The following is a 54,693-nucleotide window of genomic DNA, read 5'->3' as shown; positions in this document are numbered from 1 at the left end:
CCGGCCTGTTCGGCGTCGGCGGCGGGGTCATCGTCGTGCCGGCACTGATGGCGTTCCTCCAACTCGACCAACGTCGGGCATCGGCGACGTCCCTCGTGGCGATCGCCCCCGCGGCCGTCGTCGGTGCGATCACCTACGCCGTGCAGGGCGAGGTGCACTGGCTCGCGGCCCTGACCCTGGCGGTCGGCAGCGTCGTCGGGGCCCCGATCGGCGCGCGGCTCCTCCGTGCGCTCCCGCTGCGGGTCCTGCCGTGGATCTTCGTCGGGTTCATCGCGGTCGTGCTCGTCTCCCTGTTCACGACGGTGCCGACGCGTGGGGGCGACGTGCACTTCGGGGTCGTCGAGGCGATCGTGCTCCTGCTGCTCGGGCTGCTCTCGGGCGTGCTGTCGGGGCTCGTCGGGGTCGGCGGTGGCGTCGTCATCGTGCCGGGGCTCGAGGTCGTCCTCGGCGCGGGCGACCTGCTGGCGAAGGGCACCTCGCTGCTCACGATGGTGCCGACGTCGGTCTCCGGCACGGTGGCGAACCTCCGTCGCCGTGCGGTGGAGCTGCGGGTCGGCCTCACGATCGGCATCACGGCCGCGATCTGCTCTCCAGGAGGCGCGTGGATCGCCCGCCTCGTCGATCCGCAGGTGGGTACCTGGCTCTTCGCCGCGTTCCTCGTGGTGGTCGCGGTGATCGTCCTGCGCCGTGGTCGCCGGGCCGTGCCGCGGAACGAGGCGACGGACGGGGAGGTCGCGTGACGCGCCTCCAGGCCGGTGGTGGACGGAACCCGGCGGATGCGGAGGCCGTGCTCGCGGCGTTCGCACGGACGAGCGGTGACGTGCCGGCGGCGCGACGCGTCGCGCGGCAGTTCGCCGACCTCGACGAGGGCGAGCGGTCCGCGCTGCTCTGGAGCGAGGACGCGGGGGCACGCCTCGTCGCGGTCCTCCTGATGGTGCAGGCGATGCGGGAGCACCCGGACCCGGAGCTGACCGACGAGTACCTGTCGGCGGCGAAGGCGGAGCGCTTCGACGACTCGGTGCTGGTCGACCTCGGGGCGGAGGAACTCGTGGGCGCCCCGCTCGTCGGCGGCTCGACCGGACCGCTGTTCGCGCTCGTGAAGTCCGACGTTGCGATGGTCCGGCGGATCGCTCTGGTCGCGACCCTGGCGTTCGTGAAGCAGGGCGACGCCGAGGTGCCGCTCGCCATCGCGGGGCGACTCGTGCGGGAGCGGAGCGACACCGTGCAGTCGGCACTCGGGTGGGTGCTGCGCGAGACCGGCAAGCGGGCGTCGGAGGACGCGCTCGTGGCGTTCCTCGAGCGGCAGGCGCGGTTCCTGGGCCCGGCGGCACGGGCGACGGCGACGGAGCACCTGCCGGCGGCCGAACGCGACCGGTTGCGCGGCTGAGGCGACCGCCGGCCGTCCGTCGGACGCGGCGCGTGCCCTCAGTCGGACGCGGCGCGTGCCCTCAGTCGGACTCGGTGGGCTCCGCGAAGAACGTCGTGAGCGACACGACGACACCGTCGCGGACCTCGACGACGTCGATCCCGCGCACGGCGGGCGCCCCGACCGGGCCGAAGCCCCACGCGAGTGCGCCGTGCGTCTCCGAGACGTAGCGACGCCCCTCCTCGACGAACTGGAAGGCGCCGGGCACGGTCTCGAGGAGCTCGGCGGCCTTCTGCTCGAGGGCGTCCCAGCCGACGGCGGTGCCCTCCGGGTCGGTGAAGGTCACGTCGGGGGAGTACGTCCGCTCGATCGCGGCACGGCGGGAGGCGGCGTCGCGGTTCCCGAAGACGTCGTGGAGGTTCGCGGTCAGCAGCTCGGACACGGTGGCCATGCCCGGAGCCTAGCCTGGGGGCATGCACACCGAGGTGCCCCGGCCCCGCATCGATGCCGCACTCGTGGAACGGCTCGTGGCCGCGCAGTTCCCGCAGTGGTCCGGGCTGCCCGTGCGCGAGGTCGATCCGCAGGGATGGGACAACCGCACCTACCGACTCGGCAGCGAGCTCGCGGTCCGGCTGCCGAGCGCCGCCGGGTACGTGGCGGCGGTCGAGAAGGAGCAGCGGGTGCTGCCGTACCTCGCGTCGCGGCTCGACGTCCCGGTGCCGGAGCCCGTCGGCCTGGGCGTCCCCGCCGACGGGTACCCGTTCCCGTGGTCGGTCCGGCGCTGGATCGACGGCACGGTCGCGCTCCGGGCGACGGACCTCGACCGACGGGCCTTCGCCGCCGACGTCGGCGCGGTGCTCCGGCAGCTCCGGGCCGTGCCGGCCGGGGACGGGCCGGTCGCCGGGGCGCACTCGTTCCACCGGGGAGCGCACCCCTCGCACTACGCGGCCGAGGTGGTGGCGGCGCTCGACGCGCTCGGGGACGCCGTCGACCGCCGTGCCTGCGAAGCGGTCTGGGACGCTGCGACGGCCTCGGTCTGGCACGGGCCCGCCGTGTGGTTCCACGGCGACGTCGCCCCGGGCAACCTGCTCGTCGGCGCGGACGGTCGGCTCTCCGCGGTGATCGACTTCGGCACGTGCGGCGTCGGCGACCCGGCGTGCGACCTCGTCCTCGCGTGGACGTTCCTCGACGGCGATGCCCGCCGGGACTTCCGTGCCGCGGTGGGTCTCGACGGGGACACGTGGGCGCGTGCTCGGGGCTGGGCGCTCTGGAAGGCGCTCATCATGCTCGCGGGGAGCGCCGGGCCGGGGGACCGGAGTGAGCACGAGGCGGTGCTGCGGGCGGTCCTCGCCGATCCGGTCGCGACCTGAACTCCGAGTCACGCAGTCGGACCGCCCGCCGGGGCCGGGGTCGGCGGGACTAGGGCGTCAGCACCGCGTCCAGCACGAGGTCGAGCGCCGCGAGCTGTCGCTCGGGCGTCCACCGCTCCGGGTCGCCCGCGGCCAACGCGGTGATCCCCTCGACGGTCGCGGCCAGGGCAGCCGCGCGGTCGTCACACACCGCACCCGCGAGGCCGGTCGCGAGCGCGAGCAGTCGAGCGAGTCGCTCGGCGAAGGCGCGGCTGTTCGTCACGTGCCGATCACGCAGCACGGGGTCACCGAGCGCAGCGGCGAGGAACGCGACCCACGCCCGGGCCTCGGCGAGGCGTCCGGCATCGACCGCGAGTGCGCCGCCGGCCACGGCTCGCACTGCTGATGCCGCATCCGGGGCGTCCGCCTCGAGCGCGTCGGCACGGACCCTCGTGCGGTCGTGCAGGACGTCCCGGGCGTGCAGGAGGAGGGCGCGCTTGTCGGGGAACGTGTGGAGGACGAGCCCCGTCGTGCACCCGGCGCGTTCGGCGACCGCACGGAGCGTCAGGCCCGTCGGACCGAGGTCGGCGAGGGTGGTGAAGACGGCCTCGGACAGCCGGGTCCGCTGGGCGGCATCGTCTCGGGTCCGGGGCACACCGGAAGCGTAACAGGTGTTACCGTAACGGTCGTTACAGAAAGGATCGTCATGCGCTGGACCATCACGACCGTCCCGTTCGACCACCCGGACGCCGACCGGCTCCGCCGAGCGCAGCGGCAGGAGCTCGACGCGCGGTACGGAACGAGCGACCACGAGCCCGGCGTCCCGCCGACCGCGGCCGACGTTCCGGTGTTCGTCCTGGCCCGTGACGAGCACGGCTCCGCGATCGCCTGCGGCGGACTCCGGCCGCTCCCCGACCACGTCCTCGGTGCCGGGGTCGTGGAGATCAAGCGGATGTACACGGCGCCGTCCGCTCGGGGGACCGGTGTGGCGACGGCGGTGCTCCGGCGGCTCGAGCGGGAAGCGGTGCGGGCGGGCGCTGGCTCGGTGGTCCTCGAGACCGGCACGGCGCAGCCCGACGCGATCCGGTTCTACGAGCGCGAGGGGTACACGGCGATCCCGCTCTTCGGCGCCTACGCCGGGTCGACGAACTCGGTGTGCTTCGGTCGGCGACTCGACGTGGTCCCCGCGGTCAGCGCCGCGGACTGATGGGTGTCTCGGCCAGGACGACGTCCGGGTCCATCGGGATGCCTCCGAGGACCCGGGGTGTGCCCTCGTGCCAGGCGACCTCCACGCCGCCGGCCCGGAGTCCGGCGACGCTCAGGTCGATCCGGAGCAGTGGGATGGACAGGTCGGCGTAGCGCTCGGCCACGATCGCATCGACCTCCGCAGGGGTGGTCACACGGACGTGGTCGCCGGGTTCGAGCGGCACGTTCCGGGTCGCGACCTCGTACACGCCGAACCCGCGGCTCATCTCCCAGTCGTCGGCGATCGCCACGTGGCAGATCACGTCGTCCATTGCGCATCCTCTCGTAATGAAACGCCAACGTATCATTACCGGTACACTCGGACCATGGGCAAGCGAGGACGACCGACCGCGGGGGAGCGTGCTGCACGCGACGAACGGGTGCTCGACGTCGCGACCGACCTCTTCCTGGCGCACGGCTTCGCGGACGTCTCGCTCGACCGCGTCGCCGCAGCGGCCGAGGTCACGAAGCGGACGATCTACACGGCCTTCGGCGACAAGGCGGCACTGCTCCGGGCGGTCGTCCAGCGGCACCACGGGTACAGCGACGACGCGCACCCCGACCTCGAGTCGACCGCGACCGCCGTGGTCGAGGCGTTGCTCTCGGACCGCGCGGTTGCGCTGCACCGGCTGGTCATCGCCACGGCCGTCAGCTCGCCCGAACTCGCACGGGGCTTCCACGAGGCCGGCCCGCTCACGGCGCAGGCCGCGCTCGTCCGCGCCGGTGCGGACCCGGGCGAGGCGGAAGCGCTCTTCACGCTGCTCCTCGGGGAGCGACACCGTCGGCGACTGCTGGGGCTCGAACCCGCCCCGACCGCTGCCGAGGCCCGCGCCGCCGCCCGTCGCGCGCTGGCACGCACCGAAGCAGGACCCGGGGTCACGGCCACCCGGCACGACCCCGCCGACCCCGCCGATCCCGGCGACCCCGGCCCCGGTCCCGCGCGGGGTCCGCGGTCAGCGTGAGAACACGTCGTCCAACGTGTACGTCCCGAGCCGACGCTGCCGGACGAGCGCGCCCAGCCGGGGGAGCGCGTCGATCGTCCCCGGGAAGTTCGCGTGCCCGATCACGATCCGGCCCGGCGTGAACCACTGGTCCGCGAACCCGACGATCTGCCCGGCACCGATGTCGCCGGAGTCCGCGAGGGTGCCGTACCAGAGCAACGGCGTGGTGTAGCCGACGCGTGCGGCCACCGCGTCGACCCGGGCGTCGTGGTACCCGAACGGCGGCCGGAAGTACGGGCGCGCGTCGACGCCGAACGTGCGCTCGATGAACTCGTGGTTGCGCGTCAGCTCGTCCTCGATGGCCTGGTCGCCGAGCTTCGTCAGTGCCGGGTGGTCCCAGGTGTGGTTGCCGATCTGCACCTGCCCCGACTCGACGAGGGGCCGGAGCGCGTCGGCGTGCTCCGTCCAGGAGGGCCGCGCCCCGTTCACGAAGAAGGTCAACCGGGTGCCGGTCGCGGCGGCGAAGCGGGCGTAGGCACCGACGACGTCAGAGGACGCTCCGTCGTCGACGGTCCACGCGATCCCGGGCGTCCCCGCCGGCAGTCCGGTCACGGTGCCCGCCGGGAGCGGCGTCCTCGAGATCGTCGGCTGCACCCACGTCGGTGTCGGTGCCGGCGTGGGAGTGGGCGTCGGGGAACGCGTCGGGGTCGGCGGGTGCGTCGCGACGACCTCCCGTCGTGGTCCGGTCGGCGAGCAGGCGGAGAGCGCCCCGGCGGCGAGCAGGGCGCCCGCTCCGGCGAGCAGGGAGCGGCGGGTGGTGCGGTGGTCCATCGGCACCAGCTTCGGTCGACCGGCCGGTCGGGCGCATCGGCTGGCGGGACGATCCGGTTGGCCGGTCGGCCACCGGGCGCGAGCACGGGACTGCGCAGGGCGACGACGAGTGCGCACGGTGCACGGCGCGCAGACGTCGTTCCGATGCGCACCTCCGGCAGGCGGCTGACGCGGGACCCGGGGTCGCCGCGGGCGGGCCAGGAGGCGCGGCTCGCGTCCGCCACCGAACGCGCTGACCGGACGGGGCTGGGAACGCACCACGGGGCGGGCGGGTACCGACGTGGGGAGACGAGCCGCGCCTCCTGGCCGGCCCGAAGCGACCACGAGAGGAACGCGACGTGCGCGCACTGACCTGGCAGGGCACCGAGAAGGTGTCCGTCGAGACCGTCCCCGACCCGACCATCCAGGAGCCGACCGACGCGATCGTGCGGATCACCTCGACCGCGATCTGCGGCTCCGACCTGCACCTCTACCGGGTGCTGGGCGCCTACATCGACAAGGGCGACGTCCTCGGCCACGAGCCGATGGGCATCGTCGAGGAGGTCGGCTCCGCCGTCACGAACCTCAAGGTGGGCGACCGCGTCGTCGTCCCGTTCAACATCTCCTGCGGCCACTGCTGGATGTGCCGCAACGGCCTGCAGTCGCAGTGCGAGACCACCCAGACCGCCGAGTACGGGACGGGCGCCTCGCTGTTCGGCTACACGAAGATGTACGGCCAGGTCCCCGGCGGACAGGCCGAGTACCTCCGCGTGCCGCACGCCGACTACGGGCCCATCGTCATCCCGGACGACGGCACGCCCGACGACCGCTGGCTGTTCCTCAGCGACATCCTGCCGACCGCCTGGCAGGCCGTGCAGTACGCCGACGTGCCCGAGGGTGGGACGCTCGCGGTGCTCGGCCTCGGTCCGGTCGGACAGTTCGCGGCCCGGATCGGCGCGCACCTCGGCTACCGGGTGCTCGCCGTCGACCCCGAGCAGGTCCGCCGCGACCTGGGGGCGAAGCACGGTGCCGAGGTGTTCGACCTGACGAAGGACGTCGTGCCGCAGCTCATCGACCTGACCGACGGTCGCGGTCCCGACGGGGTCGTCGACGCGGTCGGCATGGAGGCGCACGGCAACCCGGTCGCCGGGTTCGCGCAGCGCGCCGCCGGACTCCTGCCCGACGCGATCGCGCAGAAGGCCATCGAGGTCGCCGGTGTCGACCGGCTCGCCGCCGTGCACGCGGCGATCGACCTGGTCCGCCGTGGCGGCACGGTCTCGCTGAGCGGTGTCTACGGCGGTCGAGCGGACCCGATGCCGATGTTCACGCTGTTCGACAAGCAGATCACCGTCCGCGAGGGACAGTGCAACGTGAAGCGCTGGATCGACGACATCATGCCGCTCGTGCAGGACCCGTCGGACCCGCTCGGGACGCTCGACCTGACGACCCACCGGGTCTCGCTCGAGGACGCCCCGCACATGTACGAGGTGTTCCAGAAGAAGGAGGACGGCTGCGTGAAGGTCGTGCTCGACCCCGCACTGGCCGCCGCCTGATGCGGATCGTCGTCGTCGGCGCGACCGGCAACCTGGGGACCGCCGTGCTGCGGCGGCTGGCAGCGGTCCGTGCCGAGGGCACCTCCGTCGAGGTCGTCGGGATCGCTCGGCGGCTGCCGGACCTCCGTGCCGAGCCGTACGGGACGGCCGTCTGGCACGCCGTCGACATCGGTGCCCCGGACGCGGTCGACCAGTTGGCCGCGGTGTTCCGGAGTGCCGACGCGGTGGTCCACCTCGGCTGGGCCCTGCAACCGACGCACGACATCCCGACGCAGTACCGGACGAACGTGACCGGGACCGCCAACGTCCTCGAGGCCGTGGCGCGCGTCGGCGTCCCCCAGGTCGTCGTCGCGTCGTCCGTGGGGGCGTACCGCGGGGTCGACGTGGACGGCAAGCGGACGCCCGTCGACGAGGAGTTCCCCGTCACCGGCATCCCGACCGCCACGTACTCGATCCACAAGGCCGAGAACGAGGCGGCGATGGACGCCTTCGCCGCTCGCCACCCGGACGTCGTCGTGACCCGGCTCCGCCCCGGACTGGTCTTCCAGCGCAGCGCCGCCGCCGAGCTCCGCGGACTGTTCCTCGGACGACTCGTGCCGATGTCGATCGTCCGGTGGATCCGCTGGGCGGTCCTGCCGTTGCCGCTGCCGTTCGTGTTCCAGGCCGTGCACGCCGACGACGTCGCCGACGCCTTCTGGCGCGCGATCGACCGACGTGCCGGCGGAGCGTTCAACATCGCTGCCACACCCGTGCTCAACCCGCCGAGGATGGCGCGGGCGTTCGGCATGCTCGGGGCGATCCGGGCGCCGATGTGGCTGATCCGCGGGCTCGTCACGCTCACGTGGCGGCTGCGGTTGCAGCCGACGGACGCCGGGTGGGTGGACATCGCGGCCCAGGTGCCGATCATGCGGACCGACCGGGCGCGGTCGGTGCTCGGATGGGAGGCGCGGCACACTTCCGAGGAGGCCTTGCGCGAGCTCGTGGCCGGGTTCGCGGACGGAGCGCGGGTGCCGGGGTCGGGGCCGTTGAGCGGGTGAGGGTGGCCCCTTCGCGGGGCAGCGCCCGGGCCGGGGAAGCGCTACGGTCGGATCGTTCCGACGAAGGGGGACGGCGTGTTCGGGGATCTGTACAGCGACGGCAGCGGCGGGTTCGGGGGTTTCGGCGGGCTCGGCGACTTCGGCGCGTTCGGGGTCCTGTTCGGCGTGGGCTCGGCCGTGATCGGTTTCGGGTTCGTCGCGATCGTGGTGACGATCGTCCTCCGCAGCGCCCGGATGGCGAAGCGGGGCCAGAACCCGTTCACCATGGAGGAGGACCTGGCGTACCAGGCCATGCAGAGCCGGACGCTCGCGCCCGAGAAGTCGCTCGAGCAGCGGCTCGCCGAGCTCGACGACCTGCTCGCCCGCGGCGTCATCTCCGACGAGGAGCACCGCACCGCCCGCACCGAGGCCCTCCGCGGCTAGCCTGGTCGGGTGCTGCAGCCCATCGACCTGCTCGGGGAGTGGACCCTGCGCCGCACGGTCCACGACCGGCGTGCCGGGGTCGACGGCCTCGTGACCGGGACGACCACGCTGACGCGCGAGGCCCCGGACGAGGTCCGCTGGGACGAGACCGGCACGATGGCCTTCGACGGGCGGACCGTCCCCGTGGCACGGACGCTCCGGGTGCGCCGGGGCCCGGACGGCCGCTGGACCGTGCACTTCGCCGACGGCCGGGTGTTCCACGACTGGGTCTGGGGATCGGCGGTGTCGCACGCGTGCGCGCCCGACGACTACTCCGGGGTCCTCGCCGGGGACGCCGATCGGTGGACGGTCCGGTGGGAGGCACACGGTCCCGCGAAGGACTACGTCCTCGACAGCACGCTGCGACGTCGGTCCCACGCGGCAGACTGATCGCATGCCCCGCAGCTCCGGTACCGACGCCCCGCGCATCACCCTGACCGAACCGACGGACCTCGACGACTGGACGCCCGGGCCCGGCGAGGTCCTCACGGGCGACCGGATCGAGGGGAAGCGCATCGACGTGTTCGACCTCGCGGGGGAGCGGCTGCCGGACCTCGAGATCGAGGAGTCGGTGATCGGCACCCTCCGAGTCGACGGCGCCGACCTCCGGGGACTGCGGGTGCGTGACTCGGTGGTCGAGACGCTCGACGCGCCGGTGCTCCGGGCGTCGAGCAGCTCCTGGCGCGAGGTCCGGATCGCCGGCGGCCGCATCGGTTCCGCCGAGCTGTACGACGCGGGGCTGAACGGCGTCGAGTTCGTCGGGATGAAGCTCGGGTTCGTGAACCTCCGTGGGTCGACGCTCACCGACGTGGTGTTCCGCGACTGCGTCGTCGACGAGCTGGACATCGCCGACGCCCGACTGCTGCGGGTGTCGTTCGAGGGGACGAGGATCCGCGCGGCCGAGGGCTCGAACACCCGGATCGAGCACGTCGACCTCCGGGGCGCCGACCTCGACCGGGTGGAGCGGCTCGAGGGGTTCCGCGGCGCGACGATCGCCGCCGACCAGCTGTACACGCTCGCGCCGCTCCTCGCTGCCCAGGCGGGCTACCGCGTCGACTGACCCGCCGGCGCGGACGCGGTCGCCAGCGCGCGCGCCAGGTCCGCCTGCACGAGGTCGCCGTGCACCGCCGCGCCCGCCTGCGTCCCGGCCGCCGCCGACGCGATGACGGTCGCCATCGGCGCCGCCACGTTCCCGGCCGCGTACACGCCCCGCACGCTCGTCTGTCCGGCGGCGTCCACCGTCAGGGCGCTCGCGTACCGGTGGTCACCCATGAACTGGTCGGTGGCCTCGAGCCCGAGTCCCTCGAGGAACCCGATGCGCGCCTCCGCCGTGCTCGCCGCGGCCAGGGCGTCGAGCGCCACGAACTCGCCGGACACCAGCGAGACGCCGGCGAGACGATCACCGTCGGACGCCACGTCGCGCACCGGTCCCGTCACGACCCGGACACCGCGGGCGGCAAAACCGGCCAGGGTGGTGTCGTCGACGAGCGTCGGGTCCGCGACGAAGGCCGTCACGTCCTCGCTCAGCGCGCGGAACATGAGCACCTGGTGCGCCCCGATCGGCGACGTCACGAGCACGCCGATGCGCTGGTCGCGGATCTCCCACCCGTGGCAGAACGGGCAGTGCACCACACCGCGCCCCCACTGCTCGGCGAGGCCCGGGACCTCCGGCAGGACGTCCACGGCGCCGGAGGCGACGACCACCCTGCGTGTCGCGACGACCGCGCCCGACTCCAGCGTGACCGAGAAGCCGACCGGGTCGACACCGTCACCGTCCGTGGCGGACGCGGCCACGATCCTCCCGGACGTCACCTCGACGCCGTAGGCGGCCACCTCGTCGCGGCCGACCGAGCCGAGCTCCGCTGGCGAGGCGCCCTCGCGCCCCAGGTAGTTGTGGACCCCCTCGGCGCGGGCGTTCCGCGGCTCGCCGGAGTCGACGACGAGCACGGACCGTCGCGACCGGCCGAGGACGAGTGCTGCTGACAGGCCGGCGGCTGCTCCGCCGACCACGATGACGTCGTAGTGATCACGCATACCTGCATCCTGCGGATCCGTGCGCGCAGACGGCAAACATCCTTGCCGGTCTGGCAACATGGTCGGCATGGCGACGGATCGGGAGGAACGGATCACCCCGCGCACGACGGCCGAGGTCGTCGACGGGGTCGGCCCACGACTGCGCGCGCTGCGGACGCGCCGTGCCGTCACGCTCGCGGCGCTCGCCGCCGAGACCGGGATCTCGGTGTCGACGCTGTCGCGGCTCGAGTCGGGCCAGCGGAAGCCCACGCTCGAGCTCCTGTTGCCGCTCGCACGGGCGTACCAGGTGCCGCTCGACGACCTGGTCGGGGCGCCTCGGACCGGGGATCCGCGGGTGCACCTCGCGCCGGAGCGGCACGGCGGCCGAGTGGTGGTGCCGCTCACCCGACGGACCGGCGGCGTGCGCTCCTTCAAGCAGCTGATCCCGCCGGAGCCCGCGAACACCGATCGATCCCTCCGGACGCACGAGGGCTACGAGTGGCTCTACGTGCTGTCCGGACGGCTCCGGCTGCTCCTCGGCGACCGTGACTTCGACCTCGGGCCGGGCGAGGTCGTCGAGTTCGACACGCACACGCCGCACTGGGTCGGGAACACCACGGACGAGGTGACCGAGGTGCTGTGCCTGTACGGGCCGCAGGGCGAGCGGGCGCACATCCGGTCGCGGCCCGCCGACCGCTAGAAGACGTGTGCGATGACGTCGTCGAGGAGGCCCGACGTCGGCGTGTTCGACTGCTGGACGTGGATGCCGACGTCGCCGCGCGTGTAGTACGTGTCGCCGTCGGTGACCGGGTACTCGGCGTTCTGCGTGACCTTCTGGCAGCGGTACCCGTAGCCGTCGAGGGAGCAGTCGTACCCGTCCAGTGCCGTCTTCAGGTGCGGGTACGCCCTGGTCGAGTCGACGGTCGCGACCCGGATCGACAGGAAGGAGATGTCCGCCCGGGGGTCCTTCCAGACGCAGGAGAGCTGCTTGCCGTCCGGCTGGAGCACCGGGGTGAGGTCGTCCTTCGGCACCACCACCGGGTCGCCGACCACCGTGGGGTCGTTCAGGGGCGAGCCCGCGAACGAGGAGTCCCACTTGCCCGCCGTGATGAGCGCCTCGCACGAGTCGGGGATCCGGCCGGCGTCGTCGTCGACCCCGGGCACCGGGGTGATCGTCGAGGTCGGATGCGGGGTCGAGCCCGGCGTGGTCGGGGAGGCGCTCGGAGCCGCGGCGGACGTCGTCCCGGTCGGGGCAGGGTCGGCGCCGGTCGAGCCCTGGGCGCAGCCGGTGAGGGCCAGCGCTGCGAGCGCGATCGCGATCGCCGTGCTCCCCGTGGTCGTCGTCCGTCGCATGTGCTCCCCCTGGTGCCGCGATCACGGGCCGGTCGGCGGCCCCGCAGCCGACCGTAGTCGTCGGCGTCCCCGGACCGGTCCGATCGTCATCGGATCGTGTCCGGGGTGGTTCCCGCCGGCGATGGGAGGATGACCGGGTGACCACGCCCACCGTCCCGCTCTTCCTCGACTGCGACACCGGCGTCGACGACGCCCTCGCCCTCACGTACCTGCTCGACGTCCCGCACGTCGACCTCGTCGGCATCGGTACGGTCTCCGGCAACACCGACGCGGCGACGGCGGCCGTCAACACGGCGGCGCTGCTGGCCCTGTGCGGCCGGACCGTGCCCGTCGCGGTCGGCGCGCACGACCCGATCGGCGGCTCGTACGGCGGCGGCGCACCGCACGTGCACGGGGCGAACGGCATCGGCGGGGTCGACCTCCCGCCGGGTGTCGCGGCCGCGGAGGACCCCGCCGCCGAGCTCCTCGTCCGGCTGGCCCGCGACCACGCAGCCGGTGACCGGAAGCTCGACGTCCTGGCCATCGGCCCGCTCACGAACCTCGCCGTCGCGCTCGAGGCCGAGCCGCGTCTGCCGGAGCTCGTCGGCACGCTGACGATCATGGGCGGTGCCGTGTGGGACGCGGGCAACGTGTCGCCCACCGCCGAGGCGAACGTCCACAACGACGCCGAGGCCGCCAGGCGGGTCCTCCGCGCCGGATTCGACCTCGTGCTCGTGCCGCTCGACGTCACCCGGCAGCACCGCTTCGACGACGCCGATGCCGACCGGTTCACGGCGGCCGGCGATCCACTCCGGGTCGCGCTCGGCACGATGCTGCGCAGCTACGTCGACTTCTACGAGTCGGTCGACCGCGTCCGTCGCGCACCGCTCCACGACCCGCTGGCGGCGGCCGTCGCGGCGGGCGAGGTCGAGCCCTCCGTCCGGACCACGCCGCTCGACGTGGTGGTCGGTGGGGTCGAGCACGGCCGGACGGTCCCCGCTGCGGACGGGCCGGCGGTCCGTGTCGTGGTGACGGCCGACGATCGTGCGGCGGACGTCATCCGCGAGCGCATCCTCCACGTCGGCACGGTGTCGAGCGGGTCGGTCGGGCGCGACGGCGTCGGTCGGTAGCGCAGAGGCAGGGCGTGGACGCGCGGTCTCAGCTCCGCCAGACCACCCGCGGAGCCAGCAGGCGGTGTCCGGTCGATGCGGGCAGGACGGTCCGACCGGCGCCCATGAGCAGCTCGACCGCGGCCGCGGCGACCTCGACCAGGGGCTGCTCCACGCTGGAGACGCCCACCGCCGCGGCCACCGGGGTGTCGTCGTAGCCCACCACCGGCACCGCCGCCCCGAGCGCGAACCGGGCTCCGAGGGCGAGGGTGTCCGACGCACAGACGAGCGCGTCGAACCCGGCGCCGCCCTCGACCGCCGCCGCGACCGTGCCGGTGGCCGCGGTGACGTCGTCCTCGCACGTGAGCCCGGGGTCGTCGGGCAGCCCGGCCGCGCGCATCGCGTCCCGCCAGCCCCGTCGGCGCTCGTCACCCTGTCCGGACGGGCTCGGCCAGCCCAGGAACCCGATCCGGCGGTGCCCCTGCGCCACCAGGTGCTCGGTCGCGTCGTGCACGCCCGCGTACCCGTCGACGTCGACCCAGGGGTGCGGCGCGGCGTCCATGTCCGGTAGACCCCACGGCCGGCCGAAGGTCACGAAGGGGATGTCCCGTGCGCCGAGCCACGCCGCGCGGGGATCGCCGTGGAACGTCGAGGTGAGGACGAACCCGTCGACGTCCGAGCCCTCGACGAGGCGTTCGATGTGTGCGAGTTCGTCGTCGACGTCGGTGGCGGTGAAGAGCAGGATGCGCATCCCGCGCAGGTCGGCACACTCGACGAGCGCGTGCAGGAAGCGGTCGAGCACGGCGCCGGAGATGCCGTGCACCGGTTCCAGCCGGACGCCGAGCGTGGAGCTCTGGCGGGTGCGGAGCCGACGGGCGGATGCGTGCGGTCGGTACCCGAGGTCGTCGATGGCGGCCCGGACCCTGGTGAGCGTCGCGGGGCGGACGACCTCGGGCCGGTTCAACGCGTTCGACACCGTCTGCCGCGAGACGCCCGCGGCGAGGGCGACGTCGGCGACGGTGGCGGGATGCGACATGGGGTTCACCGTAGCGCCTCGCAGGTGTATGGTCGACTCGTTTGATCGATCAAATTTGAACGATCGAAGTACTGCACTCGACGAGGAGTCCCCCTGATGCAACGACGCACAGCACGCATGCTGACCGCGGGAGCGATGGCGCTCACCGCAGCTCTGACCCTCTCCGCCTGTGGCTCCGGCTTCTCGAGCTCGGGCGGCAACGGTTCCGGCGGTGGCGCCGCGAAGCTCACCTCGAGCGACGACCCCCTCACCGTCCTCATCGGCTCGTCGGGCGACGCCGAGACCGCCGCCGTGAAGAGCGCCGCCGCCGCGTGGTCGAAGTCCTCGGGCACCGACGCGACGGTGCAGCCGGCGAACAACCTCGACCAGCAGCTCGCTCAGGGCTTCGCGGCCGGCAAGCCCGCCGACGTGTTCTACGTCAGCACGTCGTCCCTCGCCGGGTACGCCGCGAACGGCTCGCTGTTGGCCTACGGCGACCAGCTCGAGGACACGAGCGACTTCTACCCGACGCTCACGAAGTCGTTCACCGTGGACGACCAGCTGTACTGCGCGCCGAAGGACTTCTCCACCCTCGCGCTGTTCATCAACACGAAGGACTGGAAGGCCGCCGGGCTGACCGACAGCGACGTCCCGACCACCTGGGACCAGTTGCGGACGGTCTCCGAGGAGCTCACCCGCGACGGACGGGTCGGACTCACGACCAGCCCGCAGATCGAGCGTCTCGGGGCGTTCATGACCCAGGCCGGCGGTGCCCTGACGAACAGCGCCCAGACGAAGGCGACGGTCGACTCGGCCGCGAACGTCGAGGCCCTCGACTACGTGAAGGGCCTGCTCGACGACGGCTCGATGAAGTTCTCGAGCGACCTCGGCGAGAGCTGGGGAGGTGACGCGTTCGGCAAGGACAAGGCCGCGATGACCATCGAGGGCAACTGGCTCACCGGGGCGATGTCGTCGAGCTACCCGAGCGTGGACTACAAGGTCGTCGCCCTGCCGAAGGGCCCGAAGGGTGCCGGCACGCTGCAGTTCACGAACTGCTGGGGCATCGCGAAGGACTCCCCGAACCAGAAGGCAGCGCTGTCCTTCGTCGAGAAGATGACGAGCACCGACCAGCAGCTCGCCTTCGCGAAGGCGTTCGGTGTGATGCCCTCGGTCGAGTCGGCCGCCGGCACCTGGAAGCAGGAGTACCCGCAGTACGCCGCGTTCCTCGACCAGGCGGACGCCGCCCAGGGCCTGCCGAACGCGTCCGGGACCGCCGACGTGATCGCCGACTTCGACTCGAAGCTCGGCAGCCTCAGGACGACCGACACCAAGACCCTGCTCGAGGGCGTCCAGAAGAACATGGCCGCCGCGCTGAAGGGCTGACGGACGTGTCCCGGAAGAACCGTGCCGAAGCCGTCTCGGGCTGGCTGTTCACCGCGCCGACGATCATCGTCCTCGGCCTGTTCCTCGCCGTGCCGGTGGTCATGGCGGCCTGGGTCAGCGTGTCCGACTGGCGGGGTGTCGGCAGCCCGTTCTCGTCCGACGTCTCCTTCGTCGGCGGGCAGAACTACGCCAAGATCCTCGGCGGCGGGGGCCTCGACGAGCAGAACTTCGGCACCGCGCTGCGGAACAACCTCTGGTACGTCGTGTTCGTCGTCCCGCTGCAGACCGCGGTGGCGCTCGGGCTCGCCCTGCTCGTCAGCGGTCGGGCACTGCGCGGGCGCGGGTTCTTCCGGACCGCGTTCTACTTCCCCTCGGTGACGAGTTCGGTCGCCATCACCGTCCTCTGGCTGTTCCTGTTCTCGTCGACGGGAGCCGTCAACAAGATCATCAGCTGGGCGGGGATCAACGGACCGAACTGGTTCAACGAGCCCACCGGCCTGTTCCACCTCGGCGCAGGCACACCACCGGCCTTCCTCGCCGACCACACGATGCTCGGCATCTCGTGGTGGGAGTGGCTCGCGGGTCCGTCGGTCGCGATGACCGCGTTCATCCTGCTCGCGGTGTTCACGACGAGCGGCACCTTCATGCTGCTGTTCATCGCGGCGCTGCAGAACCTCTCGCCGGAGGTCGACGAGGCGGCGATGATCGACGGCGCCGGGTCCTGGACGCGGTTCTGGCGGGTCACCCTGCCGCAGCTGCGCCCGACGCTCTTCACGGTGCTGACGCTCGGGCTGATCGGGACGTGGCAGGTCTTCGACCAGATCTACACGGGCACGAAGGGCGCCCCGGCGAACACGACGCTCACGCCGGCGTTCCTGTCGTACACGTCCGCGTTCCAGAGCCAGCAGTGGGGCGTCGGCGCAGCCATCGCCTTCATCCTGTTCGGCATCATCGTCGTCTTCACGCTGCTGCAGCGGTGGGCGCTGCGCGACCGCCCGGTGTCCCGCCGTCGGATGCGGTGGATCGAGAAGGGGAGCACACGATGACCAGCGCACCCACCCCGGCGACCGCAGGCGGCGGGACCGAGCCGACCCGCGCCTCCAGGGCGGCAGTGCCAGGAGGCGCGGTGCCGGACCTCGGCGCCACCACCGTCACGCAGGCACCCGGCCCCGGCCGGCGGCCACGTCGGCTCACGCCGCGGAGCATGGTGCTGCTGGTGTTCGGCGTCCTGATCGCCGTCGTCTACCTGCTGCCGTTCTACGTCGCGATCGTGAACGCGTTCAAGACCGACCAGGACGCCTCCCTGCACCCGCTGGCGCTCCCCGTCACCTGGACCGGCGCGGCGTTCCAGACCCTCTTCGAGAACTCCGACTTCGGGATCTGGGCGATGAACTCGATCATCGTCGCGGTCTTCGTCACGCTCGGCCGGATCTTCTTCGACTCCCTCGCCGGGTACGCGTTGGCGCGACTGCGGTTCCCGGGTCGCCAGACCGTCTTCGCTCTGCTCATCGCCGTCATGGCGGTGCCGGGCGTGGTCCTGCTCATCCCGAAGTTCCTCGTGATCAACCAGCTCGGCATGTACGACTCGTACTCGGGCATGATCGTGCCGTTGCTCGTGGATGCCGCCGGGGTGTTCATCATGAAGAACTTCTTCGAATCGATCCCGGTGAGCGTCGAGGAGCAGGCGAAGATCGACGGTGCCGGCACGTTCCGGACCTTCTGGTCGGTCGTGCTCCCGATGGCGCGTCCGGCCGTCGTGACGATCACCATCCTGTCGTTCCAGGGATCGTGGAACGAGCTCGCGCACTTCATCGTGTCGACCTCGTCGCCCGACCTCACCACGCTCACGAAGGGCGTCGCATCACTGGCGTCGGGCGCGCTGAGCGCCGGGAACCAGTTCCCGGTCAAGCTCGCGGCGGCCTTCGTCATGACCATCCCCGTGGCGGTCGCGTTCTTCGTGTTCCAGAAGCGCATCATGAACGGCAGCGACGGGGCGGTCAAGGAATGAGCACCCCGACGTGACCGCCACCGAACCCACGATCCTGGCCACCTGCGGCGGTCTGGTCGGCGGCGAGTGGGACGACTCGGCCTACGGTCCGCTCCTGTTCGAGGCCGTCCGGCTCGCCCGCGTCCCCGCCGGTCGGCCGCCACGCGTGTTGCACGTGAACACCGCCGGCGGCGACCAGCGGACCGTCGAAGGGGCAGAGCTCGCAGCGGCCCGTACGGCCGGTGTCGAGGCGTCGCACCTGCGGTTCTTCCCGAGACGGAACGTGCCGTCCCTGCGCGACGCCGTCCTCGGTGCGGACGTCGTCTGGGTCTCGGGCGGCTCCGTGGTCAACCTCCTCGCCGTGTGGCGTGCCCACGGTCTCGACGAGGTCCTGCGTGAGGCCTGGGGAGCCGGGGTGGTGCTCGCCGGTGGATCGGCCGGCGCGCTCTGCTGGCACACCGGCGGCGTCACGCAGAGCCACGGCCCGCAGCCGTCGGTCCTCGCCGACGGACTCGGCTTCGTGTCCGGCTCGCTCGGTGTCCACACCGACTCGGACCCGGACCGGTCGCCGGTCTTCCGCGCGGCCGTCGCCGCGGGGGACCTCCCGGCGGGCATCGAGCTCGACGAGGGCGTCGGCGTCGTCCACCGTGGGCGCTCGGCCACGTTCGTCGAAGCCGTCACCGACCACGACGGAGGCGGCGCGGTGCGCATCGCCCGTGCCCCCGGCGACCCGACCGGCATCCGTGCCGAGCCCCTGCCCGTGCGTCGTCTGCCGGACGCACCCCGATCCGTACCGAGCTGGACACCCAGCGCCTGGACCCCGTCCCCCGAACCCGTCGACGAGGAAGCCCCATGACCTCCACCACCACGAACACCACCACCGCCGCTGCCACAACCGCCACGCTGCAGCCCCTGCTCCACGACGAGGTCGCCGTCATCGCGGCACCGACGCAGGCATGGTCCGGTCGGGACGGTGCCATCGGCGCGAACCCCGTGCACGGCTACTGGACCGGCGACCAGCGGTTCGTCTCCGCCGTGCGCGTCAGCGTCGAGCACTCCGCGGTGGAACCGATCGCCGTCGTGCCCGCCGGTGCCCGCGAGGTCGTCTTCAGCGGACTCCTGCGCGGCCTCGACGGTACCGGGGCCGATCCGGACGTCCGCCTCGACCGTCGTCGGACGGTGCGCATCGACGGGGTGGCGGAACGCCTGCGCATCACCGATCGGCTCCAGGGGCCCGGCGCGAGCACCGCGGAGCTCGTCGTGACCGTCAGGCTGACCCCGGACGCCGCCGGGATGGACGCGGTGAAGGCCGGTCACGGCCCCCAGCCCGTCCCCGCCGACGCCTCGGAGCAGACCGCATCGTGGACCTCGGGCTCCGTACGGGTCCGGCTCGACGCCCCCGGAGCATCCGTCCGCGTCGAGGACGGTGACGTCGTGCTGCGCTGGCGGACGGAGCGCGCGCACCAGGTCGACCTCGCGTGGGACTGCGCCGTGGAGACGCCCGACGCCGTCGTCACCGGCGTGACGACCCCGCGCCCGTTCGACGTCCCGGCCGGCGTGCGGGACGACCGGCTCCGGCGCTGGCTGGAGCGTGCCACCGACGATCTCGACGCACTCCGGCTGGCACGGCCCGAGGGCGAGTTCATCGCGGCCGGCGCCCCCTGGTTCTTCACCCTGTTCGGCCGCGACGCGATCTGGGCCGCCCGCTTCCTGCTGCCCGTCGACACCAGCACCGCCGGGGGCACCCTCCGGGTCCTCGCCGCGCTGCAGGGCACCGCGGACGACCCCGCGACCGCCGAGCAGCCCGGCAAGATCATGCACGAGCTGCGCCAGGCGTCCCTGCCGGTCGACAACGACGAGATCTCCCTGCCACCGCTCTACTACGGGACCGTCGACGCGACGGCGCTCTGGGCGTGCCTGCTCCACGACGCCTGGCGTGCGGGGCTCCCCGACGCCGAGGTCGAGGCGCTCCTGCCGACGCTCGAACGCGCCCTGGCGTGGATGCGCGACCACGGCGACGCGGACGGCGACGGGCTGCTCGAGTACGTCGACGAGTCCGGCCGGGGGCTGGCGAACCAGGGCTGGAAGGACTCCGGGGACAGCGTGCAGTGGCGGGACGGCACCCTCGCCGACGGCCCGATCGCGCTGTGCGAAGTGCAGGGCTACGCGCACGAGGCCGCGGTGCACGGTGCCGACCTGCTCGATGCGTTCGGCCGTGCCGGCGGCGACGAGTGGCGTGCCTGGGCCGCGCGCCTGGCCGATCGCTTCCGCGACGCCTTCTGGGTGGCCGACGACATCGGTCGGTACCCGGCGATCGCCCTCGACGCCCGCAAGCGCCCCGTCGACTCCGCCACGAGCAACATCGGCCACCTGCTCGGCACCGGCCTGCTCACCCCGGACGAGGAAGCCGTCGTCGCAGCACGCGTCGTGAGCCCGGACCTGGCGAGCGGCTTCGGCCTCCGGACGCTCTCCACGACCGCCGCCGGGTACTGGCCGCTCAGCTACCACGGGGGCACCGTCTGGGCGCACGACACCGCCGTGGTGATCACGGGCCTCATCCGGTCCGGACACCACGACGAGGCCCGGGTCCTGTCCGAGCAGCTGCTCGCCGCGGCGGTGGCGTTCGACTTCCGGATGCCCGAGCTGCACGCCGGCGACGACGCCTCCGCCGTCACACGTCCGGCCCCGTACCCGGCCGCCTGCCGCCCGCAGGCCTGGAGTGCCGCCGCCGCCTTCCCCGTCTGGGTGGCGCTCCGGTAGGCCGCCGTCGCAGGGATCCGGCGGTACGGTCGAGGGCATGACGACGACCCCGGACGACCTCGCCGAGGAGCTCCGCGAGTCGATCGGCCGGATCGTGCGGGCCACCCGGGCACTCACCGACGAGCTGCCGCAGGCGCAGAGCGCGAGCCTGGGCCTGCTCGACCGGCAGGGGCCGCAGACCATCGCCGAGCTCGCGCGGGCCCGCGGCGTGAAGCACCAGGGACAGTCGCGGACCGTCGCGGAGCTCGAGGAGCGCGGCTTCGTGGAGCGAGGCGTCTCCGACGGGGACCGGCGGGTCTCGGTGATCCGGCTGACGGACTCGGGCCGCACGGTCATGCTCCGGGAACGGAGCGCCCGAGCCGGGGCGTTCGCGTCGGTGATCGGTTCCGAGCTGTCCGAGGCCGAGCGTGCGGCACTCGCCAGGGTGCCGGAACTGTTCGACCGCATCGCGGCGAGACTCGAACGGTGAACGCCCTCTCATCCGGATCGACCACGGCGATGTACAACACTGTTGTAGACTCGTCGACATGGAGCTGACGAAGTACAACCACGCCACCGTCGTCCTCGAGCAGGACGGCGCCACCCTCGTCATCGACCCGGGCACGTTCACGCCGGAGGGCGCCGACCTCGCGACGGCCGCCGTCGCCGTCCTCGTCACCCACGAGCACTTCGACCACTTCGACGTCGACGCCGTCCGTGCCGCCCTCGACGCGAACGACGCCCTCGTGGTGCGTGGGCCGGCCGCGATCGTCGACCAGCTCGGCGCGCACGACGGCCGCGTCGCCGCGGTCTCGGCCGGTGACGCGTTCGAGGTCGGCCCGTTCTCGGTGCAGGTCTTCGGCGAGGAGCACGCCGTCATCCACGGCGACATCCCGACGATCGCGAACGTCGGCTACCTCGTGAACGGCGCCGTGTTCCACCCCGGCGACGCCTACCTCGTGCCCGGCATCCCGGTGCAGACCCTGCTGCTGCCGACCAGCGGCCCGTGGACGAGCACCGCCGAGGCCGTCGACTACGTCCGCGCGGTCTCCCCGGAGCACGCCGTGCAGATCCACGAGGCGATGCTCAGCGAACTCGGGCAGCAGTCCGCCGCGCGGTTCCTCGGCCCGGACGGTCTCGGACCGGTGCCGGTGCAGATCCTGCCCGCCGGCGAGTCGATCACCGTCTGACGGACGTGACGCGCCCCTGAGAGGCGATCCGCGCCTCCAGGGCAGGGTGGAGGGATGCCCGACGCACCCTCCACCGCCGTCCTCTTCGACATCGACGGGACCCTCGTCGACTCGAACTACCCGCACATCGACGCCTGGTGGCGGGCGTGCACGGCAGCGGGCGAGTCCGTCGACGCCTGGCGGATCCACCGCGCGATCGGCATGGACTCGGCGAAGCTGCTCGAGGAGCTGCTGCCGGACGCCACCGACGAGCAGCGCGACACCGTCAAGCAGTTCCACACCGCGTACTACGCCGAGCAGATGCCGCGGTTGCGGCTCCTCCCGGGTGCCCGCGAACTGCTCCGGTCCGTCGCCGAGGCCGGTCACGCCGTCGTGCTGGCCACGAGCGCGCCCGAGGACGAACTCGTGCGCCTGCGCGAACTGCTCGACGCCGAGGCGTGGATCACCGCCGTCACGAGCTCGGAGGACGTCGAACAGGCCAAGCCGGACCCGGGGATCATCGAGGTCGCACTCCGGAAGGTCGGCGTGTCCGCCGATGCCGCGGTGATGGTCGGCGACGCGATGTGGGACGTCGAGTCCGCCGGACGGGTCGGTGTGCCCTGCGTCGCCGTGATGACGGGCGGGATCGGCGGCGACGAGCTGCGCCGGGCCGGGGCGGTCCGGGTGTACGACGACGCGGCAGCGGTCCTCGCCGACCTGCGGGCCGGCAGGGGCCCCATCGCGGACCTGGCGGGCCGCGCCGAGGGAGCCGCCGGCAGCGGGGCGGGCGCGTGAGCGTCCGCGGCGTCGACCACATCGGACTGACCGTGCCCGACGTCGACGCGGCCAGCGCGTTCCTGGTCGACGCGTTCGGTGCCGAGGTGCTCTACGACACGCTCCCCGCCGACCAGCCTCCGAAGGGCGGCGCGGCGACGACGTCGCGCCTCGGTGTCCCCGGAGACGCCCGTGAGGTACGGATCCGGATGCTCGCGCTGCCCGACGGCCCCGGCATCGAGCTGTTCGCCTTCGACCACGTCGAGCAGGACACCCCGGCGGTGCCGTCCGACCTCGGGTGGCAGCACCTCGCGCTGTACGTCGACGACCTCGACGCCACGCTCGACCGGGTCGTGGCCGCCGGGGCGACCGCGCTCGGCGCACCCCGCCCGCTCCCGGGGCCCGAAGCCGGCGACCGGAACCGGTTCGTCTACGTCCGCACCCCGTGGGGCAGCACCGTCGAGCTCCTGACCTACCCCGATCCCCAGCCCTACGAGGAGCACACGTCGCGCCGACGCTGGCATCCGTGACAGGATCGTCGGTCGTGATCACGATCGAACGCGTTCGGTGGGACGACCCCCGTGGTGTGGCGCTCCGCGCCCGCATGGACGAGGAGATGCACGAGCGCTACGGCGCCGCGAACGGCGACGAGGACCCGGTGGTGACGGCCGAGCGTGGCCGGGCGCTCGCCGTGGACCCGGCGACGGTCATCACCTCGATCCTCGCGATCGACGAGGACGGCGAGGCCCTCGGGCACATCGCCGTCCGACGCCTCGGTGACGAGGTCGAACTGAAGCGCCTCATCGTCCTCGCCGCCGCCCGCGGGAAGGGTGCGGCCACCGCGCTGCTCACCGAGGGGGAGCGCGTCGGGCGTGAGGAGGGCGCCGCGCGGCTCATCCTGCAGACCGGCGACAAGCAACCCGAGGCCGTGGCGCTCTACGAGAAGACCGGTTGGACCCCGATCCCCGTGTACGAGCCGTACGCCGCGACGATGCCGTGGTCGTTCTGCTTCGAGAAGGCGCTCTAGCAGTACCCCACTTCCACATTGCACTCTCAGTCCGATAGTGCAATTCTGGTCCGGTGAGCACCACCGAACGCACCCGCGCGCTGCGCCGACGCATGATCGTCGAGGCACGTCGGGCGACCATCGAGCACGGGCTGCACGGCTTCACGATCGAGCAGCTCTGCGAGACGGTCGGGGTGTCCCGGCGGACGTTCTTCAACCACTTCGCGTCGAAGGACGACGCCGTGCTCGGCATCGAGATCAACGCGGACGTCGAAGCCATCGACGCGTACGCCGCCGGCGGTGTCGTCGCGGCCGACCTCGAGCCGCTGGACTCCATCGTCGCGCTGGCGATCGACCAGTTCCACCGGGCCGGCATCGACCGCGCCGACGAGGTCCTCGTCCGCGGGGTCTTCGAACGGGAGCCGGCGCTCGTCGCCCGGTTCCTCTCGGCCACCGACGTGCAGCTCGGCCGCATCACCGACGCGGTACGAGCGCGGTTCGGTTGGGGCGACGCCACCGACCGCCGTGCGCGGCTCGTCACCGAGGCCGCCGCAGGGCTGCTCAAGGTGACGGCGGAGACCTACTTCGACGACGCGTTCGACGAAGCCACCGGCCCCGCGTTCGACGAGCTGCTCACCCAGAACCTCCGCCTGATGAGGGCGGCCATCACGACCGGACAGGACACCACCGAATGAGCGCCACCGCGCCGGGCACGACCAAGCGTGCCCGCCCAGGCTCCGACGGACCGCTGCTCCTCACGCAGCGCCGGATCTGGATCATCTTCTCCGCGCTCATCGCGGGGATGCTGCTCTCCAGCCTCGACCAGACCATCGTCTCCACGGCGATGCCCACCATCGTCGGCGAGCTCGGCGGCGTCGCGCACCAGGCGTGGCTGACGACCGGGTACCTGCTCGCCTCGACCATCGTGATGCCCGTCTACGGCAAGTTCGGTGACGTCCTCGGCCGCCGCAACCTGTTCCTCATCGCGATCGCACTGTTCACCATCGCGTCGGCCGGGTGCGCCTTCGCCGGCGACTTCACCCAGCTCGTGGTCTTCCGTGCCATGCAGGGCCTCGGCGGCGGCGGCCTGATGATCCTGTCGCAGGCGATCATCGCGGACATCGTGCCGGCGTCCCAGCGCGGCAAGTACCTCGGGCCGCTCGGTGCGATCTTCGGCCTCTCGGCGATCGGGGGCCCGCTGCTCGGCGGGTTCTTCGTCGACCACCTCACCTGGAACTGGGCGTTCTACATCAACATCCCGGTCGGCATCGCCGCGTTCTTCGTGGCGTGGTTCGCGCTGACCCTGCCGAGCAAGAAGGCGACGAAGCGCATCGACGTCCTCGGCGTGCTCTTCATGTCCGCCGCGACGACGTGCCTGGTGTTCTTCTCGGAGTTCGGCGGCAGCAAGGACCACGGTTGGGACGCCCCGGAGACGTGGGCCTGGTTCGCCGGTCTCGTCGTGTCGGCAGCGCTCCTCGTGCTCGTCGAGTCGCGTGCGGCGGACCCCGTCCTGCCGCTGTCGTTCTTCCGGAACCGCACCTTCCTGCTCGCGACCGGCATCGGCCTCGTGCTCGGCATCGGCATGTTCGCGGCGATCGGCTTCGTCCCGACGTTCCTGCAGATGGCGTCCGGCACCTCGGCGGCGGTCTCGGGTCTCCTGATGCTGCCGATGATGGTCGGCCTGATCGGGACCTCGATCGCGTCCGGCAACCTGATCACCAAGACCGGTCGCTACCGGATGTTCCCGATCATCGGGACGATCCTGGTCGCCCTGGCGATGCTCGCGATGACCCAGCTCGCGGCGGACACCCCGATCTGGCTCATCTGCGCGTACCTGTTCGTCTTCGGTGCGGGCCTCGGCCTCATCATGCAGGTGGTCGTCCTCGTGGCGCAGAACGCGGTGCCCGCCGAGCAGGTCGGTACCGCCACGTCGACGAACAACTACTTCCGCGAGGTCGGCGCCTCCCTCGGGACCGCCGTGTTCGGTGCGCTCTTCACGGCGCGGCTCACGACGTCGCTCACCGACGTGTTCCGCGGCGCCGGCGGATCGGCGACCGACGCTGCGTCGTCGGCGGGCAGCATCGACCCCGCGACCGTGGCGAAGCTGCCGGAGGCGGTGCAGGACGGCATCGTGAACGCGTACGCCGACTCCCTGGCGCCCGTGTTCTGGTACCTGCTGCCGTTCATCGCGGTGGCGTTCCTGCTCGCGCTGTTCCTCCCGCAGATCAGGCTCTCCGACACGGCCGGCATGGTCGCCCGTGGCGAGGCGGTCGGCGGAGCCGAGGCCGACGAGCTCGAGCGGGCGCAGCGCGCGGGGCACACGGCCGGCGCGGCCGAGCCGCAGCCGGAGCCCGAGCCGGCCGATGCCGGTCCGGACCGTTCGGAGCGCTGACCGCCAGCACACGAGGACGGGAGGCGCGGTGCCAGCTCGCACCGCGCCTCCCGTCCGCTCTGTGGTGACGACTTCACGCGCTCACCGACACCTCACGCCACGAGCGGCGCGTGAGGTGTCGGTGAGCGCGTGAGATCGTTTCCGCGCGCGGCGCCCGCGCGCAGCCGCGGCGCGCGCTACGCGCCCGTGCTCGCGCGGCGCACCAGGCGCGTGGGGAGCGCCGCAGCCTCGGGCGCGGTGCCGTCGAGCGTCGCGAGCAACCGCAGCGCCGCGGCCCGGCCGAGGTCCGCGCCGGGGAGTGCGACGCTCGTCAGGGCCGGTGCCGTGACCGAGGACGACGGCAGGTCGTCGAACCCCGCGACGGCGAGTTCCCCGGGGACCGCGATGCCGAGCTGCCCGGCGACCCGGAGCACCCCGTACGCGAGGGTGTCGGCAGCCGCGACGATCGCCGTGACGTCGTCGTCCTGCCAGGCCTCGAGGACGTGTTCGGTCGCCGAGGCCGCGGCGTCCACCGTGAGGTCGGCGCGGGCGGTGACCTCGGAGACCTCGATGCCGACGGCCGTGCACTCCTGTTCGAAGAGCTCCCGACGGACGCCGAACGTCGCAGCCCGCGAGGTCCCGTCGAGGTACCCCACCCGCCGGTGCCCGCGCTCGTGCAGGTGGGCGACGAGCTCGTGGACACCGGGGGAGAGGTCGTAGTTGACGGCCTCGGGTCCGCCGGGGGCGTCGAGCAGCACCACGGGAACGGTGGCGGTCATCGTCTCGTCGGCGGCGGGCGCGTCCACCAGGATGCCGGCCGGTCGGAGCCGCTCGAACCGTCGGACGTCGGCGGCCACGGGCTGGGCCCCGCGCTCCGTGACGGAGAGCACGAGCTGGAAGCGGTCGCCGACGGTGTCGCGCACGCCGCGGATCACCTCGGCGAAGAAGGGGTTCGACAGGTCGGGGGCGATCAGGACGACGAGGTCGCCGCTGCCCCGCGCGAGTGAGCTGGCAGCGTGGTCGACGACGTAGCCGAGCTCGTCGACGGCGTCGCGGACCCTCGTGGCGATCGGCACGGAGACCCGGCCGCGGTCCTTGCCGTTCACGACGAGCGACACCGTGGCGATGCTCGTCCCCGCGCGCTCGGCCACCATCGCAGCGGTCACACGACGGCCGGGGGCGGCGGAGGATGGCACGCGTCGATGCTACCGAGCGCGGACCGCGCAGTTCGGGTCCGCCGCCGATGACTTGACGTCAAGCGCTTGACGTGTTTCCATGTCAAACGCTTGACGTGCCGCGGGAGCTGATCCTCGCCGCGGATCCCCACCTCGTCGAGCCTCGACCTCCTGATCCCCGAAGAAGTGGAGCGCCCCGCGTGCCCGAGAAGATCATCCTCGACTGCGACCCCGGCCACGACGACGCCGTCGCGATCCTGCTGGCCCACGGCAACCCGGACATCGAGCTCCTCGCCGTGACGACCGTCGTCGGCAACCAGACGCTCCCGAAGGTCACCCGCAACGCCCTCGCCGTCGCCCGCATCGCCGGGATCACCGGGGTCCCGTTCGCCGCCGGCGCCGACCGTCCGCTGCTCCGCGAGATCGAGGTCGCCGGTGACATCCACGGCGAGAGCGGTCTCGACGGGCCGATGCTCCCCTCGCCGTCGTTCGAGCTGGACGAGCGGCACGCGGTCGACCTCATCATCGAGACCGTCATTGCGCACGAGCCCGGCACGGTCACCCTGGTGCCGACCGGCGGCCTGACGAACATCGCCCTCGCGGCCCGCAAGGAGCCCCGCATCGTCGAGCGCGTCAAGCAGGTCGTCCTGATGGGCGGCGGGGTGCACGTCGGCAACTGGAGCCCGGTCGCCGAGTTCAACATCGTCATCGACCCCGAGGCCGCCTCGATCGTCTTCGACGCGGGCTGGGACGTCGTCATGGTCGGCCTCGACCTGACGCACCAGGCGCTCGCGACGCCCGAGGTCGCCGAGCGCATCGCCGCCGTCGGCACCGCCCCCGCCGCGTTCGTCGGCGAGCTGCTCGACTTCTTCGGCCAGACGTACAAGGACGCCCAGGGCTTCGACGCCCCGCCCGTGCACGACCCCTGCGCCGTCGCGTACGTCATCGACCCGACCGTCGTCCGTGCGGTGAAGGTCCCGATCCACGTCGAGACGCAGGGCACCCTGACCCTCGGCATGACCGTCGCCGACTTCCGCGCGCCCGCGCCGGAGGACTGCCGCACGAGCGCCGCGATGGAGCTCGACCACGGCCGGTTCTGGGACCTCGTCGTCGACGCCCTCGAGCGCATCGGCGAGACCCCGGACACCGGCTGGACGCCCCGGACCGCAGCCACCACGACCACCACGGAGCACTGACCCCCATGACCACCACATCGACGAAGAAGTCGATCGGCGCCCTCACCGCCGCACTCCTCGCAGCCTGCATCGCGTTCCAGCTGAACGCGAGCATGCTCAGCCCCGCCCTGGTCACGATGGCCCGCGAGCTGCGCACCGACGACGCCACGATCGGCCTGTCGCAGACGCTGTTCTTCACCCTGGCGGCGCTGTTCTCGCTGTTCCTGCCGCGCCTGTCCGACATCGTCGGCCGCAAGCGCGTCCTGCTCGGCATGCTTGCGGTGATGCTCGTCGGCAGCATCGTGGCGGCGCTCGCGGTCAACGTCCCGATGCTGTTCGTCGGTCGCATGATCCAGGGCGTCACCGGCCCGGTCGTCCCGATCGGCCTGCTCATCCTCCGCAACGAGATCGCCGACCCGAAGCGCTACGGAGCCGCCCTCGGCCTGCTCACCGCGGTGAACGGCGGCATCGCGGGCGTCGACGCGCTCGCCGGTGGGTGGATCGCGACGCACTTCGGGTTCCGCGGGATCTTCTGGGTCATCGCGATCGTCACCGTCGTCGCGGCGCTGATGGTCGCTGCGTGGGGCGTCGAGTCGAAGCCGTCGGCCGGCACCCGCATGGACTGGTGGGGTGTCCTGCCGCTCGTCGTCAGCGTCGGCGCACTGCTCACCGCGTTCAACGAGGCAGGCAAGCTCGCAGCCGCCGACTGGGGCCTCGTGGTCGGTGGCATCGTCCTCGCCCTCGTGGCCTTCGGCGTCTTCTGGGCGGTCGAGTCGCGGGTGCGCGAGCCCCTCGTCGAGACACGGTTCCTCAAGCGCCGCGCGACCTGGGCCCTGCTCGTCACGACCCTGCTCACGATGACGGGCGTGTTCGCGGTCGTGAACGGCCTCGTCACGAGCCTCGCGCAGAACCCGGACGCGGGCTTCGGCATGGAGGCCGACCTCGCCTCGCTCGCGTTCCTCACCCCGTACGCGCTGGTCGGCTGGGTCGTCGGACCCTTCGCCGGCCGGCTCGCGCCGACCCTCGGCTACCGCGCCGTGCTGCGCGTCGGCCTGATCGGGAGCATCGTCGCGACGCTCGTCATGGCGTTCGTCGGCGTGCACTCGCTGCCGGTGCTCATCGCCGCGACCGTGCTGATCGGCATCACGTACGCCGGCATCGCGAACATCATCCTGAACGGGCTCGGCATCGTGCTCTCGCCGGAGTCGAACCCCGGCTTCCTGCCCGGCCTCAACGCCGGTGCGTTCAACCTCGGTGCCGGCATCAGCTTCGCCGTCCTGCCGGCCCTGCAGATCGCGCTCGGGACCGGCGGGTCCGCGGGCACCGCCGGGTACTCCGGTGGCATGCTGCTCGGTGCCGTGATCACCTGCGCGGCACTCGCCACGTCCTTCCTCATCCCGCGCCCGGCCTCGGCCGAGACAGGAGCCGCCGCATGACCGGCATCGTCGTCGTGGGGAGCCTCAACGCGGACCTGGTGGTCCGCACGGAGCGCTTCCCGAAGCCCGGTGAGACCCTCCAGGGGTCCGACCTCGCGATCCTGCCAGGCGGCAAGTCCGCCAACCAGGCGGTTGCTGCCGGGAGGCTCGGGGGCACCGTGCGCATGATCGGCGCGGTCGGCGACGACGGGAACGGTCGACTGCTGCGCGACTCCGTCGCGGCGGCGGGTGTCGACACGACGCACGTCGCCGTCCGGGAGGGCGTGGCCACCGGGACCGCCGTCATCACCGTCGACCGCGCAGGGGAGAACACCATCGTGATCTCCGCCGGCGCGAACGGCACGCTGACCCCGGACGACGTCCCCGCCGGTGCCCTCGACGGTGCCGGCGTGCTCGGTCTCTGCCTCGAGGTCTCGATCGACGTCGTCCTGGCCGCCGCCCGCGCAGCGCACGCCGCCGGGGTCACGGTGCTCACGAACCTGTCCCCGTTCGGTGCCGTCCCGGCGGAGCTGCTCGAGCTGACCGACGTCCTGCTCGTCAACGAGCACGAGGCCGCCGAGCTCGGGGAGCACGGTGTCCGACGGTCGATCGTGACCCGGGGTGGCTCGGGCTGCGTCGTGCACGACGGTGACGCCGAGCCGGTGTCGATCGACGCCGTGCGGGTCGACCCGGTGGACACCACGGGCTGCGGCGACGCGTTCATGGGAGCGGTGGCGCTCCGCCTCGCCGCCGGGGACCCGCTGGTCGAGGCCGCGCGGTTCGCGGTCGGTGTCGGGGCGTACGCCGCGACGAAGGCGGGCGCGCAGGCGTCGTACCCGACCACCGCGGAACTGGAGTCGTTCCTGCGGGGCTGAACCGCGCCTCCTGGACCGTGCCCGTCCGACGGGGCCACTAGCGTTGTGGCATGCGCGTGGGAGTCCTCGACATCGGGTCCAACACCGGCCACCTGCTCGTGGTGGACGCCCACGGCGGTGCCGCCCCGCTGCCGGCGTCGTCGTTCAAGCAACCGCTGCGCCTCGCCGAGCACCTCGACGACGCCGGCGCGGTGACGGAGGCGGGCGTCGACGCCCTGACCTCGTTCGTCGCCGACGCCGTCCGCGTCGCCGAGGACCGCGGGTGCGAGGACATGCTCGCGTTCGCGACCTCGGCCGTCCGCGACGCCGTGAACTCCGACGCGGTGCTCGCCCACGTCGAACGGGCGACCGGCGTCGAGCTCGCCGTGCTGTCCGGCGGGGACGAAGCGCGCTTGACGTTCCTCGCCGTGCGGCGGTGGTTCGGGTGGTCCGCCGGTCGCCTGGCCGTGTTCGACATCGGCGGCGGGTCGCTCGAGATCGCCGGCGGAGCGGACGAAGCGCCCGACGTCGCGTGGTCGATGCCGATCGGCGCCGCGCGGCTCGCCCGGTCGTACTTCGCGGCGGGGACCCCGACCGAGGACGACGTGCGCCGGATTCGCCACGAGATCCGGGTGGAGATCGCCCGCGACGCCGGGCTGCTGCTGCGCGCCGGGCGGCCGGACCGTGCCGTGGCGACCTCGAAGACGTTCCGGTCGATCGCACGGATCTGCGGCGCGGCGCCCTCGGGTGCCGGGCCGCTCGTGCCGCGCGCGCTCGACGGCGACGTGCTCCGCGCGAAGCTGCCGGCGCTCCTGACGATGTCGGTCGCCGAGCTGGCCGAGCTCCCCGGGGTGTCGCCGAGCCGGGCGCACCAGGTGGTGCCGGGAGCCCTCGTCGCCGAGGCCTGCCTGGACATCTTCGACCTGCCGGCGCTCGAGATCTGCCCGTGGGCGCTCCGCGAGGGCGTGATCCTCGAGCGGCTCGACCAGCTGTCGGTGCTCGGCTAGCCGTTCCTCGGCGGTGCGAGGAGCCACGGGCGGATCATCCGCGTGACGAACGGCAGCACCCAGAACGTCATGATCGGCGTGAGCACGAGCGTCGTGACGAGCACGCGCGGCAGCACGGGGAGTGCGCCGAACGCGGGGACCAGCCAGCCGACGAGGTACGTGAACGCCAGGTTGACCGGGAAGAACCCGAGCCAGATGCTCACGGCCTGCTTCCACCGAGGCGGTGCGCTCGACGCCGGGGCATCGGCCGGTGCGTCGAACCACCCCTCGATCCCGGTGCGCTTCTCGACGCGGGACTCCACCACGAGGTCACGACCGAGGTCGAGCCACCGCAGCCGGTCGTCGGAGTTCTCCCACGTCGCGAGGGAGTCGTGGTCGGCGAACCGGTACAGCATGTGCCACTCACGGCTCGTCGCGTGCGAGCGGACCCAGCCCGAGCCGAGGAAGCCCGGGTAGCGGTTGGCGAGGTTCACGCCGGACTGCACCCAGCGGGTGACGTCGGGGATCCGTTCGGGTTCGACGAGTCGGGTGATGGAGACGGTGACGGGCGGGCCATCGGTCGCGGGTGGCGACGACAAGGCCCCAGGCTCTTCTGGAGTCATGCGTCAAGTCTGGCCGACGCGTGTTTCCTGCTCGTGTCGCGCGGTCCGGCTAGCTGGCCTGCTTCTTGGCCGCAGGCTTCTTGGCGGCCGGCTTCTTGGCGGGTGCCTTCTTCGCGGGGGCCTTCTTCGCGGGTGCCTTCTCGGCCGGGGCCTTCTCCGGTGACTCGTCGGCCGTGGAGTCCTGCTTCGTGGAACGGGACCCGCTCCGGGAACGCGACCCCGTGCCTCCCGAACCGGACCGCTTCTTGTCCACCGACGCGCGCAGGGCGGCCATCAGGTCGATGACGTCGCCACCCTCGTCATCGTCGTCGTCCTCGGAGCGCTCACCGAAGGTCTTCTCGGTGTCGATGTCGTCGCCGGACTCGAGCTTCGCGTCGATGAGCTGCTGCAGTTCCACCTGGTAGGCGTCGGTGTAGCGGTCGGGGTCGAAGTCCGTGGACATGCTGTCGACGAGCGACGACGACATCTTCAGCTCGTTCGCGCTGACCTTCACCGCTGCGTCCAGCCCCTTGAAGTCGGCGGCACGGACCTCGTCGCCCCAGAGCAGCCCCTGCAGCAGGATCACGTCGTCGTTCACCCGCAGGACGCCGAGCCGGGTCTTCTGCCGGAGCGTGAACTGCACGATCGCCAGCCGGTCGGTCTTCGCGAGGGTCTCGCGCAGGAGCACGTAGGCCTTGGGGGAGCGGGAGTCGGGCTCGAGGTAGTAGGACTTCTCGAACATCATCGGGTCGACCTGGTCGACGGGGACGAACTCGAGGACCTCGATCTCGTGCGACTGCTCCTCGGGGAGCTGCTTGAAGTCGTCGGCGGTGAGCACCACCGTCTTGTCGCCGTCGTCGTAGGCGCGCTGGATGTCGGCGTACTCGACCTCGTGGCCGAACTCGCAGACGCGCTTGTACCGGATGCGGCCCTTGTCCTCGTCGTGGACCTGGTGCAGCGACACGTCGTGCGTCTCGGTCGCCGCGTAGACCTTGATCGGCACGTTGACGAGCCCGAACGCGATGGAGCCCTTCCAGATCGACCTCATGGGCACATGATGCCCGTCTCTCCACGGGAGCGCCCGCAGCGGACGGGTTCTCCACAGATCCCGCTTCGCTGAACCGCGGTGGCCGCGGCGCGAGCACCATGGGCCCATGAGCCAGCTCGACAAGCAGGACCCACGCGACCAGTTTCCCCGTCCGCCCTTCCCGGCCCAGACGCAGAAGGGATCCGGACTGGCGAGCGCGATGGACCCGGCACCGGACCACGGCGAGACGAGCTACCTCGGCACGGGCCGCATGCCCGGCTACCGCGTGCTCGTCACCGGGGCCGATTCGGGCATCGGACGGGCAGCGGCGATCGCGATGGCGAAGGAGGGCGCGGACGTCGCCCTGAACGCCCTGCCCGAGGAACGCGACGACCTCGAAGCCGTGCGGGACATCGTGGGCGACCTCGGACGGAAGGCCGTGCTGCTCCCCGGTGACCTGACCGACGAGGGGTTCTGCGACACACTCGTGCGGGACGCGGTCAGCGAGCTCGGGGGGCTCGACGCGCTGGTCCTCGTCGCCGGCCACCAGAAGGTGCACGACGACGTGACGGCGCAGTCGACCGAGGACTTCGACCGCACGATGAAGGTCAACCTGTACTCGCTGTTCTGGCTGGTGCGTGCGGCCGTTCCACACATGGCGCCCGGCAGTGCGATCGTCACGACGAGCTCGGTGTCCGCGTACCAACCGCAGGACCGGATGATCGACTACGCGGCGACGAAGGCCGCCATCATCACGTACACGAACGGGCTGGCGCGGCAGCTCGCGGCGAAGGGGATCCGGGCGAACACCGTCGTCCCGGGCCCGGTGTGGACGCCGCTGCAGCCGATCAGCTACCCGGGCGACGAGATCGCCGCCTACGGTCAGGACACGCCCTTCGGCCGACCTGCACAGCCGGTCGAGCTCGGCAGCGCGTACGTGTACCTGGCCGGCCCCGAGTCGTCGTACACGTCGGGGACGACCCTCACGGTGGCGGGGGCGACCGGGGTGGCGCTGTGAGTCCGACCTCGCGCAAGACCGTGGTCCTGGTGGGGGACCGCCGCATCGCCCTGACGAACACCGACAAGGTGCTCTACCCGGAGACCGGCACCACCAAGGGACGCGTGATCGAGTACTACGAGCGGGTCGCGCCGTGGATGATCCCGCACGTGAAGGACCGCCCCGTGACCCGGAAGCGCTGGGCGAACGGCGTCGACGGCAAGGTGTTCTTCGAGAAGAACCTGCCGGACTCCGCGCCCGACTGGGTGCGGCACCACACCATCCACCACGCCGAGCACGACAACGAGTACCCGATCGTCGACGACCTGCCGACCCTCGTGTGGATGGCGCAGCAGGCCGCGCTGGAGCTGCACGTGCCGCAGTGGCGGTTCGGCCCCCGCGGCGGGCAGCAGAACCCGGACCGGCTCGTCCTGGACCTCGACCCCGGTGACGGCGTCGGGCTGCCGGAGTGCGTCGAGGTCGCCCTCGCAGCGCGCGAGATCCTGCACGGCATGGGGCTCGACCCGTACCCGGTCACGTCCGGGTCGAAGGGCATCCACCTCTACGCCGCGCTCGACGGCGGGGCCTCCACCGCACACGTCTCCGAGGTGGCGCACGAACTCGCGAAGGCGCTCGAGCAGGACCTGCCGGACCTCGTGCTCTCCTCGATGAGCCGGGCGGAGCGGACGGGCAAGGTGTTCGTCGACTGGTCGCAGAACAACGGCAACAAGACGACGATCGCGCCGTACTCGCTGCGCGGCCGTGACCGGCCGACGGTCGCCGCGCCCCGCACCTGGAAGGAACTCACCGAACGCGGGCTCGCGCAGCTCACCCTGGACGAGGTCCTCGAACGCCTGGAGGAACGGGGCGACCACCTGCACCCGGTCGCCTCCGCCTCGTTGGCGGTCGGACGGGACGACCACGGTCACTGGGACAGCGACCGGACCCAGCAGGCGAACGACGCGGAGCAGCCCGCGCGCGACCGGCTCGCCGCGTACCGCGCCAAGCGCGACGCGTCGAAGACCCCGGAACCCGTGCCCGAGGACGCGCCGACGGTCCGCAAGGACGGCACCCCGACGTTCGTCATCCAGGAACACCACGCCACACGCGACCACTACGACTTCCGGCTCGAGCACGACGGGGTCCTGGTCAGCTGGGCGCTGCCGAAGGGTGAACCCACCGACCCGGGGAAGAACCACCTGGCGGTGCAGACCGAGGACCACCCGCTCGAGTACGGCGCGTTCGAGGGCACGATCCCGAAGGACGAGTACGGCGGCGGGACGGTCACGATCTGGGACGACGGCACGTACGAGCTCGAGAAGTGGCGCGAGGGCGAAGAGGTCATCGTCACCCTGCACGGCCGGACCGGGGGCGCTCGCCGACTGGCGCTGCTGCACACTCGCGGACGGGGTCGTGGGCGCGACGGCGACGAGAAGAACTGGCTCATCCACCGCACGAAGGACCAGCCGGACCGCCTGGCGGACGGCGGGGACGGGGCGGGGACGAGCCGCGCCTCCCGACCCGCACCCGCCGGCGGCGACCCGACCGCGCGCATCGACCGGACGGCCGCGTCGGACACCGCTCCGGCTGATCGCCGCACGATGCAGGCGACCCTCGCGAAGGGCGAGCCGACGCTGGACGAGTCGGACTGGGCGTTCGAGATGAAGTGGGACGGCATCCGCGCGCTCGCGACCGTCCGAGACGGTTCGGCGACACTCCGCAGCCGCAACGACAACGACCTGACGGTGCAGTACCCCGAGCTCCAGGAACTCGGCGACCGCGCCGGGGTGGACGGCGTGTTCGACGGCGAGATCGTGGCCCTCGACGATCGGGGGCGGCCCTCGTTCCAGCTGCTGCAGAACCGGATGGGACTGACGAAGTCGCGCGAGGTCGAGGCGGCGCGACGGGAGACACCGGTCCGGCTGTTGCTCTTCGACGTGCTCGAGGCGGACGGGCACGAGCTCACCCGCCTCGGGTACGACGCGCGTCGCCAGGCGCTCGAGACGGTGGTCGAACCGGGCGGTGCGATCGACGTCCCGCCCGCGTACCAGGGCGACCTCGCCCGGGCGATGGCGGACTCGGCGGAGCAGGGACTCGAAGGGGTCGTCGCGAAGAAGCGGACGTCGAAGTACGCCGAGGGTCGGCGATCCGAGGCGTGGCTCAAGCTGAAGCACCACGCCACGCAGGAGGTCGTGGTCGGCGGGTGGAAACCGGGGAGTGGTCGGCGTGCGGGTGGGGTCGGCTCGCTGCTCCTCGGCGTCCCCGGGCCGGACGGGCTCCAGTACGTCGGGAAGGTCGGCACCGGCTTCCGCGATCGCGACCTCGACGAGATCGGTGCGACGCTCGCCGCGCTCGAGCGGAAGACCTCGCCGTTCGTCGACGTCCCTCGGCCCGATGTCCGCGACGCGCACTGGGTGACGCCGAAACGCGTGGGCGAGGTCGAGTTCGCCGAGTGGACGTCGGACGGCCGGTTGCGACAGCCCTCGTGGCGCGGGTGGCGGGTGGACAAGGACCCCGGGGACGTCGTCCGGGAATCGTGAGCATGCATCCGCATGGGGTCAGCCCGGGGCGAACTTCCGTCCCCCGTTCCACCCTCGACCGGGGGACGAATCGGGGGCGATCCCCCGGGATTCCGGTGCGGGCTGTTACGTTCGCCGGGACGAAAGGGCGCGAGCATGAGCGCGAGCAAGTACCTGCCCCCGTTCACCGCGGAGGAACGAGTCACGATCGCAGGGGACCGATCGGCGCGCACACCCGTGGACCCGGGGGTCGCGGTGACGGAGTCCGAGGTGACCTACGCGGACTTCCTCGGTGACGAGGTCGACGAGTAGCACCCGGAGAACGACGACATACCCGGGGGCTTCGATGGGTGAAGACGGCCCGTGCGCCGGATCAGGGGACGCACGGGCCGCCGTCGGGGCGCCGTGACCGGTCGTTCAGGGATGACCGGTCACGACGCGCTTCGCACCAGGCACGCACCGCGCTCCTGGTAGACCCGTACGTAAGACGTGACGACGACCGCGATCGTCACGCGAGAACCGAAGAAAATCGACGAGGAGCCGACCCTGAGCGACGCTGACGCCCTGGCGTCCCTGTCGGACGCCTCCCTCGTCGCGCGCAGCGCCGACGGCGACACGGTCGCGTTCGGGGTGCTGATCCGCCGCTACGGCCCGCACATGCGCGCCTACGCCGCTCGGATCCTCGGACACGGCGACGGCGAGGCCGAGGACGCCGTGCAGGAAGCGGCGCTCCAGGCCTGGCAGCGCATCGACCGGGTGGACGACCCCGACCGTGTGCGGAACTGGCTGTTCCGGATCGCGGCGAACAAGGCGCTCGACCGCCTCCGTCGTCGGCATCCACACCTGGACCTCGAAGCGGTGGTCGACTCGGCCGACGACCGCCCTGTCGACGAGGTCGTCAGCACTCGGCTGCAGGTCCAGGAACTCGCGCGTATCGTGCAGGCACTCCCGGACGCGCACCGTGCCGTCTGGGTGATGCGGGAGATCGGTGGGGCGTCGTACGCCGAGATCGCCGAGGCGACGGGGATGCCGCAGGCGACGGTGCGCGGGGTGCTGGCGCGGGCACGACGTCGTGTCCTCGAGCAGATGGAGGGGTGGCGATGACCGACGACGAACGGTTCGGCGCGTTCACCCTCGAGGAACTCTCCGACTACCTGGACACCGACCGCACCCCGGCGCGGCCGGACATCGACGGCGACCCCGAGGCGGCCGCCGCGTTGGTGCGGCTCGAGTCGCTGCGGACGGCCTCGCGGGACCTGCTCGACGCCGAGGCCGCCGAGGCCGCCGGGGCCGACGCCGGTTGGATCGCCAGCGTGCTCGCGTCGGTGCGGACGACGGCGCACGCGGGGCGGGACATCCCCGTCCCGGACGACGACCCCGCGTCGACGCTCGTCGTGACCGAAGGCGCACTCCGCGGACTCGTGCGGGCTCTCGGCGACGAGGTACCCGGCGTGGTCGTCCGACGGACCAGGTTCACGGGCGACGTCGGGACGGCCGGCGGATCGGTCGACGTCGAGGTGTCGATCGCCGCGAGCGCCGACGGGCCGGTGCACCTCCGCGCCGAGGCACTCCGGTCGATCATCGAGGACGCGCTCGCGGCGCACGCGCCCTTCGTGGTGCGGTCCCTCGTGGTGCGGGTGGCGGACCTCATCGAGAGAGGACGACCGTGACCGACGACGTGCGCAGTGTCTCGCGCGGACTGACCGCGGTCGTGCTCGGGGTCCCCGGGGTCCGCTCGGTGCTGCCACCGGGGCCGAACCTCGCCACGCTCGTCCGCGACGTCCACTCGGTGCTCGACCTGCCCCGAGACGGTGGCGCGGTCCTCGTGCAGGACCGACGCGAGGGCGCCCGGATCCGCGTGGTCGTGACGACGGACCGGCGGGTCCCGACGCTCGGGCTCGTCCGGAACGTCCGCGACGCGGTGGTCGCCGAGGGGGCGGCGTTGCTGGGACGTCGACCATCGGACGTCACCGTGCGGGTCGTCGAGATCGACTGAGCGCCGGCGATGCGCCTGCCGGGGGAACTCAGGGAGCGGGCGCGGGACCGTCGGCGGGCTCGGCGTCGTCGGCGACCGGGAGGTCCTCGTCGATGAGGTCGTCCTCGTCCGGTTCGACCACCTCGGCCGCAGCCGCCTTCGCCTCGTCGATGGACTCCTGGGAGCGGCGGAGCAGGTCGTCGTCGTGTGCTGGCTGGTCGGTCATGCCGGTGACGCTACGCCGGAGCTCCTGAGTCGGCGTCGCGGCGACGGTCGCTCGGCGGGGGAGCAGCCGGCGGCTCGAAGTCCACCGCCGAGGTCGGCGCCGGGGTCGTCGGCATCGCGGGGACGGCGGGCGTCCCGAAGGCGTCGGCGGCGTCGAGCACCGCCCGGGTCGCCGCGGCAGCGGTCCGGAGGGCGTCCCCGATCGGCATCGCCCGGTGTGCTGCCGTCCGGACCTCGACGCCCCACGGCTCGTCGAACCCGAGGTCGCGCACGGTGCGGACGAACCCCGGGACGTCCCAGGCGCCGGCTCCGGGCAGGTGGCGAGCTTCGCGGGCCTCCTCGGCGAGGGTCATGCCCGCCGGGGTGTGGAGCAGGCCGTCGCTCAGCTCGACCGCGGCCAGCGACGCCGGCGCGACGCCCTCGCGGATGGAGGCGAGCGTGGACCCGCCGCGCAGTGCGTGCATCACGTCCACCAGGAGCCCGCCGTTCGGGTGACCGGCGGCGGTGACGAACCGGGACGCGCGCTCCACCGTCGGCAGGTTCGACCACGGCTCGGGCTCGAGGACGAGCTGCGCACCGACCTTCGCGGCCTGCCCGGCCAGTTCGTTCCAGTCGTCGACCATGGCGGACGGCGAGACGCCGGGCAGCGTGACGTCCGCACGCGCGACGACCTGCCAGGCGCTCAGGGTCGCGGCGGCCTCGAGCACCACACCGCGGTCGGCGTCCTGGTCGGTGGTGTGGTTCGCGCAGGTCCACCAGCGTTCGAGCGGTCCCAGCTGGACCCAGACGATCCCCGCACCGTCGAGCATGCGGCGGAGGGCGGCGAACCCGATCGTCGCCCGCACCTCGTGCAGGTCACCGAGCGACAGCGAGAGTCCGGCGAAGCCGGCAGCACCGACGGCGTCGATGCGCTCGCCGATCGGTTCGGTCCCGGCCCATGTCCAGGACGTCGCGAGCAGGTCGTGTTCCTGCACGGCGGCACCTCCGTTCTCCGGACACGCCGCCCCGCCCCGTCGCGGTCGGGTGTCCCCAGTGTGGCGACACCGCGCACCCCGCAGCGGCGTCGAGACATTGCTACTCGGTGGTGCTGCGAGCCCTCCCAGGCCGCCGACACACGGGGGAAACGCGTGGGGTCACACGATCACGGTCCGGACCGAGCCCACGCCGGCGATCGAGCCCTCGAGGAGGTCCCCGCGGGCGAGGACCCCGACACCGTCCGGGGTGCCGGTGAACAGGAGGTCGCCCGGCGCGAGGGACACGAACCGCGAGAGCTCCGCGATGGTCTCGGCGACGGACCAGATCTGGTCGGCGAGGTCCCCGGACTGTCGGAGCTCACCGCCCACCCGCAGCTCGATCGTGCCCGACGTCGGGTCGACGTCGGCGGCGGGGACGATCGCGCCGACCGGGGCCGAGGCATCGAAGCCCTTGGCGGTGTCCCACGGGCGGCCGAGCCGCTTCGCCTCGGCCTGCAGGTCGCGCCGCGTGAGGTCGATCCCGACGGCGTAGCCCCAGACGTGGTCGAGGGCCGTGTCGACCGGGATGTCCGTTCCGCCGCGACCGATCGCCACGACGAGCTCGACTTCGTGCTCGAGGCGCTCGGTGACGGACGGGTACGGGGTGTCCGCGTCGTCGGTCACCACCGCGCCCGCCGGCTTCGTGAAGAAGAACGGCGGCTCGCGGTCCGGGTCGTGGCCCATCTCGCGAGCGTGCGCGGCGTAGTTGCGGCCCACGCAGAACACCCGCCGGACGGGGAAGCGTCCGCCGGTCGTGGTGGGGACGGTCGGGAGGGTCGGGGCCGGGATGACGAGGTCGCTCACCCGTCCAGCGTGCCACCGGCAGCGCGGTGCTCGGTCAGCCCTCGCTGATCGAGGCCTCCCACCGGAGCTTCCGTGCTCGTGCCCGTTCCTGTCGTTCGCGCCACTCGATGCGCATCTCCGCGAGTCGTTCGAGGTCACCGGCCGCACGGACGAGCGGCCCGTAGTGCGGGTGCGCGAGGAGCTTGGGCGTGCGCCGCTCCATCCGGTCGAGCCGTGCCTTGAAGGACCGGTCATCCTCGTCGGAGATCATCGTCCTGTCGTTCCTTCCCAGATCGGCGCCGTCGCGCAGTCATCGTCTCGTGGTCGTCGAGCGCTCGTCGGACCCACTCGTCGTCATCGGTGACCCAGGGCCGGGACATGAGAGCGTCCGTCATCAGAGCCGCCGCATCCCGCTGCCGTTCGTCCTCTGAGACGGCACGTGCGACCACCCACGACCAACGCTGCCACCAGTGGTCCCGATGCCCCAAGAACTCTGTATTCCGCCGCGCCCGACGCCCCTCGACCACCGTCACCACCACGCTCGCGACCGCCACCAGGGCGCTGAGCAACGACACGCTCGCGCTCGTCCAGCCTGCATCCATGACGACCACCCTGACGCGACAGGACCGGCCACGCGCCGAGCGTGACCGGTCCTGTGGAACGTGATCCGCGCCTCCTGGATGTGGAGGAGTGCGCGGACGCGCGTCAGTTGCCGGGCGCAGCCCCCTCGGTCTCCCCCTCGCCCGGGTCGCCACCCGTGCCCTCCGATGCCGCCTCGTCCTGCGGCCACCCCGAGAACCGCCACGCACCGACGCTCGGGTGGTCCTCGCCCTTCGTGTACGCGTACTCGCGGGCCGCCGTGCGGGCCTCGGACAGCCGCGTGCGCAGCGCGTCGTGCGCCGACGCGTCCACCCGGGTCAGGGCGTCGTGCGCGAGCGCGAACCGGTCCATCTCGTTGCGCATGAGCATGTCGAACGGGGTCGTCGTCGTGCCCTGCTCGAGGAACCCGTGCACGTGCAGGTCGTCGTGCCCGTTCCGGCGGTAGGTCAGTTGGTGCACGAGGGACGGGTACCCGTGGAACGCGAAGACGGTCGGGGTGCCGGGCAGGAACAGTTCGTCGTAGCGCTCGTCGGGGACCGGGTGCTCGTGCTTCCGGGGGTCGCCGATGGACAGCAGGTCGACGACGTTCACGACACGGACGCCGACCTCGGGAGCGTGCTGGCGGATGATGTCCGCGGCGGCTACGGCCTCGACGGTGGGGACGTCACCGGCACAGGCGAGCACGACGTCGACGCGGCCGACGGTCTCCTCGGTGCCGGCCCAGTCCCAGACCCCGAGCCCCGCGGCGACGTGCTCGACCGCGTCGGGCAGCGACAGGAACACCGGCTCGGGGTGCTTGCCGGCGACGATCACCTCGATGCGGTCGGTCGTCTCCAGTGCGTGCGCGGCGACGGCCAGCAGGGTGTTCGCGTCGGCCGGCAGCTTGATGCGGACGAGGTCCTGCTGCTTCGACGCGACGACGTCGAGGAACCCCGGGTCCTGGTGCGAGAAGCCGTTGTGGTCCTGGCGCCAGACGTGCGACGACAGCAGGATCGACAGGTTCGAGACGGGTGCCCGCCAGTCGATGTCCGTCGAGGACTCGAGCCACTTCGCGTACTGGCCGACCATCGAGTCGATGATGTGCGCGAACGCCTCGTAGGTGTTGAGGACACCGTGGCGGCCGCTCAGCACGTAGCCCTCGAGCATCCCCTCGAGCAGGTGCTCGGACAGCACTTCGGTGACCCGACCGTGTGCGCCGAGGTGCTCGTCTCCGACGCCACGCTGGGCACGCCAGACGCGCGACGTCACGTCGAAGACCGCGTCGAGCTTGTTCGACACCGTCTCGTCCGGGCCGAAGAGCCGGAAGGACGAGGGGTTCCGCTGGATGAGTGCGGCGAGCCAGGGGCCGAGCGTGCCGGTGGCGCTCGCGTCCTCGCCCACGGGGACGCCGAACTCCTCGAGCCCGGGGCGGTCGAGTGCGGTGCGGAGCCGGCCGCCGTTCGCGTGCGGGGTCGCACTCATCCGCAGGTCGCCGGTGGGCCGGATGGTGGTGAGGATGCCGATCGGCTGGCCGTCGTCGTCGAACAGCTCCTCCGGGCGGTAGGACCGCATCCACTCCTCGAGCTGCCGGCGGTGGTCGTCGTCCTCGCGGACGGCGGGCAGGGGGACCTGGTGGGCGCGGAAGGTCCCCTCGACCTGCTGGCCGTCGACGACCTTCGGGCCGGTCCAGCCCTTGGGCGTGCGGAGGATGATCATCGGCCAGCGCGGTCGGAGGTCCGCAGCACCGGCCGGCTGCCCGGCGGCCGCTCGCTGCGCCTGGGCGCGGGCCGCGGCCTGGATGTCGTCGATCGTCGCGAGTGCACGCCGGAGCGCACCGTCGAACAGGGCGTGCACGGCGAACGGGTCGTCGTCGACGCGGGCGGAGTCGACCACGATCGGCTCGTACCCGAGCCCACGGAAGTAGGCGTGCAGGTCGTCGTGCGGGATGCGTGCGAGGACCGTCGGGTTCGCGATCTTCCACCCGTTCAGGTTGAGGATCGGCAGCACGGCGCCGTCCGACACCGGGTCGAGGAACGTGTGCGCCTGCCAGGACCCGGCGAGCGGCCCGGTCTCGGCCTCACCGTCGCCGACGACGCAGGCGACGACGAGGTCCGGGTTGTCGAGTGCCGCTCCGTACGCGTGGGCGAGGGAGTAGCCGAGCTCGCCGCCCTCGTTGATCGACCCCGGGGTCTCGGGCGCCGCGTGCGAGGGGATCCCACCGGGGAAGGAGAACTGCCGGAAGAACTGCCGCAGCCCGTCCGGGTCCGGCGTGATGTCCGGGTAGAGCTCGCCCCACGTGCCGTCGAGCAGCGCGTTCGCGTTCATGGCGGGACCGCCGTGACCGGGCCCGCAGATGTACAGGAGCTGCCGGTCCGTCTCGGCGATGAGCGCGTTGCAGTGCGCGTAGACGAGGTTGAGCGCCGGCGAGGTGCCCCAGTGTCCGAGCAGCCGGGGCTTCACGTCGTCCGGCGTGATCGAGCGGTCGAGCAGCGGGTTGTCGAGCAGGTAGATCTGCCCGACGGTGAGGTAGTTCGCGGCGCGCCACCAGGCGTCGATCGCGCGGATCCGGTCGGTGCTCGAGGGGGATGCGGGGGCCATGCCCCCACGGTACGGAGGCGGTCGCGGGGGAATCCCAGAAAAACTTCCAAACCGTTCGGCAGGGGGTGCCGAATGCATGTCACAAGGGCAAACGCCCAGGGCGCTCTCCGGTCACGAACGGCCGGGCCACAGCAAGCACACAGCACGGCGCGTGCACAGGAGCACGTCGCCACCGGCCGGAGCCCCCGAGACAGCAAAGGACCCAACCCATGCGCAAGTCCCTGAAGACCTCCATCACGCTCGCGACGACGGGTGCGCTCGTGCTGGGTGGTGCCGCGTTCGGCATCACCTCGGCGCAGGCCTCGACCCCGTCGGTGCACACCGTGTCGTCGTCCTCGTCGAAGATCCCCGGCCCCGTCGCGTCGGTGCCCGAGGTCCTCGGTGGCGACACCGCCGTGAAGCTCGACTCCGGCTTCACCGACGCCCTGACCGCGCTGAAGCTGACCCCGGGTGTCTCCGGTGACGCCAAGCTCGCCGACGGGTCCGTGTCGTTCCCGATCACGTCCGGTTCGGTCACGTACTGGTCGCCGGACGGTGACTACCGTCCGTACGTGCAGGGTCTGCTGAACCACGACGACTCGGGTCTGACCCTCACCGCCGGTGAGACGACGGTCACGCTGGAGAACTTCGTCGTGAACCCGGGCTCGTCCAAGCTCTACGGTGACGTGCTGGTCAACGGCAAGGTCGCGGTGAACAACGCGTACCTGTTCTCGCTGCACGGTGGCACGCTCAAGCCGCTGCAGCTCGAGGGTGACAACGCGATCCTGACCGGCACCACGGTGCACGTCTCGGGTGACGCCGCGAAGCTGCTCAACAGCACCTTCAAGACCGACGCCGTGAAGTCCGGCCTCCTCGTCGGCACCGCCACCATCACCGCCAAGATCAAGTAACGCTTCCACGCCAGGGACGACCGCAGCACTGCGCCACGAGCGCGGTGCTGCGGTCGTTCCCGTGTCCGGGGGGCGGTCCAGGAGGCGCGGGTCACCTCACCGACGTCGGCGCCACCACCGCCGGGGTCGGTCCGCCTCGGCAGCGGCCCGGTCCGCGGCCGCCTGCGCCTCGGTCGCCAGTCGCTCCTGCCGACGCGCTCGCCAGCCGGCGACCTCGGTCTCGACGTCTCGGAGCGGGGTCACCACCGGCGGCCCACCGAGGAGCTGCCGGCGGGCCTCCTTCACGCGGGCGTTGAAGTCGTCGAGCACGTCACGGACGTCGGCCTCGGCGGAGAGGGCGTCGAGGTGCTCGTCGAGCTCGGCGTCCTCCTTCCGCAGCGCCAGGGCGGGCGGGGCGATCCCGGTGATCTCCTCGCGCTCGATCTTCGCCTTGATCCACCAGTCGGGGTCGTGGCGTCCGTCGTTCCCCGGGAGCCGCTTGCCGTGGTACGGGTTGCCCTCGAAGACACCCCGACGCTCGGCCTCCTCGATCTGGGCCCGAGCGTGCGCCGCGACGTCGGCGGCCTGCAGGAGCCGACGCTCCTCGCGCACCTCGTCGGGGTCGAGGGAGCCGCGTTCGATCTCGCTGTCCACGAGCTGCTGGTACCGGTAGCGGGCGGCCCGTCGCAACCGGTCCATGCGTGCATCGACGCCGTTCATGACCCCTCCATGATCACTCCCCGGAGCGCTCCTCGCCAGCGACCTCCTCGATCGTGAGCGCTGCCTGGATGAGCGCCAGGTGCGACAGCCCCTGCGGGATGTTGCCCATGAACGTGCCGTCCTCGCTGATCATCTCGCTGAACATGCCGACGTCGTTCGCCTGCTCCACCATCTCGTCCATGAGGTCGCGGGCGTCGTCGACCCGTCCGACACAGGCCATCGCGGCCGCGAGCCAGAACGAGCACGCCACGAACGGCGACTCCTCGGACTCCATGCCCGAGTACCGGTACACGAGCGGGCCGTGCTGCAGCTGCTCCTCGATCGCCCGGATGGTCGACTCCATGCGGGGACCCCGGTCGAAGGCGCTCATCGCGTGCAGCAGGATCGACGTGTCGAGCTTGTCGGAGCCCGGGTACATCACGTAGTGCCCGCGTTCCTCGTCCCACCCGTGCTCGGCGACCCACTGCTCGATGAGCTCGCGGTTCTCGATCCACTTGTCGCGCGGCCCGTCGATCATCCCGGCCTCGTGCAGCTCGGCCGCGGCGTCGAGCGCCTGCCAGCAGCCGATCTTGCTCGAGACGTAGTGCTGCGTGTCCTGGAGTTCCCACATGCCCGAGTCCGGCTCCTCCCACCGGTGGCAGGCGTCGTCGGCGAGCTCCTGCAGGACGGCGGCGGTCTTCCGGTCGAGGACGTTGCCGGCGCGGACGTACTGGCGCAGGATCTCGAAGACGTCGCCCCACACCCCGAGCTGCAGCTGGTCGCCGGCGCGGTTCCCGATGGTCACGGGGCCGATGCCGTTCCAACCGGGGACGTCGCGCTCCTCGACGCCGTCGCTCTTCGAGCCGTCGAGCTCGTAGAAGATCGGCATGTCCTCGTCGTGCTCGGCGATCGTGCGCATCACCCAGGACACCGCGGCGTGGGTCTCCTCGCGCAGCCCGAAGCGGGTCAGCGCGTGCACCGTGTACGACAGGTCGCGTACCCAGGCGAACCGGTAGTCCCAGTTCTTGCCGCCGGTGCGGTCCTCGGGAAGGCTCGTCGTCGGAGCCGCTGCGATCGCGCCGGTCGGCGAGAAGATGAGCAGCTTGAGGGCGAGGGCGCTCCGCTGCACCGGCTCGGCCCACGGCCCGTCGTACGAGAACTCCTCCGACCAGGTCGCCCAGTTGTCGATCGTCCGGTCCATCGCCTGGAGCGCGCTCTCCGGCCGGGGCATGAAGATCGGCTCGTCGTGGGTCCCGACGATGGTCAGGATGTGCTTCGAGCCCTCGGCCGTGGTGAAGCGGCCGGAGAACCGGGGCCCGTCGTCGTGCACGGGCTCGAAGCCCTGCTCGACGATGGCGATCGTGATGCCGTCGATGCCGATCACGGCGCCGTTCGCGGTGTCGAGGCGTCTTGGCTCGGCCGTGTTGAGCAGGGTCCCCGGCACCACCGCCCACTCCATCTCGACCGTGCCGTCGACACCCTGCACGCACCGGGCGACCTCGGCCCAGGGCAGGCGTCCCGCGACGCCGGTCACCATCGCGTCGGTCACGGTCACGGAGCCCGACTCCGTGGTCCAGGTGGTGACGAGCACGTTCGTGCCCGGCAGGTACTCGCGCGCGACCTCGGCGTCGGCATCGACCGGCCGGAGGGCGATGTGTCCGCCGTGCTCGGCGTCGAGGATGCTCGCGAAGACCGGCGGCGAGTCCATCGAGGGGATGGGCAGCCAGTCGATCCGGCCGTCCCGTGCGACGAGCGCCACCGTCCGACCATCGCCGATCGCGCCGTAGGACCGGAGCGGTGCGTAGCCGTCGGTGCGCTCCTCGTCGTCGATCACGTCAGGGGTGTCTCGGGTCCGCTCGGTCATGCTCCCAGCCTGCCCGCGCTCTGGGCCCGACCATCAGGCGGGCGTACCCCGCTGTGGAGGACGCCCGCCGTTCCTCCAGGCTGTGGAGGAGCCGTCAGCGGGCGCCGCCGCCCGTCGAGGCGACCAGGTGGTCGAGCAACGTCCGTCGCCACGGGACGGACGACCAGCCGTGGTCGGCGCCCTCCACCGCGGTGAACGTCGCCCCGGGGAGCACCTCGCCGTAGCGCTGCCCGTACCGGACGGGGACGATCTGGTCCGCGGTGCCGTGCAGGACCTCGGCGGGACCGGTGTAGCGGTCGATCGTCGCGTACACGTCGAGGCCGGCCGTCACCTCGTCGATGAACGCCGTGCCGAGGGCCATGCCGCCGAAGTCGAACCAGCCCTGTTCCCGTGCGCGGGCGAGCGGCTGGCCCTGGATCCGGTCGTGCCGTGCGATGTCGTCCACGACGACACCGGCCGGTGACCACAGGGTCAGCGTCGCGACGAGTTCCGGCACGCGTGCGGCCGCCATGGCGGACTCCACCGCCCCGAGGCTGTGCGCCACGACATGCACCGGCCCGGCCGCGTCCGCCGCGAGCGTGCGGATCATCGCGACGACCTGGTCGACCTCGTCGCCGATGGTGATGTCGGCGAAGTCGCCGTCGCTCGTCCCGTGCCCGAGCCGGCTGTACGACCGGACCGCGGAGCCGTGCTCGGCCAGGGTGCGCGCGGTCTGCACGAACAGCTGCTGTCCGCCGGTGTCCGTGCTGCCGAAGCCGTGCACGAGCAGGGCCGCGGAGCCGTTCCGCGCGACGGTGCCGAACTGCCAGCCGCGGAGGGTGCGACCGCCGTGCCCGAGCGTCACCGGGGCGAACGTGCGCATCAGTTGGACCGGTCGGCGAAGCCTGCGGGCAGGTCGCCGGGCGCGGTGTCGACGACGGTCTCGTCGTCCTCGCCGACGTGCTCGAACAGGGTGATGTGCGCGAACTCGGGCACGACGTAGATCGGGTAGGTGGGCCCCTGGTCGCGGTACTCGCGCATGCGGTCGAGGTGGTCGTTCTGGAACAGCACCGTCTTGCTGCCGTCCTCCTCGACCCAGTGCGGGAAGAAGATCGTGCCGTGCAGGACCCGCTCACCGGGGGCCACCGTGACGACGACGCTGGTGCCGGTCGGTTCGTTCCAGGACACCTTGTAGACGCCGGTGGTGAGCGCGACGAGGTCGACCTGCTGGTCCTTCACCCATCGTCCGCCGACCATGCCGGAGTGGATGCGGTAGTCGATCGTCGTCGCGTTCTTGACGTACATCTCGTACTGCCACCCGTTGGCGTACGTGTAGATGAAGCGGTGCCCGACGATGCCGGAGAGGTCCTGTTCGGGGACGGGGTGTTCGACGCTGGTGGTGATGTCCATCCATCGAGTTTGCTCTCGAACTGCGTTTGTTGCAAGCGCTTTTCCGGTGACTACCCTGGGAACGTGGACGAGCGACCGGACGACCCCGACCTGGCCCGGGTGGCGCGACGGTTGAGCGCGGAGATCGGTCCGTTCCGCCGGACCCTGCTCGCCACGGCCCGCCGCTCGGTCGCGCTGCCCGACATCCCCGACGCGCAGATCGAGGTGCTCCGGCGACTCGGCGAGGACGGCTGGTCGAGTCCCACCGCACTCGGCCGTTCGCTCGGGCTCGCGCGCTCGACGGTGAGCAACCTCGTCCAGGCGATGGAGCGGGACGGCCTGGTCGAGCGTCGTCTCGCGCGTGGTGACGGGCGGAGTACCGAGGTCGGGTTGACCGGCCTCGCCGAACGCCGCCTCGCGGACTACGACGCATCCGCCGAGCGGGTCCTCGTCGACGCGATGGACACGCTCTCCGAGGACGACCGGCGAGCGCTCGTGGCGGCCGTGCCGGCACTCGAGTGCCTGCGAGCACGACTCGACGAGCGCGGGGGCGCCTGACCCCTCGGCCACCGGGCCCAGCGCATCCCGGGCGTGTCGCGCTTGTGCACCCCGGGCGTGTCGCACTACTGTCGTCCTCCTGCCCATCGGCAGGACCGCCCGTCCCGGGCACCACCGGAAGGACCGCGCGTGCGCACCGTGCAGCACCACGAACAGCGAGTCGAGCTCCAGCTCGACACGCTCCTCGTGCTGCCCGAACAGCGCAACCCGCAGCAGTCCGACCGCTATCCCGCGTAGGCACGCGACGTCACCCGACGCCCCGTGCCCACCCGGCCCGGGGCGTCCTCTCCACGACGCTGCCCTCCGAACGCCACGCCTCGTGGTGCCGGACGGCAGCAGGACCCCGCTCCGGACCGTCACCGAAGACCGTCACGAAAGCGAGACGAAGCAATGGAGAAGATCACCGACCGGCTGCTGAGCTGGGCCTCGATGCTCGAGGACAACACCGAGCAGCAGGCCCGCACGACCGCTCGCATGCCGTTCGTGTTCCCGCACCTGGCCCTCATGCCGGACGCCCACCTGGGCCTCGGCGCCACCGTCGGGTCGGTCATCCCGACCCTCGGCGCGGTGATGCCGGCAGCCGTCGGCGTGGACATCGGCTGCGGCATGATCGCGGTCCGGACCCAGTTCACCGAGGCCGACCTGCCCGACGACCTGCAGGAGCTGCGCGAGCAGATCGAGCGGGCGATCCCGCTGTCGGCCGGTGCGTCGAACCGGAAGATCGTCGCCACGGCCGAGCCCCGGATCGCGGAGCTCGAGACGATGGCCGAGGGTGCCGGGTTCGACCCCGCAGGGGCACACGGCGGCTGGCGCAACCAGCTCGGCACGCTCGGGTCCGGCAACCACTTCATCGAGGTGTCGCTCGACGAGGCGGACCGCGTCTGGCTGTTCCTGCACTCCGGGTCGCGGGGCGTCGGCAACAAGATCGCCCAGCGGCACATCGCGGTCGCCAAGAAGGCCATGCAGCGCTGGTGGATCGAGCTGCCCGACCCCGACCTGGCGTACCTGGTCGAGGGGACCCCGGAGTTCGACCGGTACATCGCCGAGCTGCGGTGGGCGCAGCACTTCGCGCTCCTCAACCGCGAGGAGATGATGGACCGCGTCGTGCGGCAGCTGTCCGAGGTCGTCGGCACGCCGGTCGACGAGCGGGAGCGGATCAACTGCCACCACAACTTCACACAGCGCGAGACGCACTGGGGGAAGTCGGTGTGGGTGTCCCGGAAGGGTGCGATCCAGGCGAGGGCGGGGCAGCCCGGTCTGATCCCGGGGTCGATGGGCACCGCGTCGTACGTCGTCGAGGGCCTCGGCAACAAGCCGTCGCTCGAGTCGTCGCCGCACGGTGCCGGTCGGCTGTTCTCGCGGAGCGCCGCCCGGCGGACGTTCACGCACGACCAGCTGCGCGAGGCGATGGTCGGCATCGAGTACCGCGACACGGACGCGTTCCTCGACGAGATCCCGGCGGCGTACAAGCCGATCGACCAGGTCATGGCCGACGCCTCGGAGCTCGTGTCGATCCGGCACACGCTGCGGCAGGTCGTCAACGTGAAGGGCGACTGACGTCGCCGCCACGCAGGGACGGGAGGCGCGGTGCGGGCCCGCACCGCGCCTCCCGTCTGCCAGACGGCCGGGTGTCACCGCCCCTGCCGGACAGGGCCCGTTCCGTCGGGCACGCTCGATGGCGTGAGTGAACAGGCGGAACAGGCGGCCCGGAAGACCGGTCGTGGAGCGAAGCGCGTGGCCGACAGCCGGTGGTTCGAGCTGACGGCGCGCGCCGGGTTCGTCGGCAGCGGCATCGTGCACCTGCTGATCGGCTACCTGGCGATCCTGCTCGGTGTCGGCAACGCGTCCTCGGGCAGTGAGACCGACCAGTCGGGTGCGCTGCAGCAGCTCGCCGCGGTCCCCGGCGGGGTCGTCCTCCTGTGGATCGTGGCCGTCGGCTGCGCGGCGCTGACGCTCCGGCTCGTGGTCGAGGCCGTGGTCGGCGGGCGGACGGACAGCGCCCGTGCCTGGGGCAACCGGGTGAAGAACGTCGGCAAGGCCGTGGTCTACGGGCTCATCGCGTACTCGGCAGCGTCCTACGCGGTCGGAGCAGGCACGAGTTCGAGCGGGTCGTCGCGGAGCGCTGCGGCGAAGGCCCTCGCGACCCCCGGCGGCGTGTTCCTCCTGCTGCTCGTCGCCGCGGTCGCCGTCGCGATCGGCGTCGGCCTCGTGGTGATCGGCTGCCGGCGCTCGTTCTGGAAGCAGTTGGTGCGCCCGCGGCAGCCCCTCGACCGTGTCGTCACCGTGCTCGGCGTCGTGGGGTACGTGCTGAAGGGGATCGCCGTGGTGGTCGTCGGCGTGCTCATCGCGGTCGCGGGCTTCCGGAGCGACCCCGACCAGGCGACCGGGCTCGACGGTGCGTTCGACGCGCTGCGCTCGATGCCGGGCGGGGTGTTCGTGCTCGTCGCGATCGGCATCGGGTTCCTCGCGTTCGGCGTCTTCAGCTTCTTCCGCGCCCGCTACGCCCGCCTCTGACACGGACACGGTGGACGCGCGCGGAGGCGGCACCGGTAGACCGGTGTCATGAGCAGCAGCGCGACGACCGGACCCGTGACCGTCTTCTCCGACGCCGGAGCCGTCCTCGCGGAGAGCATCGTGTGGGACCCCGGGACGAACGAGCTGCGGTGGGTCGACATCACGCTCGGCACCCTCACCACCGCGGACGCCCACGGCACGACCACGTCCACCGTGCAGCTGCCGCCCCCGCTGGCGAGCTTCCAGCCCCGCGCGGGCGGTGGGTTCGTCGCGGCCCTCGGCGACTCCGTCGTCGTGACGGACGCCCAGGGCGTCGTCGAGCGTGAGATCGCCCGGGTCGAGCACGCCACGGCCGGCCTCCGGTTCAACGAGGGCAAGTGCGACCCGTTCGGCCGGTTCCTCGTGGGCAGCATGAACCTCACCACGGGGGAGCCTGACGGTGCCCTGTACTCGATCGAGCCGGACGGCACCACGAGACTCCTCCGCGGCGGCTTCGGCGTGACGAACGGCATCGAGTGGTCGGAGGACGGCACGGTCATGTACGTCACGGACACGAGCGCGTCGACGATCTACCGCGGGTCGTACGGCCCCGACGGGGAGCTCGGCGAGCTGGAGCCGTTCGTCGTCGGGTCCGCCCACGACGGACTCGTCCGCGACGACGAGGGCTGCTCGTGGAGCGCGGTCTACGGCGGCGGTCGGGTCGAGCGGTACGGTCCGGACGGGTCGCACCTCGAGACCGTCGAGCTCCCGGTGCCGAACGTGACGTCGGTGGCGTTCGGCGGCCCGGACATGTCGACGTTGTTCGTCGCGTCGGCGCGGGAGAACCTCACCGAGGAGCAGCTCGTCGCGCACCCGCACTCCGGTGCCGTCCTCGCGGTGCCGACGCGGGTGCACGGGTTCCCCGCGAACACCTTCAGCGGCTGACGGGGCGCCGACGGCGGGATCGGCGGCGCCGCGGGTATCCTGGGCGATCGCCCGAACCGAGGAGCGACGCCCGACCCGAGGAGACCGAAGTGGACGACGAGCACACGGACGCGACACCGGACCCCGCGAAGCGACTGGGCGAGGCCGAGAACGCCGACGTCACGGTCGAGGTCGACCGGGTCGCGGTCGACGGCACGTACGTGCGCGTCAGCTCCGTCGGTGAACCCGGCGACCGTGCCTTCCTGCTCGTCGCGGGGCTCGGCATCGCCGCCACGTACTACGAGCGGCTCGCCCCGCACCTCAACGAGAACGGCCCCGTGCACGCCCTCGACCTGCCCGGGTTCGCCGGTGTCCCGCGCTTCCGCGGGAAGGTCTCGATCGAGCGGTACGCCGACGCGGTCGAGAAGGTCATCGACGACCTCCGACTCGTCGACCCGGTGCTCGTCGGTCACTCGATGGGCACCCAGGTCGTGACCGAGGTGGCAGCGCGTCGTCCGGACATCTCCGACCTGGTGCTCATCAGCCCGGTCGTCGACTCGCACGCGCGCACGGTCCGGCAGTCGGCGTTCCGGTTCCTCCGGTCCACGCTGCACGAGCCGGCGGCCGTCCGCTGGCACGGCATCACGGCGTACGCCCTGTGCGGCTGGCACTGGTTCTCGAAGGTGCTGCCGCGGATGATCGCCTTCCCGATCGAGGAGCGCGCCGCCCACGTGCAGGCACGGACGCTCATCGTGCGCGGGGAGCACGACGCGATGGTCCCGCGGGACTGGGTGCGTCGGCTCGCCCGGGTGTTCCCGTACGCGGTGCTGCGTGAGGTCGTCGACGGCGCGCACTCGGTGATGCACGCACAGGCAGACGCGGTTGCGCGGCTCGCGGTGGACCACGTCGCCGGCCGGCTCCCCGACCGCGGCGTGTCCTCGCTGCAGCGCGTCCGCGACGACTCGACGGCGTCGGACCTGTCGCGGCTCGGCCCGCGCGAGGCCTGGATGCTCGTCAAGTCGCGCTTCGTCGAACTGCTCGGCATGGCGAAGAACGACGACGAGACGCTCGAGGCGGCGAAGTCCGCGCACGCGGTCGCCATGGCGGACGGCGACGACCTGCCGGTCGACCCGGCGGATCGCCGCGAGATCGTCGACGAGGTGGCTCCGGAGACCCGCAAAGCGGGCTGATCCCGCGGATCGGCCCGCGGACGGACGCGACCGACTGGAGGCGCGGTGCCGGTCTCGTGGACCGGCACCGCGCCTCCAGGGTGGACGCGACGCTACGGCGTGATGCGCCCGATCAGCATGTCCGGCGTGAGCGCGTGGGCCTCGGCGAGGACCTTGCGGGCCTCGTCGGTCTTGTCCCAGACGTTCCAGAGCAGGACGCCGCGCACGAGGTCGTCGTCGTCGAGGTAGTAGACGACACCGGTGACGGTCGGTTCCTGCCAGTCCTCGACCGTGCGCAGCTTCGTGGTGACCTGCCCGACGGCCTCGTACCCCATGTCGAAGACGTCGGAGTAGAACATCGGCGTGTGGTCGTAGGTCTCGTCGGCGTCGGCGAGGTTGCGCCCCGCCTGCCGGCCCTGCTGCTGCGCGTTGTCGACGTGCTCGACCCGGCGCGTGCCGAGGATCCGGTCGGGGTACTCGGCGACGTCGCCGGCGGCGAACACCGAGTCGTCGTCGGTGAGGAGCGTCGAGGAGACGACGATGCCGTCCCGGACGGTGAGCCCGGCGTCGGCGGCGAGCCGGGTCGCCGGTTCGATGCCGAGTCCGACCACGACCGCGTCGGCGGACACCTCGGACCCGTCGTCGAGGGTCAGCGTGACGCCACCCTCGTGCTCGGACCCGTGGTCCACCCGGCGCCCGAGCCGGAGCTCCACGCCGTGGTCGACGAAGCGCTGCTGGAACGCCCGGGCGAGGTCCTCCGGGAACATCCGGCCGCCGACGACCTCGTCCGGGTCGACGAGCGTCACCCGGGCGCCGTTCTGCACGACGCCGGCTGCGATCTCGGTGCCGATGTACCCGCCACCGACGACGGCAACGTGGGCCCCGGCGTCGGCGAGCTCACGGAGGCGTCGGTAGTCGGTGGCGCTCCGGTAGTCGAGCACCCGGTCGGACGGCGACAGCCCGGGGAGCCCGCGGGGCTTGCCGCCGGTCGCGAGGAGCAGTCGCTCGTAGCCGTGGGTGTGCCCGTCCGAGGTCGTGACGGTCTTCGCCGCGCGGTCGATCGCCGTCACCGCGGTGCCGAGCACGAACGTCGCGCCGGTCTCCTCGGTGTGCAGGTCGACCTTCTCGTCCCAGCTGAAGTCCGGGTCGGTCCACAGCTTCTTCG

At 72.2% G+C, this 54,693-nt stretch carries 60 protein-coding genes (2 of these 60 only partly in view); 40 read left to right on the top strand and 20 right to left on the bottom strand.

All coding sequences use genetic code 11. From position 1 onward, the window contains the following. Both ACIPKM_RS16430 and ACIPKM_RS16425 read left to right on the top strand, forming a co-directional pair. Nucleotides 1-740 carry the 3' portion of a sulfite exporter TauE/SafE family protein gene (locus ACIPKM_RS16430; RefSeq protein ID WP_254790946.1) on the top strand. 133 nt of this gene lie to the left of the window's left edge, so only the last 740 of its 873 coding nucleotides appear in the window; its start codon lies off the left edge, out of view; its stop codon occupies nt 738-740. Beyond that, nucleotides 737-1,387 (top strand): DNA alkylation repair protein, encoded by a 651-nt coding sequence (locus tag ACIPKM_RS16425; protein WP_261646560.1) that lies wholly within the window; start codon nt 737-739, stop codon nt 1,385-1,387. The genes ACIPKM_RS16430 and ACIPKM_RS16425 overlap by 4 nt, the downstream gene beginning before the upstream one ends. A gap of 61 nt (nt 1,388-1,448) precedes the next feature. Here the strand turns inward: ACIPKM_RS16425 and ACIPKM_RS16420 are convergent, their stop codons facing one another. After that, the gene (locus ACIPKM_RS16420; protein WP_070417224.1) at nt 1,449-1,817 is read right to left on the bottom strand and encodes a nuclear transport factor 2 family protein; all 369 of its coding nucleotides are present in this window, start codon (nt 1,815-1,817) and stop codon (nt 1,449-1,451) included. A 22-nt stretch (nt 1,818-1,839) separates the two neighbouring features. Between ACIPKM_RS16420 and ACIPKM_RS16415 the strand changes: the two genes are divergently transcribed. Then, complete coding sequence (locus tag ACIPKM_RS16415) at nt 1,840-2,736, top strand: aminoglycoside phosphotransferase family protein (RefSeq protein WP_261646561.1); 897 nt, start codon at nt 1,840-1,842, stop codon at nt 2,734-2,736. Between the two features lie 49 nt (nt 2,737-2,785). Here the strand turns inward: ACIPKM_RS16415 and ACIPKM_RS16410 are convergent, their stop codons facing one another. Beyond that, nucleotides 2,786-3,370 carry a TetR/AcrR family transcriptional regulator gene (locus tag ACIPKM_RS16410; RefSeq protein ID WP_402737136.1) on the bottom strand — a complete coding sequence of 195 codons (585 nt, stop codon included), beginning with the start codon at nt 3,368-3,370 and terminating at the stop codon, nt 2,786-2,788. 51 nt (nt 3,371-3,421) lie between these two features. On the opposite strand from ACIPKM_RS16410, the gene ACIPKM_RS16405 reads away from it, so the two are divergent. Beyond that, nucleotides 3,422-3,922, top strand: coding sequence for a GNAT family N-acetyltransferase (locus ACIPKM_RS16405; RefSeq protein WP_402737135.1), 501 nt, complete (start codon nt 3,422-3,424; stop codon nt 3,920-3,922). On the opposite strand, the gene ACIPKM_RS16400 is transcribed toward ACIPKM_RS16405, so the two are convergent. After that, nucleotides 3,906-4,232, bottom strand: a complete 327-nt coding sequence (locus ACIPKM_RS16400; protein WP_070417220.1) for a hypothetical protein — start codon at nt 4,230-4,232, stop codon at nt 3,906-3,908. The genes ACIPKM_RS16405 and ACIPKM_RS16400 overlap by 17 nt on opposite strands. A gap of 54 nt (nt 4,233-4,286) precedes the next feature. On the opposite strand from ACIPKM_RS16400, the gene ACIPKM_RS16395 reads away from it, so the two are divergent. Continuing rightward, a complete protein-coding gene (locus ACIPKM_RS16395) occupies nt 4,287-4,922 on the top strand; it encodes a TetR/AcrR family transcriptional regulator (RefSeq protein WP_402737134.1) in 636 nt (211 codons plus the stop codon). Here ACIPKM_RS16395 and ACIPKM_RS16390 read toward each other — a convergent pair. After that, nucleotides 4,914-5,732 (bottom strand): polysaccharide deacetylase family protein, encoded by an 819-nt coding sequence (locus tag ACIPKM_RS16390; RefSeq protein WP_402737133.1) that lies wholly within the window; start codon nt 5,730-5,732, stop codon nt 4,914-4,916. The two genes, ACIPKM_RS16395 and ACIPKM_RS16390, sit on opposite strands and share 9 nt — an antisense overlap. A gap of 338 nt (nt 5,733-6,070) precedes the next feature. On the opposite strand from ACIPKM_RS16390, the gene ACIPKM_RS16385 reads away from it, so the two are divergent. The 5 genes from ACIPKM_RS16385 to ACIPKM_RS16365 all read left to right on the top strand — a co-directional run bounded on the left by ACIPKM_RS16385 (nt 6,071) and on the right by ACIPKM_RS16365 (nt 9,823). Further along, nucleotides 6,071-7,264, top strand: coding sequence for a zinc-dependent alcohol dehydrogenase (locus ACIPKM_RS16385; protein ID WP_261646566.1), 1,194 nt, complete (start codon nt 6,071-6,073; stop codon nt 7,262-7,264). Next, nucleotides 7,264-8,301 carry an NAD-dependent epimerase/dehydratase family protein gene (locus ACIPKM_RS16380; protein ID WP_402737132.1) on the top strand — a complete coding sequence of 346 codons (1,038 nt, stop codon included), beginning with the start codon at nt 7,264-7,266 and terminating at the stop codon, nt 8,299-8,301. Before ACIPKM_RS16385 ends, ACIPKM_RS16380 begins: the two co-directional genes overlap by 1 nt. A 75-nt stretch (nt 8,302-8,376) precedes the next feature. After that, the gene (locus ACIPKM_RS16375) at nt 8,377-8,724 is read left to right on the top strand and encodes an SHOCT domain-containing protein (protein ID WP_402737131.1); all 348 of its coding nucleotides are present in this window, start codon (nt 8,377-8,379) and stop codon (nt 8,722-8,724) included. Nucleotides 8,725-8,733: 9 nt separating this feature from the next. Further along, a complete protein-coding gene (locus tag ACIPKM_RS16370; protein ID WP_402737130.1) occupies nt 8,734-9,153 on the top strand; it encodes a DUF6314 family protein in 420 nt (139 codons plus the stop codon). 4 nt (nt 9,154-9,157) lie between these two features. Further along, nucleotides 9,158-9,823, top strand: coding sequence for a pentapeptide repeat-containing protein (locus ACIPKM_RS16365; RefSeq protein ID WP_402737129.1), 666 nt, complete (start codon nt 9,158-9,160; stop codon nt 9,821-9,823). On the opposite strand, the gene ACIPKM_RS16360 is transcribed toward ACIPKM_RS16365, so the two are convergent. Next, nucleotides 9,808-10,797 (bottom strand): NAD(P)/FAD-dependent oxidoreductase, encoded by a 990-nt coding sequence (locus ACIPKM_RS16360; protein ID WP_402737128.1) that lies wholly within the window; start codon nt 10,795-10,797, stop codon nt 9,808-9,810. The two genes, ACIPKM_RS16365 and ACIPKM_RS16360, sit on opposite strands and share 16 nt — an antisense overlap. Nucleotides 10,798-10,864: 67 nt before the next feature. On the opposite strand from ACIPKM_RS16360, the gene ACIPKM_RS16355 reads away from it, so the two are divergent. Next, on the top strand, nt 10,865-11,476 hold the full coding sequence (locus ACIPKM_RS16355) for a helix-turn-helix transcriptional regulator (protein WP_309778083.1): 612 nt from the start codon (nt 10,865-10,867) through the stop codon (nt 11,474-11,476). Here the strand turns inward: ACIPKM_RS16355 and ACIPKM_RS16350 are convergent. Next, a complete protein-coding gene (locus ACIPKM_RS16350; protein ID WP_402737127.1) occupies nt 11,473-12,129 on the bottom strand; it encodes a hypothetical protein in 657 nt (218 codons plus the stop codon). The genes ACIPKM_RS16355 and ACIPKM_RS16350 overlap by 4 nt on opposite strands. 137 nt (nt 12,130-12,266) lie before the next feature. Here ACIPKM_RS16350 and ACIPKM_RS16345 point away from each other — a divergent pair, with 137 nt between their 5' ends. Next, entirely contained in the window at nt 12,267-13,238 is a 972-nt protein-coding gene (locus ACIPKM_RS16345) for a nucleoside hydrolase (protein ID WP_402737126.1), read from the top strand. A 28-nt stretch (nt 13,239-13,266) separates the two neighbouring features. On the opposite strand, the gene ACIPKM_RS16340 is transcribed toward ACIPKM_RS16345, so the two are convergent. After that, nucleotides 13,267-14,253, bottom strand: a complete 987-nt coding sequence (locus ACIPKM_RS16340; RefSeq protein ID WP_402737125.1) for a LacI family DNA-binding transcriptional regulator — start codon at nt 14,251-14,253, stop codon at nt 13,267-13,269. 96 nt (nt 14,254-14,349) lie between these two features. Between ACIPKM_RS16340 and ACIPKM_RS16335 the strand changes: the two genes are divergently transcribed. From ACIPKM_RS16335 to ACIPKM_RS16280, 12 genes are all read left to right on the top strand, one after another. Further along, nucleotides 14,350-15,615: an extracellular solute-binding protein gene (locus ACIPKM_RS16335; RefSeq protein WP_402737124.1), complete on the top strand. Its 1,266-nt coding sequence runs from the start codon at nt 14,350-14,352 to the stop codon at nt 15,613-15,615. 5 nt (nt 15,616-15,620) lie between these two features. After that, nucleotides 15,621-16,661, top strand: a complete 1,041-nt coding sequence (locus tag ACIPKM_RS16330; RefSeq protein ID WP_229086498.1) for a carbohydrate ABC transporter permease — start codon at nt 15,621-15,623, stop codon at nt 16,659-16,661. Nucleotides 16,662-16,819: 158 nt separating this feature from the next. Further along, a complete protein-coding gene (locus ACIPKM_RS16325; RefSeq protein WP_402737163.1) occupies nt 16,820-17,623 on the top strand; it encodes a carbohydrate ABC transporter permease in 804 nt (267 codons plus the stop codon). Between the two features lie 10 nt (nt 17,624-17,633). Continuing rightward, nucleotides 17,634-18,458 carry a Type 1 glutamine amidotransferase-like domain-containing protein gene (locus tag ACIPKM_RS16320; RefSeq protein WP_071296578.1) on the top strand — a complete coding sequence of 275 codons (825 nt, stop codon included), beginning with the start codon at nt 17,634-17,636 and terminating at the stop codon, nt 18,456-18,458. Beyond that, entirely contained in the window at nt 18,455-20,362 is a 1,908-nt protein-coding gene (locus ACIPKM_RS16315; RefSeq protein WP_402737123.1) for an amylo-alpha-1,6-glucosidase, read from the top strand. Before ACIPKM_RS16320 ends, ACIPKM_RS16315 begins: the two co-directional genes overlap by 4 nt. Nucleotides 20,363-20,399: 37 nt before the next feature. After that, on the top strand, nt 20,400-20,831 hold the full coding sequence (locus ACIPKM_RS16310; protein WP_071296579.1) for a MarR family winged helix-turn-helix transcriptional regulator: 432 nt from the start codon (nt 20,400-20,402) through the stop codon (nt 20,829-20,831). 58 nt (nt 20,832-20,889) lie between these two features. After that, on the top strand, nt 20,890-21,531 hold the full coding sequence (locus ACIPKM_RS16305) for an MBL fold metallo-hydrolase (protein ID WP_402737122.1): 642 nt from the start codon (nt 20,890-20,892) through the stop codon (nt 21,529-21,531). A 54-nt stretch (nt 21,532-21,585) separates the two neighbouring features. Further along, on the top strand, nt 21,586-22,305 hold the full coding sequence (locus ACIPKM_RS16300; RefSeq protein WP_402737121.1) for an HAD family hydrolase: 720 nt from the start codon (nt 21,586-21,588) through the stop codon (nt 22,303-22,305). Continuing rightward, nucleotides 22,302-22,814: a VOC family protein gene (locus ACIPKM_RS16295; RefSeq protein ID WP_071296581.1), complete on the top strand. Its 513-nt coding sequence runs from the start codon at nt 22,302-22,304 to the stop codon at nt 22,812-22,814. Before ACIPKM_RS16300 ends, ACIPKM_RS16295 begins: the two co-directional genes overlap by 4 nt. A gap of 14 nt (nt 22,815-22,828) precedes the next feature. Then, nucleotides 22,829-23,311: a GNAT family N-acetyltransferase gene (locus tag ACIPKM_RS16290; RefSeq protein ID WP_402737120.1), complete on the top strand. Its 483-nt coding sequence runs from the start codon at nt 22,829-22,831 to the stop codon at nt 23,309-23,311. Nucleotides 23,312-23,364: 53 nt separating this feature from the next. Continuing rightward, nucleotides 23,365-23,985: a TetR/AcrR family transcriptional regulator gene (locus ACIPKM_RS16285; RefSeq protein WP_070417197.1), complete on the top strand. Its 621-nt coding sequence runs from the start codon at nt 23,365-23,367 to the stop codon at nt 23,983-23,985. After that, the gene (locus ACIPKM_RS16280) at nt 23,982-25,682 is read left to right on the top strand and encodes an MDR family MFS transporter (protein WP_402737119.1); all 1,701 of its coding nucleotides are present in this window, start codon (nt 23,982-23,984) and stop codon (nt 25,680-25,682) included. Before ACIPKM_RS16285 ends, ACIPKM_RS16280 begins: the two co-directional genes overlap by 4 nt. Before the next feature lie 176 nt (nt 25,683-25,858). Here the strand turns inward: ACIPKM_RS16280 and ACIPKM_RS16275 are convergent, their stop codons facing one another. Beyond that, nucleotides 25,859-26,857 carry a LacI family DNA-binding transcriptional regulator gene (locus ACIPKM_RS16275; protein ID WP_254790952.1) on the bottom strand — a complete coding sequence of 333 codons (999 nt, stop codon included), beginning with the start codon at nt 26,855-26,857 and terminating at the stop codon, nt 25,859-25,861. A 179-nt stretch (nt 26,858-27,036) separates the two neighbouring features. On the opposite strand from ACIPKM_RS16275, the gene ACIPKM_RS16270 reads away from it, so the two are divergent. The 4 genes from ACIPKM_RS16270 to ACIPKM_RS16255 are packed head-to-tail and all read left to right on the top strand — an operon-like array spanning nt 27,037 to nt 31,287. Further along, nucleotides 27,037-28,032, top strand: a complete 996-nt coding sequence (locus ACIPKM_RS16270; RefSeq protein WP_071296583.1) for a nucleoside hydrolase — start codon at nt 27,037-27,039, stop codon at nt 28,030-28,032. 5 nt (nt 28,033-28,037) lie between these two features. Continuing rightward, nucleotides 28,038-29,447 (top strand): MFS transporter, encoded by a 1,410-nt coding sequence (locus ACIPKM_RS16265; RefSeq protein WP_071296584.1) that lies wholly within the window; start codon nt 28,038-28,040, stop codon nt 29,445-29,447. Beyond that, a complete protein-coding gene (locus ACIPKM_RS16260; RefSeq protein WP_071296585.1) occupies nt 29,444-30,301 on the top strand; it encodes a ribokinase in 858 nt (285 codons plus the stop codon). The genes ACIPKM_RS16265 and ACIPKM_RS16260 overlap by 4 nt, the downstream gene beginning before the upstream one ends. Before the next feature lie 50 nt (nt 30,302-30,351). Beyond that, nucleotides 30,352-31,287, top strand: a complete 936-nt coding sequence (locus tag ACIPKM_RS16255) for a Ppx/GppA phosphatase family protein (RefSeq protein ID WP_071296586.1) — start codon at nt 30,352-30,354, stop codon at nt 31,285-31,287. Here ACIPKM_RS16255 and ACIPKM_RS16250 read toward each other — a convergent pair. After that, nucleotides 31,284-31,889: an antibiotic biosynthesis monooxygenase gene (locus ACIPKM_RS16250; RefSeq protein WP_071296587.1), complete on the bottom strand. Its 606-nt coding sequence runs from the start codon at nt 31,887-31,889 to the stop codon at nt 31,284-31,286. The genes ACIPKM_RS16255 and ACIPKM_RS16250 overlap by 4 nt on opposite strands. A gap of 49 nt (nt 31,890-31,938) precedes the next feature. Beyond that, the gene (locus ACIPKM_RS16245) at nt 31,939-32,916 is read right to left on the bottom strand and encodes a Ku protein (protein ID WP_402737118.1); all 978 of its coding nucleotides are present in this window, start codon (nt 32,914-32,916) and stop codon (nt 31,939-31,941) included. A 106-nt stretch (nt 32,917-33,022) separates the two neighbouring features. Between ACIPKM_RS16245 and ACIPKM_RS16240 the strand changes: the two genes are divergently transcribed. The 6 genes from ACIPKM_RS16240 (at nt 33,023) to ACIPKM_RS16215 (ending at nt 38,407) form a co-directional block, all read left to right on the top strand. Next, complete coding sequence (locus ACIPKM_RS16240; protein ID WP_071296589.1) at nt 33,023-33,913, top strand: SDR family oxidoreductase; 891 nt, start codon at nt 33,023-33,025, stop codon at nt 33,911-33,913. Further along, a complete protein-coding gene (locus ACIPKM_RS16235; RefSeq protein WP_402737117.1) occupies nt 33,910-36,432 on the top strand; it encodes an ATP-dependent DNA ligase in 2,523 nt (840 codons plus the stop codon). The genes ACIPKM_RS16240 and ACIPKM_RS16235 overlap by 4 nt, the downstream gene beginning before the upstream one ends. A gap of 135 nt (nt 36,433-36,567) precedes the next feature. After that, a complete protein-coding gene (locus tag ACIPKM_RS16230; RefSeq protein ID WP_175473746.1) occupies nt 36,568-36,723 on the top strand; it encodes a hypothetical protein in 156 nt (51 codons plus the stop codon). A gap of 177 nt (nt 36,724-36,900) precedes the next feature. Then, the gene (locus ACIPKM_RS16225; protein ID WP_229086513.1) at nt 36,901-37,515 is read left to right on the top strand and encodes an RNA polymerase sigma factor; all 615 of its coding nucleotides are present in this window, start codon (nt 36,901-36,903) and stop codon (nt 37,513-37,515) included. Further along, complete coding sequence (locus ACIPKM_RS16220; protein WP_402737116.1) at nt 37,512-38,081, top strand: hypothetical protein; 570 nt, start codon at nt 37,512-37,514, stop codon at nt 38,079-38,081. Before ACIPKM_RS16225 ends, ACIPKM_RS16220 begins: the two co-directional genes overlap by 4 nt. Next, on the top strand, nt 38,078-38,407 hold the full coding sequence (locus ACIPKM_RS16215) for a hypothetical protein (RefSeq protein WP_071303363.1): 330 nt from the start codon (nt 38,078-38,080) through the stop codon (nt 38,405-38,407). The genes ACIPKM_RS16220 and ACIPKM_RS16215 overlap by 4 nt, the downstream gene beginning before the upstream one ends. 28 nt (nt 38,408-38,435) lie before the next feature. On the opposite strand, the gene ACIPKM_RS16210 is transcribed toward ACIPKM_RS16215, so the two are convergent. From ACIPKM_RS16210 to ACIPKM_RS16190, 5 genes are all read right to left on the bottom strand, one after another. Continuing rightward, on the bottom strand, nt 38,436-38,612 hold the full coding sequence (locus ACIPKM_RS16210) for a hypothetical protein (protein ID WP_156794789.1): 177 nt from the start codon (nt 38,610-38,612) through the stop codon (nt 38,436-38,438). A 10-nt stretch (nt 38,613-38,622) separates the two neighbouring features. Beyond that, nucleotides 38,623-39,585: a sugar phosphate isomerase/epimerase gene (locus ACIPKM_RS16205; protein ID WP_071303364.1), complete on the bottom strand. Its 963-nt coding sequence runs from the start codon at nt 39,583-39,585 to the stop codon at nt 38,623-38,625. 159 nt (nt 39,586-39,744) lie between these two features. After that, on the bottom strand, nt 39,745-40,428 hold the full coding sequence (locus tag ACIPKM_RS16200; RefSeq protein WP_071303365.1) for a fumarylacetoacetate hydrolase family protein: 684 nt from the start codon (nt 40,426-40,428) through the stop codon (nt 39,745-39,747). Nucleotides 40,429-40,462: 34 nt separating this feature from the next. Then, nucleotides 40,463-40,678: a hypothetical protein gene (locus ACIPKM_RS16195; protein ID WP_071303366.1), complete on the bottom strand. Its 216-nt coding sequence runs from the start codon at nt 40,676-40,678 to the stop codon at nt 40,463-40,465. Nucleotides 40,679-41,112: 434 nt separating this feature from the next. Beyond that, complete coding sequence (locus tag ACIPKM_RS16190) at nt 41,113-43,584, bottom strand: phosphoketolase (protein WP_402716276.1); 2,472 nt, start codon at nt 43,582-43,584, stop codon at nt 41,113-41,115. A 209-nt stretch (nt 43,585-43,793) separates the two neighbouring features. Between ACIPKM_RS16190 and ACIPKM_RS16185 the strand changes: the two genes are divergently transcribed. Further along, nucleotides 43,794-44,474, top strand: coding sequence for a hypothetical protein (locus ACIPKM_RS16185; RefSeq protein WP_070417182.1), 681 nt, complete (start codon nt 43,794-43,796; stop codon nt 44,472-44,474). A gap of 96 nt (nt 44,475-44,570) precedes the next feature. Here the strand turns inward: ACIPKM_RS16185 and ACIPKM_RS16180 are convergent, their stop codons facing one another. The 4 genes from ACIPKM_RS16180 to ACIPKM_RS16165 form a co-directional block, all read right to left on the bottom strand. Beyond that, nucleotides 44,571-45,173, bottom strand: a complete 603-nt coding sequence (locus ACIPKM_RS16180) for a DUF1992 domain-containing protein (RefSeq protein ID WP_402737115.1) — start codon at nt 45,171-45,173, stop codon at nt 44,571-44,573. 13 nt (nt 45,174-45,186) lie between these two features. Then, nucleotides 45,187-47,016, bottom strand: a complete 1,830-nt coding sequence (locus ACIPKM_RS16175; protein ID WP_402737114.1) for a glycoside hydrolase family 15 protein — start codon at nt 47,014-47,016, stop codon at nt 45,187-45,189. Nucleotides 47,017-47,110: 94 nt separating this feature from the next. Further along, on the bottom strand, nt 47,111-47,878 hold the full coding sequence (locus tag ACIPKM_RS16170; protein WP_402737113.1) for an alpha/beta hydrolase: 768 nt from the start codon (nt 47,876-47,878) through the stop codon (nt 47,111-47,113). Then, on the bottom strand, nt 47,878-48,405 hold the full coding sequence (locus tag ACIPKM_RS16165; protein ID WP_402737112.1) for a phenolic acid decarboxylase: 528 nt from the start codon (nt 48,403-48,405) through the stop codon (nt 47,878-47,880). The genes ACIPKM_RS16170 and ACIPKM_RS16165 overlap by 1 nt, the downstream gene beginning before the upstream one ends. Nucleotides 48,406-48,468: 63 nt before the next feature. On the opposite strand from ACIPKM_RS16165, the gene ACIPKM_RS16160 reads away from it, so the two are divergent. The 5 genes from ACIPKM_RS16160 (at nt 48,469) to ACIPKM_RS16140 (ending at nt 53,549) form a co-directional block, all read left to right on the top strand. Continuing rightward, a complete protein-coding gene (locus ACIPKM_RS16160) occupies nt 48,469-48,942 on the top strand; it encodes a MarR family winged helix-turn-helix transcriptional regulator (protein ID WP_402737111.1) in 474 nt (157 codons plus the stop codon). Between the two features lie 390 nt (nt 48,943-49,332). Further along, entirely contained in the window at nt 49,333-50,499 is a 1,167-nt protein-coding gene (locus ACIPKM_RS16155; RefSeq protein ID WP_092384826.1) for an RtcB family protein, read from the top strand. 123 nt (nt 50,500-50,622) lie between these two features. Next, entirely contained in the window at nt 50,623-51,456 is an 834-nt protein-coding gene (locus ACIPKM_RS16150; protein WP_402737110.1) for a DUF1206 domain-containing protein, read from the top strand. 48 nt (nt 51,457-51,504) lie between these two features. Beyond that, nucleotides 51,505-52,380: an SMP-30/gluconolactonase/LRE family protein gene (locus ACIPKM_RS16145; RefSeq protein ID WP_092384822.1), complete on the top strand. Its 876-nt coding sequence runs from the start codon at nt 51,505-51,507 to the stop codon at nt 52,378-52,380. An 89-nt stretch (nt 52,381-52,469) separates the two neighbouring features. Further along, nucleotides 52,470-53,549 carry an alpha/beta fold hydrolase gene (locus tag ACIPKM_RS16140; protein WP_336696961.1) on the top strand — a complete coding sequence of 360 codons (1,080 nt, stop codon included), beginning with the start codon at nt 52,470-52,472 and terminating at the stop codon, nt 53,547-53,549. Nucleotides 53,550-53,641: 92 nt separating this feature from the next. Here ACIPKM_RS16140 and ACIPKM_RS16135 read toward each other — a convergent pair whose 3' ends face one another. Continuing rightward, nucleotides 53,642-54,693 carry the 3' portion of an NAD(P)/FAD-dependent oxidoreductase gene (locus tag ACIPKM_RS16135; RefSeq protein ID WP_402737109.1) on the bottom strand. 142 nt of this gene lie beyond the right edge of the window, so only the last 1,052 of its 1,194 coding nucleotides appear in the window; its start codon lies off the right edge, out of view — the gene reads right to left on this strand; it ends in the stop codon at nt 53,642-53,644.

This window comes from Curtobacterium sp. NPDC086286 (genome assembly GCF_044746255.1).
GTDB lineage: Bacteria > Actinomycetota > Actinomycetes > Actinomycetales > Microbacteriaceae > Curtobacterium.
This window is presented reverse-complemented; position numbering and strand designations above follow the sequence as displayed.

What these genes read in the sequence shown, in the direction of transcription:
- ACIPKM_RS16220 (WP_402737116.1), top strand. Translation starts at nt 37,512, where the DNA reads ATGACCGACGACGAACGGTTCGGCGCGTTCACCCTCGAGGAACTCTCC.
- ACIPKM_RS16250 (WP_071296587.1), bottom strand. Translation starts at nt 31,889, where the DNA reads ATGACTCCAGAAGAGCCTGGGGCCTTGTCGTCGCCACCCGCGACCGAT.
- ACIPKM_RS16195 (WP_071303366.1), bottom strand. Translation starts at nt 40,678, where the DNA reads ATGATCTCCGACGAGGATGACCGGTCCTTCAAGGCACGGCTCGACCGG.
- ACIPKM_RS16365 (WP_402737129.1), top strand. Translation starts at nt 9,158, where the DNA reads ATGCCCCGCAGCTCCGGTACCGACGCCCCGCGCATCACCCTGACCGAA.
- ACIPKM_RS16340 (WP_402737125.1), bottom strand. Translation starts at nt 14,253, where the DNA reads ATGTCGCATCCCGCCACCGTCGCCGACGTCGCCCTCGCCGCGGGCGTC.
- ACIPKM_RS16355 (WP_309778083.1), top strand. Translation starts at nt 10,865, where the DNA reads ATGGCGACGGATCGGGAGGAACGGATCACCCCGCGCACGACGGCCGAG.
- ACIPKM_RS16265 (WP_071296584.1), top strand. Translation starts at nt 28,038, where the DNA reads ATGACCACCACATCGACGAAGAAGTCGATCGGCGCCCTCACCGCCGCA.
- ACIPKM_RS16155 (WP_092384826.1), top strand. Translation starts at nt 49,333, where the DNA reads ATGGAGAAGATCACCGACCGGCTGCTGAGCTGGGCCTCGATGCTCGAG.
- ACIPKM_RS16245 (WP_402737118.1), bottom strand. Translation starts at nt 32,916, where the DNA reads ATGAGGTCGATCTGGAAGGGCTCCATCGCGTTCGGGCTCGTCAACGTG.
- ACIPKM_RS16210 (WP_156794789.1), bottom strand. Translation starts at nt 38,612, where the DNA reads ATGACCGACCAGCCAGCACACGACGACGACCTGCTCCGCCGCTCCCAG.
- ACIPKM_RS16360 (WP_402737128.1), bottom strand. Translation starts at nt 10,797, where the DNA reads ATGCGTGATCACTACGACGTCATCGTGGTCGGCGGAGCAGCCGCCGGC.
- ACIPKM_RS16240 (WP_071296589.1), top strand. Translation starts at nt 33,023, where the DNA reads ATGAGCCAGCTCGACAAGCAGGACCCACGCGACCAGTTTCCCCGTCCG.
- ACIPKM_RS16400 (WP_070417220.1), bottom strand. Translation starts at nt 4,232, where the DNA reads ATGGACGACGTGATCTGCCACGTGGCGATCGCCGACGACTGGGAGATG.
- ACIPKM_RS16175 (WP_402737114.1), bottom strand. Translation starts at nt 47,016, where the DNA reads ATGACCGAGCGGACCCGAGACACCCCTGACGTGATCGACGACGAGGAG.
- ACIPKM_RS16165 (WP_402737112.1), bottom strand. Translation starts at nt 48,405, where the DNA reads ATGGACATCACCACCAGCGTCGAACACCCCGTCCCCGAACAGGACCTC.
- ACIPKM_RS16395 (WP_402737134.1), top strand. Translation starts at nt 4,287, where the DNA reads ATGGGCAAGCGAGGACGACCGACCGCGGGGGAGCGTGCTGCACGCGAC.
- ACIPKM_RS16255 (WP_071296586.1), top strand. Translation starts at nt 30,352, where the DNA reads ATGCGCGTGGGAGTCCTCGACATCGGGTCCAACACCGGCCACCTGCTC.
- ACIPKM_RS16190 (WP_402716276.1), bottom strand. Translation starts at nt 43,584, where the DNA reads ATGGCCCCCGCATCCCCCTCGAGCACCGACCGGATCCGCGCGATCGAC.
- ACIPKM_RS16230 (WP_175473746.1), top strand. Translation starts at nt 36,568, where the DNA reads ATGAGCGCGAGCAAGTACCTGCCCCCGTTCACCGCGGAGGAACGAGTC.
- ACIPKM_RS16310 (WP_071296579.1), top strand. Translation starts at nt 20,400, where the DNA reads ATGACGACGACCCCGGACGACCTCGCCGAGGAGCTCCGCGAGTCGATC.
- ACIPKM_RS16145 (WP_092384822.1), top strand. Translation starts at nt 51,505, where the DNA reads ATGAGCAGCAGCGCGACGACCGGACCCGTGACCGTCTTCTCCGACGCC.
- ACIPKM_RS16180 (WP_402737115.1), bottom strand. Translation starts at nt 45,173, where the DNA reads ATGAACGGCGTCGATGCACGCATGGACCGGTTGCGACGGGCCGCCCGC.
- ACIPKM_RS16415 (WP_261646561.1), top strand. Translation starts at nt 1,840, where the DNA reads ATGCACACCGAGGTGCCCCGGCCCCGCATCGATGCCGCACTCGTGGAA.
- ACIPKM_RS16315 (WP_402737123.1), top strand. Translation starts at nt 18,455, where the DNA reads ATGACCTCCACCACCACGAACACCACCACCGCCGCTGCCACAACCGCC.
- ACIPKM_RS16170 (WP_402737113.1), bottom strand. Translation starts at nt 47,878, where the DNA reads ATGCGCACGTTCGCCCCGGTGACGCTCGGGCACGGCGGTCGCACCCTC.
- ACIPKM_RS16380 (WP_402737132.1), top strand. Translation starts at nt 7,264, where the DNA reads ATGCGGATCGTCGTCGTCGGCGCGACCGGCAACCTGGGGACCGCCGTG.
- ACIPKM_RS16420 (WP_070417224.1), bottom strand. Translation starts at nt 1,817, where the DNA reads ATGGCCACCGTGTCCGAGCTGCTGACCGCGAACCTCCACGACGTCTTC.
- ACIPKM_RS16405 (WP_402737135.1), top strand. Translation starts at nt 3,422, where the DNA reads ATGCGCTGGACCATCACGACCGTCCCGTTCGACCACCCGGACGCCGAC.
- ACIPKM_RS16335 (WP_402737124.1), top strand. Translation starts at nt 14,350, where the DNA reads ATGCAACGACGCACAGCACGCATGCTGACCGCGGGAGCGATGGCGCTC.
- ACIPKM_RS16305 (WP_402737122.1), top strand. Translation starts at nt 20,890, where the DNA reads ATGGAGCTGACGAAGTACAACCACGCCACCGTCGTCCTCGAGCAGGAC.
- ACIPKM_RS16280 (WP_402737119.1), top strand. Translation starts at nt 23,982, where the DNA reads ATGAGCGCCACCGCGCCGGGCACGACCAAGCGTGCCCGCCCAGGCTCC.
- ACIPKM_RS16185 (WP_070417182.1), top strand. Translation starts at nt 43,794, where the DNA reads ATGCGCAAGTCCCTGAAGACCTCCATCACGCTCGCGACGACGGGTGCG.
- ACIPKM_RS16260 (WP_071296585.1), top strand. Translation starts at nt 29,444, where the DNA reads ATGACCGGCATCGTCGTCGTGGGGAGCCTCAACGCGGACCTGGTGGTC.
- ACIPKM_RS16390 (WP_402737133.1), bottom strand. Translation starts at nt 5,732, where the DNA reads ATGGACCACCGCACCACCCGCCGCTCCCTGCTCGCCGGAGCGGGCGCC.
- ACIPKM_RS16300 (WP_402737121.1), top strand. Translation starts at nt 21,586, where the DNA reads ATGCCCGACGCACCCTCCACCGCCGTCCTCTTCGACATCGACGGGACC.
- ACIPKM_RS16325 (WP_402737163.1), top strand. Translation starts at nt 16,820, where the DNA reads ATGGTGCTGCTGGTGTTCGGCGTCCTGATCGCCGTCGTCTACCTGCTG.
- ACIPKM_RS16350 (WP_402737127.1), bottom strand. Translation starts at nt 12,129, where the DNA reads ATGCGACGGACGACGACCACGGGGAGCACGGCGATCGCGATCGCGCTC.